Source organism: Enterococcus sp. S53 (assembly GCF_016516865.1).
In the GTDB taxonomy this organism is placed as follows: domain Bacteria; phylum Bacillota; class Bacilli; order Lactobacillales; family Enterococcaceae; genus Enterococcus_D; species Enterococcus_D innesii.
On sequence record NZ_JACVUH010000001.1, the window covers coordinates 346,030 to 403,700 of the forward strand.

At 40.9% G+C, this 57,671-nt stretch carries 58 protein-coding genes (2 of these 58 only partly in view); 8 read left to right on the plus strand and 50 right to left on the minus strand.

Going from position 1 to position 57,671, the window contains the following annotated elements; all coding sequences use genetic code 11:
- From IAE45_RS01705 to fabT, 18 genes are all read right to left on the minus strand, one after another.
- On the minus strand, positions 1–305 hold the beginning of the coding sequence (locus tag IAE45_RS01705) for a nicotinate-nucleotide adenylyltransferase (RefSeq protein ID WP_005225906.1). It extends 337 nt beyond the left edge of the window; only the first 305 of its 642 coding nucleotides appear in the window; its start codon is at positions 303–305; the stop codon falls past the left edge of the window.
- 12 nt (positions 306–317) lie between these two features.
- Positions 318–629 carry a ribosome assembly RNA-binding protein YhbY gene (gene yhbY, locus IAE45_RS01710; RefSeq protein ID WP_005225905.1) on the minus strand — a complete coding sequence of 104 codons (312 nt, stop codon included), beginning with the start codon at positions 627–629 and terminating at the stop codon, positions 318–320.
- A 15-nt stretch (positions 630–644) separates the two neighbouring features.
- Entirely contained in the window at positions 645–1,763 is a 1,119-nt protein-coding gene (yqeH, locus tag IAE45_RS01715; RefSeq protein WP_200124655.1) for a ribosome biogenesis GTPase YqeH, read from the minus strand.
- A gap of 1 nt (position 1,764) precedes the next feature.
- On the minus strand, positions 1,765–2,289 hold the full coding sequence (locus IAE45_RS01720; protein WP_008378174.1) for a YqeG family HAD IIIA-type phosphatase: 525 nt from the start codon (positions 2,287–2,289) through the stop codon (positions 1,765–1,767).
- A gap of 358 nt (positions 2,290–2,647) precedes the next feature.
- Positions 2,648–3,373, minus strand: a complete 726-nt coding sequence (locus tag IAE45_RS01725) for an amino acid ABC transporter ATP-binding protein (RefSeq protein ID WP_325123413.1) — start codon at positions 3,371–3,373, stop codon at positions 2,648–2,650.
- A 16-nt stretch (positions 3,374–3,389) separates the two neighbouring features.
- Entirely contained in the window at positions 3,390–4,079 is a 690-nt protein-coding gene (locus IAE45_RS01730) for an amino acid ABC transporter permease (RefSeq protein ID WP_005225900.1), read from the minus strand.
- A 22-nt stretch (positions 4,080–4,101) separates the two neighbouring features.
- Entirely contained in the window at positions 4,102–4,947 is an 846-nt protein-coding gene (locus IAE45_RS01735) for a transporter substrate-binding domain-containing protein (RefSeq protein ID WP_200124657.1), read from the minus strand.
- Positions 4,948–5,137: 190 nt separating this feature from the next.
- The gene (locus tag IAE45_RS01740) at positions 5,138–5,923 is read right to left on the minus strand and encodes an acetyl-CoA carboxylase carboxyl transferase subunit alpha (protein WP_077454372.1); all 786 of its coding nucleotides are present in this window, start codon (positions 5,921–5,923) and stop codon (positions 5,138–5,140) included.
- The gene (gene accD / locus IAE45_RS01745) at positions 5,916–6,785 is read right to left on the minus strand and encodes an acetyl-CoA carboxylase, carboxyltransferase subunit beta (RefSeq protein ID WP_008378181.1); all 870 of its coding nucleotides are present in this window, start codon (positions 6,783–6,785) and stop codon (positions 5,916–5,918) included. Before accD ends, IAE45_RS01740 begins: the two co-directional genes overlap by 8 nt.
- Before the next feature lie 12 nt (positions 6,786–6,797).
- Entirely contained in the window at positions 6,798–8,162 is a 1,365-nt protein-coding gene (locus tag IAE45_RS01750; protein WP_005225896.1) for an acetyl-CoA carboxylase biotin carboxylase subunit, read from the minus strand.
- Positions 8,163–8,169: 7 nt separating this feature from the next.
- Complete coding sequence (gene fabZ / locus IAE45_RS01755; protein ID WP_005225895.1) at positions 8,170–8,598, minus strand: 3-hydroxyacyl-ACP dehydratase FabZ; 429 nt, start codon at positions 8,596–8,598, stop codon at positions 8,170–8,172.
- A gap of 4 nt (positions 8,599–8,602) precedes the next feature.
- Positions 8,603–9,085, minus strand: coding sequence for an acetyl-CoA carboxylase biotin carboxyl carrier protein (gene accB / locus IAE45_RS01760; RefSeq protein WP_200124658.1), 483 nt, complete (start codon positions 9,083–9,085; stop codon positions 8,603–8,605).
- Positions 9,086–10,324, minus strand: coding sequence for a beta-ketoacyl-ACP synthase II (gene fabF / locus IAE45_RS01765; RefSeq protein WP_200124659.1), 1,239 nt, complete (start codon positions 10,322–10,324; stop codon positions 9,086–9,088). It lies immediately after the preceding gene.
- A gap of 12 nt (positions 10,325–10,336) precedes the next feature.
- A complete protein-coding gene (gene fabG, locus IAE45_RS01770; protein WP_200124661.1) occupies positions 10,337–11,074 on the minus strand; it encodes a 3-oxoacyl-[acyl-carrier-protein] reductase in 738 nt (245 codons plus the stop codon).
- A gap of 9 nt (positions 11,075–11,083) precedes the next feature.
- On the minus strand, positions 11,084–12,007 hold the full coding sequence (fabD, locus tag IAE45_RS01775) for an ACP S-malonyltransferase (RefSeq protein WP_200124663.1): 924 nt from the start codon (positions 12,005–12,007) through the stop codon (positions 11,084–11,086).
- A gap of 123 nt (positions 12,008–12,130) precedes the next feature.
- The gene (locus tag IAE45_RS01780; RefSeq protein WP_005225890.1) at positions 12,131–12,355 is read right to left on the minus strand and encodes an acyl carrier protein; all 225 of its coding nucleotides are present in this window, start codon (positions 12,353–12,355) and stop codon (positions 12,131–12,133) included.
- A 52-nt stretch (positions 12,356–12,407) separates the two neighbouring features.
- Positions 12,408–13,370, minus strand: a complete 963-nt coding sequence (locus IAE45_RS01785) for a beta-ketoacyl-ACP synthase III (RefSeq protein WP_200124665.1) — start codon at positions 13,368–13,370, stop codon at positions 12,408–12,410.
- Between the two features lie 9 nt (positions 13,371–13,379).
- On the minus strand, positions 13,380–13,820 hold the full coding sequence (gene fabT / locus IAE45_RS01790; RefSeq protein ID WP_008378199.1) for a fatty acid biosynthesis transcriptional regulator FabT: 441 nt from the start codon (positions 13,818–13,820) through the stop codon (positions 13,380–13,382).
- Between the two features lie 320 nt (positions 13,821–14,140).
- On the opposite strand from fabT, the gene IAE45_RS01795 reads away from it, so the two are divergent.
- On the plus strand, positions 14,141–15,082 hold the full coding sequence (locus IAE45_RS01795; RefSeq protein WP_142424984.1) for a GIY-YIG nuclease family protein: 942 nt from the start codon (positions 14,141–14,143) through the stop codon (positions 15,080–15,082).
- A gap of 68 nt (positions 15,083–15,150) precedes the next feature.
- Here IAE45_RS01795 and IAE45_RS01800 read toward each other — a convergent pair whose 3' ends face one another.
- The 7 genes from IAE45_RS01800 to IAE45_RS01830 all read right to left on the minus strand — a co-directional run bounded on the left by IAE45_RS01800 (position 15,151) and on the right by IAE45_RS01830 (position 21,299).
- Positions 15,151–15,381 (minus strand): YkuJ family protein, encoded by a 231-nt coding sequence (locus tag IAE45_RS01800; RefSeq protein WP_005225886.1) that lies wholly within the window; start codon positions 15,379–15,381, stop codon positions 15,151–15,153.
- An 83-nt stretch (positions 15,382–15,464) separates the two neighbouring features.
- On the minus strand, positions 15,465–16,340 hold the full coding sequence (locus IAE45_RS01805; RefSeq protein WP_200124667.1) for an NAD(P)-dependent oxidoreductase: 876 nt from the start codon (positions 16,338–16,340) through the stop codon (positions 15,465–15,467).
- Between the two features lie 74 nt (positions 16,341–16,414).
- On the minus strand, positions 16,415–17,647 hold the full coding sequence (locus tag IAE45_RS01810) for a glycosyltransferase family 4 protein (RefSeq protein ID WP_200124669.1): 1,233 nt from the start codon (positions 17,645–17,647) through the stop codon (positions 16,415–16,417).
- 31 nt (positions 17,648–17,678) lie between these two features.
- Positions 17,679–18,689, minus strand: a complete 1,011-nt coding sequence (locus IAE45_RS01815) for a glycosyltransferase (RefSeq protein ID WP_144771737.1) — start codon at positions 18,687–18,689, stop codon at positions 17,679–17,681.
- Positions 18,690–18,953: 264 nt separating this feature from the next.
- Positions 18,954–20,681 (minus strand): phosphoenolpyruvate--protein phosphotransferase, encoded by a 1,728-nt coding sequence (ptsP, locus tag IAE45_RS01820; RefSeq protein ID WP_140964866.1) that lies wholly within the window; start codon positions 20,679–20,681, stop codon positions 18,954–18,956.
- Positions 20,681–20,947 carry a phosphocarrier protein HPr gene (locus IAE45_RS01825; protein ID WP_003126335.1) on the minus strand — a complete coding sequence of 89 codons (267 nt, stop codon included), beginning with the start codon at positions 20,945–20,947 and terminating at the stop codon, positions 20,681–20,683. The genes ptsP and IAE45_RS01825 overlap by 1 nt, the downstream gene beginning before the upstream one ends.
- 160 nt (positions 20,948–21,107) lie before the next feature.
- Entirely contained in the window at positions 21,108–21,299 is a 192-nt protein-coding gene (locus IAE45_RS01830; protein ID WP_077454381.1) for a hypothetical protein, read from the minus strand.
- A gap of 270 nt (positions 21,300–21,569) precedes the next feature.
- Between IAE45_RS01830 and IAE45_RS01835 the strand changes: the two genes are divergently transcribed.
- Together IAE45_RS01835 and IAE45_RS01840 are read left to right on the plus strand one after the other, a co-directional pair.
- Positions 21,570–23,828 carry an ATP-dependent Clp protease ATP-binding subunit gene (locus IAE45_RS01835; protein ID WP_200124895.1) on the plus strand — a complete coding sequence of 753 codons (2,259 nt, stop codon included), beginning with the start codon at positions 21,570–21,572 and terminating at the stop codon, positions 23,826–23,828.
- A gap of 151 nt (positions 23,829–23,979) precedes the next feature.
- Positions 23,980–24,291 (plus strand): DUF1827 family protein, encoded by a 312-nt coding sequence (locus IAE45_RS01840; protein WP_077454383.1) that lies wholly within the window; start codon positions 23,980–23,982, stop codon positions 24,289–24,291.
- 137 nt (positions 24,292–24,428) lie between these two features.
- On the opposite strand, the gene IAE45_RS01845 is transcribed toward IAE45_RS01840, so the two are convergent.
- The 8 genes from IAE45_RS01845 to IAE45_RS01875 form a co-directional block, all read right to left on the minus strand.
- Entirely contained in the window at positions 24,429–25,898 is a 1,470-nt protein-coding gene (locus IAE45_RS01845; RefSeq protein WP_200124671.1) for a helix-turn-helix domain-containing protein, read from the minus strand.
- A 433-nt stretch (positions 25,899–26,331) separates the two neighbouring features.
- The gene (locus IAE45_RS01850; RefSeq protein WP_200143116.1) at positions 26,332–27,330 is read right to left on the minus strand and encodes a DUF916 domain-containing protein; all 999 of its coding nucleotides are present in this window, start codon (positions 27,328–27,330) and stop codon (positions 26,332–26,334) included.
- Between the two features lie 46 nt (positions 27,331–27,376).
- Positions 27,377–27,841 carry a hypothetical protein gene (locus IAE45_RS18805; RefSeq protein WP_232844587.1) on the minus strand — a complete coding sequence of 155 codons (465 nt, stop codon included), beginning with the start codon at positions 27,839–27,841 and terminating at the stop codon, positions 27,377–27,379.
- A gap of 288 nt (positions 27,842–28,129) precedes the next feature.
- Positions 28,130–28,747, minus strand: coding sequence for a hypothetical protein (locus tag IAE45_RS01860; protein WP_200124675.1), 618 nt, complete (start codon positions 28,745–28,747; stop codon positions 28,130–28,132).
- A gap of 446 nt (positions 28,748–29,193) precedes the next feature.
- Positions 29,194–29,631, minus strand: a complete 438-nt coding sequence (locus IAE45_RS01865) for a hypothetical protein (RefSeq protein WP_200143117.1) — start codon at positions 29,629–29,631, stop codon at positions 29,194–29,196.
- A gap of 279 nt (positions 29,632–29,910) precedes the next feature.
- Positions 29,911–31,068, minus strand: coding sequence for a helix-turn-helix domain-containing protein (locus IAE45_RS01870; RefSeq protein WP_232844588.1), 1,158 nt, complete (start codon positions 31,066–31,068; stop codon positions 29,911–29,913).
- Between the two features lie 50 nt (positions 31,069–31,118).
- Complete coding sequence (locus tag IAE45_RS18810) at positions 31,119–31,442, minus strand: hypothetical protein (RefSeq protein WP_233618908.1); 324 nt, start codon at positions 31,440–31,442, stop codon at positions 31,119–31,121.
- Between the two features lie 672 nt (positions 31,443–32,114).
- Complete coding sequence (locus IAE45_RS01875) at positions 32,115–32,582, minus strand: hypothetical protein (protein WP_077454389.1); 468 nt, start codon at positions 32,580–32,582, stop codon at positions 32,115–32,117.
- Positions 32,583–33,969: 1,387 nt separating this feature from the next.
- Between IAE45_RS01875 and IAE45_RS01880 the strand changes: the two genes are divergently transcribed.
- From IAE45_RS01880 to IAE45_RS01890, 3 genes are all read left to right on the plus strand, one after another.
- On the plus strand, positions 33,970–34,470 hold the full coding sequence (locus IAE45_RS01880; protein WP_140964876.1) for a hypothetical protein: 501 nt from the start codon (positions 33,970–33,972) through the stop codon (positions 34,468–34,470).
- Positions 34,471–34,795: 325 nt separating this feature from the next.
- Positions 34,796–35,299, plus strand: coding sequence for a hypothetical protein (locus IAE45_RS01885; RefSeq protein WP_200124679.1), 504 nt, complete (start codon positions 34,796–34,798; stop codon positions 35,297–35,299).
- Between the two features lie 20 nt (positions 35,300–35,319).
- Positions 35,320–36,378 (plus strand): DUF916 domain-containing protein, encoded by a 1,059-nt coding sequence (locus tag IAE45_RS01890; protein WP_200124681.1) that lies wholly within the window; start codon positions 35,320–35,322, stop codon positions 36,376–36,378.
- Positions 36,379–36,490: 112 nt separating this feature from the next.
- On the opposite strand, the gene IAE45_RS01895 is transcribed toward IAE45_RS01890, so the two are convergent.
- From IAE45_RS01895 to IAE45_RS01930, 8 genes are all read right to left on the minus strand, one after another.
- Positions 36,491–37,261: a hypothetical protein gene (locus tag IAE45_RS01895; RefSeq protein ID WP_200124683.1), complete on the minus strand. Its 771-nt coding sequence runs from the start codon at positions 37,259–37,261 to the stop codon at positions 36,491–36,493.
- Between the two features lie 681 nt (positions 37,262–37,942).
- Positions 37,943–39,523 carry a peptide chain release factor 3 gene (locus IAE45_RS01900; RefSeq protein WP_005225872.1) on the minus strand — a complete coding sequence of 527 codons (1,581 nt, stop codon included), beginning with the start codon at positions 39,521–39,523 and terminating at the stop codon, positions 37,943–37,945.
- Positions 39,524–39,714: 191 nt separating this feature from the next.
- Positions 39,715–40,530 carry a MetQ/NlpA family ABC transporter substrate-binding protein gene (locus IAE45_RS01905; protein ID WP_096742818.1) on the minus strand — a complete coding sequence of 272 codons (816 nt, stop codon included), beginning with the start codon at positions 40,528–40,530 and terminating at the stop codon, positions 39,715–39,717.
- Positions 40,531–40,535: 5 nt separating this feature from the next.
- Positions 40,536–41,204 (minus strand): methionine ABC transporter permease, encoded by a 669-nt coding sequence (locus IAE45_RS01910; RefSeq protein WP_200124685.1) that lies wholly within the window; start codon positions 41,202–41,204, stop codon positions 40,536–40,538.
- Entirely contained in the window at positions 41,191–41,916 is a 726-nt protein-coding gene (locus tag IAE45_RS01915) for a methionine ABC transporter ATP-binding protein (RefSeq protein WP_077454397.1), read from the minus strand. Before IAE45_RS01915 ends, IAE45_RS01910 begins: the two co-directional genes overlap by 14 nt.
- A gap of 10 nt (positions 41,917–41,926) precedes the next feature.
- Positions 41,927–42,943 carry a lipoate--protein ligase gene (locus IAE45_RS01920; protein WP_081118120.1) on the minus strand — a complete coding sequence of 339 codons (1,017 nt, stop codon included), beginning with the start codon at positions 42,941–42,943 and terminating at the stop codon, positions 41,927–41,929.
- Positions 42,944–43,180: 237 nt separating this feature from the next.
- Positions 43,181–44,557: a hemolysin family protein gene (locus tag IAE45_RS01925; protein ID WP_077454399.1), complete on the minus strand. Its 1,377-nt coding sequence runs from the start codon at positions 44,555–44,557 to the stop codon at positions 43,181–43,183.
- A gap of 112 nt (positions 44,558–44,669) precedes the next feature.
- Positions 44,670–45,785, minus strand: coding sequence for an AI-2E family transporter (locus tag IAE45_RS01930; RefSeq protein WP_077454400.1), 1,116 nt, complete (start codon positions 45,783–45,785; stop codon positions 44,670–44,672).
- A gap of 142 nt (positions 45,786–45,927) precedes the next feature.
- On the opposite strand from IAE45_RS01930, the gene IAE45_RS01935 reads away from it, so the two are divergent.
- Positions 45,928–46,371, plus strand: a complete 444-nt coding sequence (locus IAE45_RS01935) for a GNAT family N-acetyltransferase (RefSeq protein WP_077454401.1) — start codon at positions 45,928–45,930, stop codon at positions 46,369–46,371.
- 58 nt (positions 46,372–46,429) lie between these two features.
- Here IAE45_RS01935 and IAE45_RS01940 read toward each other — a convergent pair whose 3' ends face one another.
- The 4 genes from IAE45_RS01940 to recX form a co-directional block, all read right to left on the minus strand.
- Positions 46,430–47,392 carry an N-acetylmuramoyl-L-alanine amidase gene (locus tag IAE45_RS01940; RefSeq protein ID WP_195265050.1) on the minus strand — a complete coding sequence of 321 codons (963 nt, stop codon included), beginning with the start codon at positions 47,390–47,392 and terminating at the stop codon, positions 46,430–46,432.
- A gap of 161 nt (positions 47,393–47,553) precedes the next feature.
- Positions 47,554–48,087 (minus strand): nucleoside tri-diphosphate phosphatase, encoded by a 534-nt coding sequence (gene ntdP, locus IAE45_RS01945; RefSeq protein ID WP_005225863.1) that lies wholly within the window; start codon positions 48,085–48,087, stop codon positions 47,554–47,556.
- Between the two features lie 93 nt (positions 48,088–48,180).
- The gene (mutY, locus tag IAE45_RS01950; RefSeq protein ID WP_081118117.1) at positions 48,181–49,332 is read right to left on the minus strand and encodes an A/G-specific adenine glycosylase; all 1,152 of its coding nucleotides are present in this window, start codon (positions 49,330–49,332) and stop codon (positions 48,181–48,183) included.
- On the minus strand, positions 49,325–50,119 hold the full coding sequence (gene recX, locus IAE45_RS01955) for a recombination regulator RecX (protein ID WP_170920106.1): 795 nt from the start codon (positions 50,117–50,119) through the stop codon (positions 49,325–49,327). Before recX ends, mutY begins: the two co-directional genes overlap by 8 nt.
- Before the next feature lie 114 nt (positions 50,120–50,233).
- Here recX and rlmD point away from each other — a divergent pair, with 114 nt between their 5' ends.
- A complete protein-coding gene (rlmD, locus tag IAE45_RS01960) occupies positions 50,234–51,610 on the plus strand; it encodes a 23S rRNA (uracil(1939)-C(5))-methyltransferase RlmD (protein ID WP_200124687.1) in 1,377 nt (458 codons plus the stop codon).
- Positions 51,611–51,940: 330 nt separating this feature from the next.
- On the opposite strand, the gene glyS is transcribed toward rlmD, so the two are convergent.
- The 5 genes from glyS to IAE45_RS01985 form a co-directional block, all read right to left on the minus strand.
- The gene (gene glyS, locus IAE45_RS01965; RefSeq protein ID WP_081118114.1) at positions 51,941–54,013 is read right to left on the minus strand and encodes a glycine--tRNA ligase subunit beta; all 2,073 of its coding nucleotides are present in this window, start codon (positions 54,011–54,013) and stop codon (positions 51,941–51,943) included.
- 1 nt (position 54,014) lies between these two features.
- Entirely contained in the window at positions 54,015–54,926 is a 912-nt protein-coding gene (gene glyQ / locus IAE45_RS01970; protein WP_200124689.1) for a glycine--tRNA ligase subunit alpha, read from the minus strand.
- A gap of 15 nt (positions 54,927–54,941) precedes the next feature.
- Positions 54,942–55,181, minus strand: a complete 240-nt coding sequence (locus IAE45_RS01975) for a hypothetical protein (protein ID WP_081118113.1) — start codon at positions 55,179–55,181, stop codon at positions 54,942–54,944.
- 299 nt (positions 55,182–55,480) lie between these two features.
- Complete coding sequence (locus IAE45_RS01980) at positions 55,481–57,238, minus strand: glycoside hydrolase family 35 protein (protein ID WP_200124691.1); 1,758 nt, start codon at positions 57,236–57,238, stop codon at positions 55,481–55,483.
- Positions 57,238–57,671: the 3' portion of a beta-galactosidase gene (locus tag IAE45_RS01985; protein ID WP_200124693.1), read on the minus strand. 1,579 nt of this gene lie beyond the right edge of the window; the window shows 434 of its 2,013 coding nt (coding positions 1,580–2,013); the start codon falls outside the window, past its right edge; its stop codon occupies positions 57,238–57,240. The genes IAE45_RS01980 and IAE45_RS01985 overlap by 1 nt, the downstream gene beginning before the upstream one ends.

Here is a 57,671-nt window from a genome sequence, read left to right on the forward strand (position 1 = left end):
TTTCGTTCCAACTCAATGGTCTCTACAGCAAATCGCGGATTATCGGCAATCGCCAACTCCAACATCGCTAAACGATGCTCAGCAGGGATCGTCTTTTTCTCATCAACATGAGGCGGTAAATACTCAGGCATGAAATAAACTTTATCCAGCCCTAATGCTTGCCCTACTTGCTCACCCATGACCAGATGTGCGTAGTGTACTGGATTAAAATTTCCACCAAGAATGCCCACTTGCTTTTTCGGTACCAGTTCTTGTGTTTGTGTTTCTAAAACCGTTTGTACCTTGCCAAATGTTTGTCCTTGCATGCCTTTTCCCTCCTAAATTGAACGAACTTTGCTTGAAATCGTTTGGTATTTTTCTTTGCTTGACGGTTTGAATAAAACGATCACTCGTCCGATGATCTGTACCACTTCACAGCCGACTTTCTCACGGATCGTTTCAGCTGCTTCGTCAGCAACCTCATCGGTATTTTGGAGCAATGAGACTTTGATCAATTCTCGTTTTTCTAGTGCTTCTTCAATTTGCGCCATCATTGCGTCATTCAAGCCGCCTTTGCCGATTTGAAAAATCGGGTTTAAATGGTGCGCTTCACTTCGTAAAAATCTTTTTTGTTTTCCTCGTAAGTCCATACTCTTCCTTCTTCCTTATACTAATGCTTTACGTCTAAGCACATCGACACCCTTTGGTGCCCACCCGGCGATGACACACGGTTTGGTGATCGTGATCCAGCCAAGGCCAGCAAAAACGATATCGGTTTTTTCTTTGATTGAAAATTCAAAACGGACGAGTTCAGGAAAATCCGCCACTTCATCTGCTCGTGGCGGCTGCAGCAGCCCACCAACATGTTTCTCATAAAATTCATCGGCTTTCGTTAATTTGGTCCGATGGATCGCCACATCATTTGCTACATAAGCAATAAATGAACTGCGTTCTCCTTGAATGAAATCAAATCGGGCAAGTCCTCCTAAGAACAAGGTTTGTTCTGGATTCAATTGATACACTTTCGGTTTGATCTCTTTGGCTGGTGCCACGATTTTTAGATCTTTTTTACCTAGATAATGCGCCATTTGATGACGATGAATGATTCCTGGTGTGTCGATCAAAAAGTGCCCATCGTCCAAGGGAATCTCGATTTTATCCAATGTGGTTCCAGGAAAGCGCGAAGTCGTGATCAGTTCGTTGATCCCTGCTGTTTGTTTGATGATTTGATTGATCAATGTTGATTTTCCAACATTCGTCACACCCACCACATACACATCGCGTCCTTCACGATACGTTTCGATCCCTTGCAGTAAAGCTTCCGTTTCACCTGGTTTCTTGGCGCTCGTCAATAATACATCGACGGGTCTTAAGCCAGCTTCATGAGCCCGTTCCTTCATCCATTGGGTCATCTTCGATTTTTTCAAAGATTTCGGTAAAATATCCACCTTGTTGCCCACTAATAAGACAGGATTATTCCCAACAAAGCGGTGCAGTCCAGGGATCAATGAACCATTAAAATCAAAAATATCGACGACATTAACGATCAAGGCATCTTTTTCTCCGATTTCATTCAGTAAACGCAGAAAATCATCGTCTGTCAGCGAAACATCTTGAATCTCATTGTAATGGCGCAAGCGGAAGCAACGTTGACAATAGACTTCTCCTGATTCAATTCCTTTTTCTAATGCAGATTGCGGGGTGTAACCCAATTCGTTAGGGTTTGTTGTTTGAATCAATGCCCCGCAGCCGATACAGTGAATTTCTTCGATTCCTTCTGTCATATTAAATTCCTCCACGCCATTTTAACTCTGGGTTATGTTTCAATAGATAGTTCATGATTTTTCTTTCTGCCGCTCGATTAAACTGGGTTTTCCAAGAATCCGTTGGGATCACTGGTTTCACTAAAATACTGCGAACACCGGCACGATTGGCACCTCGTACATCCGTCATGATTTGATCGCCGATCATGACGACCTCTTCTTTTTTCAAACCTAATTGCTGATACCCTTGTTTGATGCCTCTTGAAAAAGGTTTTAGTGCGCGGTGTACGTACTTTAAGCCAAAGGGGGCAACTGCCCGTGCCACTCGTTCACTATTGTTGTTAGAAACCACTATCACCGGTATGCCAGCGTTTTTCATTTCCAATAACCAGTTTTTTAATTCTTCGGTTCCATCAGGATTGTTCCAAGCAATCAAGGTATTGTCAAGGTCAGTCAAAATCCCCTTGATTCCCTGTGCCTTAAGTTGGCTGGGCGTAATTTTATAAATCGCATCGACCATCCAAGTCGGTTTATAATTTGAAAACATAAAATCTCCTTTGCTGCATGATTTCTTCGCATATTAAAAATCGGCGACTCGTCAACGATCCACATAGTCGCTCCTTAAAAGATACAGTCCTATCTCACCAAACATAAACAGAACGTTTCTAAAAGGATCAGACCTCTTCAACCTGTAATTATACAATAGAATCTTTTTGAATACTAGCAAGTGCGCCAGTTTCTGCAGGTTTCTTGTAAAAGAACTGAAAAAGGAACCTGCCAAGACAACCGTTTGTTCTATCACTTCTTCAATGTAGTCATTTTTCCGTCAAAAAAGCATCCTTTTACTGAAAGGATGCTTAGGAAAGGTCCAAATTTATCACTAACAACTGCGAACTTCTCGCAGTTTACAATACTTTACTCAAAAAATCAATGGTTCGTGGATTTTTCGGATGATCAAAGATCTGTTCTGGCGTTCCTTCCTCCATAATGATTCCCTGATCCATAAATAAAATCCGATCCGCGACTTCTTTCGCAAAGCCCATTTCATGAGTGACGATGACCATCGTCATTCCTTGCTGAGCCAAACGCTGCATGACGGACAATACTTCGCCAACCATTTCTGGGTCTAACGCTGAAGTCGGTTCATCAAAGAGCATCACGTCTGGTTCCATCGCCAAGGCACGTGCGATAGCGATTCGTTGCATTTGTCCACCAGAAAGACTTTGAGGATAGGCTTTTGCTTTGTCTGGTAAGCCAACATCATTTAGTAGTTGTTTTGCCAACTGATCCGCTGCCAATTTTGCTACCTTCTTGACTTTCGTCGGGGACAAAGTAATGTTTTCTAAAACCGTCATATTCGGAAAAAGATTAAAATTTTGAAATACCATACCCATTTTTTCACGCATCTTATACAAATCATTCTTTGGATCGGTAATATCGGTTCCTTCAAAAAAAATCTTCCCGCTTGTCGGTACTTCTAATAGGTTCAAACAGCGTAAAAACGTGCTTTTTCCTGACCCAGATGGCCCAATCACCACAACGACTTCTCCTTGATCGATCGTCGTTGTGATCCCTTTTAGCACTTGATTGCTGCCAAAGGTTTTGTGTAAATCTTGAATATCTAACATCATAGCTTGTCTTCTCCTTTTAACGACGATAGCCTTTGCCTAGTTTCTTTTCCCATAAACTCAATAGTCGCGAAGTCGTAAACGTCAAGATGAAGTAAATGACCGCCGCCACATAGAAAGGCGTTAATGGTTGGAAAGAACTGGTGACAACGATCTGCGCACTGTTCATCAGCTCGTAGATGCCGATCGTTGAAAGCAAAGAGGAATCCTTAATCAAAACGATAAATTCATTGCCTAGTGGCGGCAAAATGTTGCGTAGTGCTTGTGGCAACACGACATAACGCATCGTTTGAAAAGGCCGAAGCCCTAAAGATCCTGCCGCTTCTGTTTGTCCGTAATCAACGGCATTGATCCCCCCTCGGACGATTTCAGCAACGTATGCCCCGGAATTTAGTGATAAGGCAATGATCCCTGGGAAGAGCCGCCCAAAATCAAGACTCAGCACGCCGATTGAGACCGTCGGCAAAGCAAACATTCCTTGCAAAAGACCAAAAGCGATCAAAATTTGCACCAGCATCGGTGTGCCGCGGATGACTTCAATATACGCATTAGCAAACCAGCGCAAAGGCGTCACTTTTGATAATTTCATTAGGGCAAAAATCACCCCTAGAATCGTTCCAAAGATCACGGTGATGATAGAGATCACGATGGTGATCACCACACCAGAAAGAAAATAAGGGTAATATATCGCTAAAAAGGATAAATCCATAATTGTGTCTACTCCGTTCTATCTATTGCGCCGCATTTTCATTGGCTAGATCTGTGTTCTTTTGTACATACTCATCGATTGTACCATCTTCAATCAATTCTTTCAAAATACTGTTTAGCTCTTCTTGTAGTTCGGTACTCCCTTTAGGTAAAGCAATTGCATAAGAATCGCCTTCAGATGCTTCTAATGCTACATCAGTGATCACGAGGTCATCATTTTGTGCAACATACGATTCAGCAACCGCACTTTCAAGGACCAAACCGTCGATCGAGCCTTGTTTCAATTCATTGACTAGATTGGGAACTTTGGCAATGGAAACTAACTGCGAATCAGCTAATTGGTCTTGGACGATCATTTCTTGGATGGATCCTTTTTGAGCGCCAACCTTTTTACCAGTTAAACTTTCGATTGAATCAAATGCCGACTCGTTATTTTTATTGACAACTAATTTTTGTTCTGGTGTAAAATAGTTGTCGGTGAAATCAAAAGTCTGTTTACGTTCGTCAGTTGCTGAGATGCCTGAAACAGCGATATCGGCTTTTCCTTGTTGCAAAGCAGTCAAAACAGCATTGAAATCAAGGTCCAAAATATTTACTTCAACACCAAGACGATCAGCGATCTCATTGACCATATCGATATCTGCGCCCACGATCGTATCTTTGCCATCGATCAAGGCATGGAATTCAAAGGGAGCAAAGTCAGCAGAAGTTGCCACATTTAACACACCAGCTGCTTTGATGGCTTCCAATTGATTATCCGCCGAATCGCTGGCACTAGAACTTCCAGTACTCGATGAGCCGCCATTCCCACAAGCTCCTAAAACCAAAATCCCCGTCAATACAACAAGTGCTCCAAATAATTTTTTCATTAAAAACGCTCCTCTTCAAAACAAATATTTATGCAATATAATCTTCTTATATTCAGAATATATACATAATAGCACAGAATAATTAAATTTTAAACTAAAAACTTTGTCATTTGCACGATTTATTCAATAACACTTTCAATAAAAAAATACTAGGATATCCTTCCTCTAATTAGAGTGGATATCCTAGTTGTTAAAATCGGCGAAAACGCTGATACCTTGCCTCAAGCAATTCTTCTGTTTGTAAGGTAGAAAGTTCAGCAAGTTTCGTTGAAATTGCCGCTTTCATCTGTTCCATCAATTGCTCTTTCGGTAAAAAGGCCTCTTCATTGGTTTCAGCAATCACTTTTTCAATAACGCCTAATTCATATAGTTCTTGGGCAGTGATCTTCATCAAGCCAGCAGCTTCTTTGGCACGGCTGCCATCTTTCCATAGGATCGAAGCAAAGCCTTCGGGAGATAAAATGGCATAGATCGAATGTTCCATCATCCAAACCTCATCGCCCAATGCCAGTGCTAAGGCACCGCCGCTGCCGCCTTCACCAATGATGATTGCCAAGATCGGCACCGTTAAATCGGACATTTCCATCAAGTTACGGGCAATCGCTTCGCCTTCTCCGCGCTCTTCCGCGCCAATACCGCAAAATGCCCCTGCTGTATTGATCAATGTGACCACAGGTCGCTGAAATTTTTCGGCTTGCTTCATTAAGCGTAACGCTTTTCGATAGCCTTCAGGATGTGGCGAGCCAAAGTTTCTGCGTAAGTTTTCAGGCAGATTACGGCCTTTTTGAATACCGATCACGGTCACTGGCTTGCCATCTAAACAAGCGATCCCACCAACGACAGCTTCATCTTCGCCAAACAGACGGTCTCCATGAAACTCTTCAAACTCAGAAAAAATGCCTTCAAAGTAATCCAGTGCCGTCAAACGATCTTTGCTGCGAGCGAGTTCAACGATTTCGTGGGCTGCTCTAGTCATTGCGATCCCATCCTTTCCGCGTATGCAAAGAAATCAAATGGTGGATTTTCTCCCGCAAGTTCGTCCGTGGAACGATTTGATCGACAAAGCCATGATCTAGCAAGAACTCTGCTTTTTGAAAATCTTCAGGTAATTCCTGACGAATGGTTTGTTCAATCACTCGTCGTCCAGCAAAACCAATCAAGGCTTGCGGTTCTGCTAGAATGATATCCCCTTCCATCGCAAAACTAGCGGTAACGCCACCGGTGGTCGGGTCCGTTAAAACCGTTAGATAAAACAAGCCAGCTTTACTGTGGCGTTTTACCGCCGCAGAGATTTTTGCCATTTGCATCAGTGACAAAATTCCTTCTTGCATCCGTGCACCACCTGAAGCGGTAAAAAGAACAACTGGTAGCTGTTTTTCGATCGCACGTTCAAACAAACGGGTGATTTTCTCCCCCACGACCGTTCCCATGCTGCCCATGATGAAATTCGCATCCATGACACCGATTGCTAACGGCAATCCTTGCACTTTGGCCTCTCCTGTCAGGACAGCCTCATGCAACCCAGTTTTTTCTTGCATTTGTGCGACTTTATCCAGGTACCCTGGGAAATCAAGGGGATCTTTTGTGGTTACATCTGTGTCCCATTCTTCAAAGCTTTTCTCATCAATCGTGATAGCGATCCGTTCCCAGGCACTGATTCGGAAATTATACCCGCAGTGAGGACAGACTTTTTCCGCCCCCATCTCCTTCGTATAAAGCGTTCGTTTGCAACTAGGACATTTCGCCCAAAGATTATCTGGGACGACTGGTTCATTCGTTGGCAGCTGACCTCGATTAGGATTGATGCGAATGTAGTTTTTTTTCTTAAATAAAGCCACTCAACTTCCCTCCTATTGTTCAGGTGTCCAATTCGGCAAAAATTCCTCTTGTAAAAAGGCGGTAGTATAGTCTCCCGCAATCACTTTCGGGTGACTGATCAAGTCCATTTGGAATTCTGCATTCGTAATGACACCATCGGTCACTAATTCGGCTAACGCCCGCTGCATCTTCATCAACGCTTCGAAACGATTCTCGCCGTGAACAATCACTTTAGCGATCATCGAATCATAATAAGGTGGGATCGTGTAGCCGGAATACATGGCACTGTCTACACGAACGCCTAGACCGCCACTTGGTAAAAACAAATTGTTGATCTTACCAGGAGAGGGTGCAAAATTGAAGGCTGGATTTTCTGCATTGATCCGACATTCGATCGCCGCGCCCGTCATCTTGATGTCAGCTTGCGTCAAGCCTAGCGGTTCGCCACTAGCGACTTCAAGTTGTTTTTTGACTAAATCAATGTTTGTCACCATTTCGGTGATGGGGTGTTCCACTTGGATTCGAGTGTTCATTTCCATGAAATAAAACTCCCCAGTGTCCGCCATTAAAAACTCGATCGTGCCAGCATTACGATACCCTACCGCTTGTGCGGCACGCACCGCTGCTTCTCCTAGTTCTGCTCGCTTGCTTTCAGAAATCACCACAGAAGGGGATTCTTCCAACACTTTTTGGTTGTTGCGTTGTAGCGAGCAATCGCGTTCACCAAGGTGGATAATATTACCAAAAGAATCACCTAACACTTGCACTTCTATGTGTCGAGCAGGATAAATGATTTTTTCAATGTACATTTCATCGTTGCCAAATGCCGCTTTCGCCTCTTGCTGTGCGGAAGCAAAATGATGCGGCAATGCTTCTTTATCTGCGACTTTCCGTATCCCTTTACCGCCACCGCCGGCTGCTGCTTTGAGCATGACCGGGTAACCAATCTCTTCAGCGATCGTTAAAGCTTCTTCCACATCAGAAATCGCGCCTTTGCTTCCGGGAATGACCGGTACTTCTGCTTCGATCATCAAGCGTCTTGCATTGATCTTGTTTCCCATTGCATCGATAGTCTCACTCTTTGGCCCAATAAAGACGATATTGCATTCCTCGCACATCGCAGCAAAGCGGCTATTCTCTGAAAGAAAGCCAAATCCGGGATGGATCGCCTCAGCCTTTGTGACGATCGCAGCGCTTAGGATCTGCTGTACATTCAAATAAGAGTCGGCTGCTTTGGCAGGTCCGATACAAATCGCTTCATCGGCAAGCTCTGTATGCAACGCTTCTTTATCTGCTTCTGAATAAACGGCGACCGTTTGAATACCTAATTCGCGACAAGCGCGAATGATACGTACGGCGATTTCGCCACGGTTTGCGATCAATACTTTAGAAAACATGTCTCACCTATCCAATCATGAAAGTCAATTCTGCTTCCGCCACTTTTTTCCCATCAACATAGGCAATTCCTTTGCCGATGCCGGCTGCAGATTTCACTTTGATTATTTCTACTTCTAAGATCAAGGTATCGCCCGGTGTTACTTTTTTTCTGAATTTCGCTTTGTCTAAACCGCCAAAGTAGGCAGTTTTCCCACGAAAATCTTCCAATGATAGCAATGCCACAGCACCTGCTTGCGCCATTGCTTCCACGATCAATACTCCGGGCATCACTGGTTCATGGGGAAAATGACCTTGGAAAAATGGCTCATTGATAGTAACGTTTTTCTTCGCAACGACCCGTTTGCCTTCTTCTAACTCCTCTACCCGATCCACTAAAAGCATCGGATAACGATGAGGGATGATTTCTTTGATTTCTTGAATCGTTAATGCGCTCATTGCTTTACCCTTCTTTCACACGGAATAATGGTTGATTGTATTCAACGATTTGTTCGCTTTCAACCAAGACTTCAACTAATTCGCCATCAACGTCGCTGACGATTTCATTCATGACTTTCATCGCTTCCACGATACAAAGAATATCGCCTTTTTTCACGTGATCGCCGATTTGTTTGAAGTTGTCTTTATCAGGACTTGGTTTCAAATAAACGACACCCACTAATGGAGAGACAACTTCTTTGCCCTCTAAGGCAGGTTTTGTCGTTTCTACTGTGTCAGGTGTTGCTGAGACAGCAGGCGTTGGTGCAACAGGAGTTGGCGCAGCATTCGCTGCAGGAGCAGGTGCAGGTGCAGAGGATGCATTTTGTAGCCCACTTGTCGTATTTTTATTAAAATAAAGTTCAAAGGTCTCTTTTTTTAATTGAAGCTCAGTTAACGTCGATTGATCGAATTGGCTGAGCAGCTCTTTTACCTCATGTGTTTCCAATTACGCTTCCTCCCAACGTTTCAGCAAGATCACTGCATTATGACCGCCAAACCCAAGTGAATTACTCATGGCATAGGTCAAATCTGCTGGTTGGCTTTGATTGATAACAACGTTCAAGTCGATCTCAGGATCTTGTTCTGTCACGTTGATGGTTGGTGGAATAAATTGATGTTGTAATGCTAATAGTGAAGCAATGGCTTCGATTCCACCAGCCGCCCCAAGCAAATGACCAGTCATTGACTTTGTACTGCTGACATATGGTTTTTTATAGTCTTCCCCTAATCCGTATTGGATCGATGTCGCTTCTGCACTGTCATTGGCAGGTGTGCTTGTACCGTGGGCATTGATGTAGCCAACTTCAGCTGGGGTGATCGCCGCTTCTTGCATCGCCAATTTCATTGCTTTTCCAGCACCTGATCCATCAGGGTTTGGTGCAGTCATATGGTAGGCATCACAGTTCGCACCGTACCCCACGACTTCACCTAAAATCGTTGCCCCACGTTTTTGCGCATGCGCCAATGATTCTAAAATGAAGACACCAGCGCCTTCACCCATGACAAACCCACTACGATTTTTATCAAACGGAACGGAAGCTTTGTCAGGGTCTGATTCAGTGGTTAACGCCGTCAGAGACGCAAAACCAGCGATACCGATTTCACAGATCGTCGCTTCTGAACCACCAGCGATCATAACATCTGCATAGCCATGCTTGATGTTCCGAAAAGCTTCACCGATTGAATGGGTACCAGAAGCACAGGCGGAAACAGTCGTCGTACAAATGCCTTTCGCACCTACCCGTAACGCAATGTTGCCGGCAACCATATTTACAATCGACATCGGTACGAACATTGGTGATACTCGATTTGCTCCTTTGTCATGCATCCGAATCACTTGGTCTTGAATCGTTGGCAAGCCGCCGATCCCTGAACCAACCATCACGCCAAAACGATCCACATCAATGGTTTCTTTATCTAACTTCGCCATTTCCATCGCTTCTAAGGCCGCATAAATTCCATAAATGGAAAAAAGATCCATCCGCTTCGTATCTTTTTTAACGAAGTACTTTTCTAACGGAAAATCTTTGACTTCAGCAGCAACTGAGATCCCTGTTGCTTCTGCGTCAAATTTTGTGATCGGGCCGATGCCGTTGGTCCCGTTTTGTAAACTTGCTAAAAATGTTTCTGGGTCATTTCCGATTGGAGAAGTGACGCCGTATCCTGTAACTACTACTCGATTCATCTATTCTTCCTCCTACCCTTGCATTGCCATCCCGCCGTCTACACTGATCACCTGACCAGTGATGTAGGGGCTTTTTGCTAAAAAGACTGCTGTTTGCGCAACATCCTGTGTGGAACCAAAACGCTGTAATGGAATATTTGCCAATGATTGTTCTTTGACTTTATCCGACAGCACTTCAGTCATCTCTGTTTCGATAAATCCTGGGGCGATCGCATTGCAAGTGATTCCCCGAGCGGCACCTTCACGAGCGGCAGATTTCGTAAAACCGATCACGCCAGCTTTACTTGCCGCATAGTTGGCTTGCCCGATATTTCCCGTCAAGCCGACCACACTCGTCAAATTGATGATGCGGCCTTCTCGCAACTTCATCATTTTTTTCAACGCGTGTTGCGTCATATTAAAGGTACCAGTCAAATTGATTTTGATCACTGAATCAAAATCTTCCGGTTTCATTCTCAACAATAATTTGTCATTCGTGATCCCGGCATTATTGACTAAAATGTGGATCGGTCCGACTGCCACTTCTGCTTCCGAGAGCATGGCTGCCGCTTGATCAAAATCAGAAATGTCCCCATTGATCGCTACACATTTCACGCCGTAGCTGGTGATGCGATTGATCAGTGACTGGGGAATTTCTTTTCGTCCATTTAAAACGATATTCGCTCCTTCTTTGGCAAAGGCTTCCGCGATAGTAAAACCGATCCCTCGCGAGCTACCAGTTACAAAGACGTTTTTATTTTGCAGATCCATAAATTCCTCCTAGTTGAATCGGGCTAGTGTATCTGCCAACGTTTGGCTATCTTCTACACGCGCAGTCTGGATTTCTTTGTCTATTTTCTTCATAAAACCGCTCAATACTTTTCCTGGTCCGATCTCGATGACTTGTTGGATGCCAAGTTCCTTCAGTGTCGCAATGCTTTCGTAAAAACGCACTGGCGATTTCACTTGCAACGTCAACAGTTCCTTGATTTGGTCTTGCTGCATTGGCTGCGCGGTCGTATTGCTGATGACAGGTACTTGCAACTCATCAAAGGTGATTTGAGCTAATTCCTGTGCTAATTGCTGCGATGCGGGTTCCAACAACGCAGTATGGAAAGGACCACTGACATTTAAAGGAATCACCCGTTTGGTTCCAGCAGCTTGTAACAATTCCACCGCTTTATCCACTGCCGGCGCTTCACCGCCAATGACGATCTGCTGCGGCGTATTGTAATTGGCTGGTGTCACGATCCCGACTTGACTTGCTTCTTTACAGATTTCTTCAATCGTTTCAGCGGGTGTGTTCATCACAGCGACCATTTTCCCAACACCTGCTGGCGCCGCACTTGCCATATACCGACCGCGTTTTTGCACCAATGCGACTGCGGTCTGGAAATCAAGCGCACCACTAGCGACTAAGGCTGTATATTCACCTAAACTCAAGCCAGCAACAGCATCTGCTTTGATTTCTTGCGCATCCAAAAGTCGCCAAAAAGCCGTGCTTACTGTTAAAATGGCAGGCTGTGTATATTCCGTCTGGTTTAAACGTTCGTTTTCAGTAAAGCATAACTCGGCCATATCATATCCTAGAATCGTGCTGGCTTGTTCAAACGTCTCACGAACGATCGCTTCTTGGTGATAGAGCTCTTCCCCCATTTTTGGGTACTGTGCACCTTGACCGCTAAATAAAAAGGCTGTCTTCATTTTGCACTCCTTCATTACTTTGATGGTTATCGTTGGAGAACATGGATTCTTGCAGTTCGTCTATGAATCAGCAAAAACACGTTCTTAAAAAGGAAAGGCTAGGCTGTCTGCCTAGCCTTTGTTTTATGCTTGTTGTTTTTCTACATATTTAACTAGATCTTCAACGGTTGTGATACCATCTTCTGTTTCGATCTTCACATCGAATTCATCTTCGATCTCGTTAATGATTTGGAAAAGATCCAAGCTATCTGCTTCTAAATCTTCTTGGATGTTCGTGTTCAATTTGATTTCTTCTTTTTCTTTTCCTAATTCTTCTGCTACGATTTCTTGAATTTTTTCGAATACCATGTGTATATTCCTCCAATGTGTTTTTCAATAGTAATTTTGTTTCGTGAACAAGTTATAAGGTGACTAACATAGTTCCCCATGTCAATCCGCCGCCAAAACCTGAGAACACCACTTTTTGACCACTGCCAAGGGACAGTGTACCTCGTTTGATTTCTTCATCTAGCAATAACGGAATCGAGGCTGCCGAAGTATTGCCATAATCTTGCATATTTTGCAAAAATTTCTCACGGGGCTGCTTCAGCTTGCGAGCAACTTTGTCTAAAATACGAGAATTTGCTTGGTGAAGCAAAAAATAATCGATTGCTTCATCTTGTGTCAGATCATTGATCGAGGCGACCACATCACGCGTCGCAAAATCAAAGATTTCTCGTCCAATCATTTGCATACAAGCACTATACGCCGGAGCGTTTTGTGAAAAAGGATTCTCATTCGTGCGAAAACCAGATGTCAAGGACATGCCTCGCGTCCCATCTGCTTTTAAAGACTCTTTGAGTAAATGCTGCTCTGAAGATGCTTCCAGCAATAGTCCACCGGCACCATCTCCGAATAAAACAGCCGTCGAACGGTCGTTCCAATCCAAGACTTTTGAAAGTACTTCTCCACCGATGACCAATCCTTTTTTAGCGCCTGTTCGAATCAGTTTTTCAGCCATAGACAATGCATAAACGAAACCAGCACATGCTGCACTGATATCAAATGCAAAGGCATTGACTGCCCCAATCGCTCCTTGGACTTGGCAAGCAACCGCCGGTGTATTGAAATCCGGTGTGATCGTCGCTACCAAGATAAAATCTAGACTTTCTGCTGAAAGCTGAGTATCTTGCAAGAGCGTTTGAGCGACGCGAATACAAAGGTCAGAAGTGTTTTCGCCAACAGCGACTCTTCTACGTTTGATTCCCGTACGAGAATGAATCCATTCATCTGAAGTATCCATCAAATTTGATAGATCATCATTTGTTACGATTTTTTCTGGAACATAACTTGCAGTCGCGGTAATTTTCCCAAACATATTCATCCATTATTCTCACTTATAATCTTGTAAAAAGTCATGCAGATTTTTCAGTGCTTTCAACAGTGCCTGTTCCTCTTCAGGAGACATCTGACTCAAGACACCTTTCACCATCTCACGATGAAAATGCTGATGAACACGATAAAGGAGTTTTCCTTTTTTCGTCAAACCTAGTTTGACGACTCGCCGATCATCTTCACTGCGAATCCGTTCTACATATTCTTTTTTCACCAAACGATTGATCGCGATGGTCAAAGTCCCAACAGTGATCGAAAGCTCTTTGGCAACTTCAGTCGTGGTCTTTTTTTTGTACATCCCGATGGCTTCGATGGTATGCATTTCGGTAATTGAAAGGTCTTTGAATTGAGATTTTTTCAATTCAGATTCTTCAATCACTAAGATGTCATTAAAGACGCTGACTAAGTAGTCATTAACTGTTTCTAAATTGGGTTCCATAACCTTCACCATCCGAATACTTTGATAATCAAATCATTTGATAGTCAAACTATATCGGAAGTTATTGAGAAATGCAAGAATTTTTTCGAACTTTTTTGATTTTTAAGCACATTTTTATTTAAGAATTGATTTTCTAAGATTCTAAAAGCTGCGAGTTGACAAAATAATCCGTTTCCGTTATAGAGAAATTTCCTTTGAATGTCAAAGTTTATCATTACGTTGCCTCCACTCTATTTCTAATTTTTTCTTGTCGATGGCCAGCAAACATTGCTCTCTTACGCTTCATCTGCTACTCTTTGGAGGAAGGAGAGGAACGATCGATGAATCCGAACAAAGAGTTTTTAAAAAACAAAGCAAATACCCTGCCTGAAAAGCCTGGTGTTTATCTAATGAAAGATCAGCACAACGAAGTCTTGTATGTAGGAAAAGCCAAATCATTGAAACAGCGTGTCGTTTCCTACTTCCGAAAAAACCAGCAGCATGCCAATAAGGTGCTTCGCCTTGTTTATAATGTTGTTGATTTTGAAACGATCGAAACAGATACAGAATTGGATGCACTTTTACTTGAATGTCGTTTGATCCAAGCTTTTCATCCTATCTACAACCGACAAATGAACCATTCAGCCAACTACTGCTTTGTTGACTTGACGAATCATACCTTCACGATCACTCAAACACCACAAATTGGCAGTTATGGCCCCTTTCGGCAAACAAAAAAATTGCCGATGTTGTTTCAATTATTGTCAGAAACCTTTCAATTGCCGACTGTCAACGAACTGACACTATTGACCTTACGTAAGCAACTCCCTCAAATGGATGCGTATCCCTTGGAAGAGAAGTGGCGAGAAATCGGCTGTTTTTTTGCTGGACAAAAAACCGAGTGCTTCTCACTTTTGGATGAACGCTTAACCTATCTTATTGATCATTTATTATTTGAACAAGCAAGTTTGCTACAGGGAGAAATCCATTCGGCGCAAAGCTTTTACCAAGAAATCGTGAGGGTCAATCAGTTTATTCAAGAACCAGAAGTGATTTTTTCTATACCCCTTGACTTAGAGGAGCCAGGATCACAGACGACTCAAATCAAATACTATCAAGTTAGCTTTGGCAAGTTGATCCAAACAAACATTCTTTCTCCTGAAGAAACATTCCAGCCACTTCCGCCAGCAAGCGCTGCGCTTCCTTTAGCCCCGAAAGATCTCGATCCATTAGGGATCATCCTCAATCACCTGTATCGCCAAGAAAAAGCAGCAGATAAATAAAAAACAGCAAGCCCCAGTAGGCTTGCTGTATAGAAATGAGAAAGCGACGACGAACGTCTCACTCATTCTTATTGGATCAAATCATAGATTTCCATGGCTACAATATCAACGTTATCAAATTGATAAGATTGACTTGATTCTGCTTCCGTTAATTCAAACGTTTCTGTCGAATTGTCATAAGTAACGGTACATTTTTCGACGCCTTCTTTTTCAAAACGACGTACTTGAACTTCATTGTCTTGCGCTTCGACCATCGCTTCTAAACGTTTGATGATAGCGACTAATTGCGAACTTTTCATTCGTAAGCCTCCTTTTTCTGTCCGTTATATTGTATCAAAACATCCTCTATCTTGCATTGATTTTTCGTATTTTTTTTGTCATTTTAAGATTTTTTTCCATCTTGCCACCAAAGTTTAATCAGCGCCTGCGTTCCGTCATTTTCGAAGCCTTTTTCAGCCAACTGATCATACATTTTTTTAGCTAAAGTGGTGCTCGGCAAATCCAATCCCATCTTCTTAGCCTCATCCAAAGCGATTCCCAAATCTTTGATGAAATGTTTGACAAAAAAGCCTGGTGAATAATCCTCTTTTAGGATACGAGGACTGTAATTCGTCATGGACCAATTGGCTGCACCACCGCCAGAAAGCGTGTCAATCATTCGTGGTAAATCAAGACCCGCTTGGTTCGCATAGACCAGCATTTCTGTCATCCCCGTCATGGTTCCGGCAATCATGATCTGATTGGCCATTTTCGTATGCTGACCCTTCCCTGCCCCTCCTTGAAGTTGAAACGTCTTTCCTAAAACTTCAAAAAGTGGTTTTACTTGTTGATAAGCTTCTTCATCGCCACCAACCATAATCGTTAGCGTGGCGTTTCCCGCACCAAGATCACCACCAGAAACTGGCGCATCAATACTCGCTGCTCCTTTTTCCTTCGCTGTCTGGTAGATTCGTTCTGCCAAATCAGGGGTGCTGGTGGTAAAATCCACCAATGTTTTGCCCGTCACAGTCGTTTGAAAAATCCCTTGAGGACCATAGTAAACCTCTTCAACGTCAGATGGATAACCAACCATTGTAAAGATGATTTCACTTTCCGATGCAACTTCTGTTGGGGTGTCACACCAAATTGCTCCATTCGCAACGAGTTCATCTGTTTTTGCTTTCGTCCGATTGTAAACATTCACTGTATGTCCTGCAGCTAAGAGATGACCAACCATCGCTTGACCCATGACACCAGTACCGATAAATCCTAATTTCATGCAGATCCCTCCAAAATAAAAAAGTTCATGTCTTTAGTATACGCTAAAAACATGAACTTGCGAAAATTTTCTGTTTAATCAATCGTTCGGCGAAATGCTTTCAATTTAACTTTGAATTTTTCTAACGTCTGCTCGGTTTCTTTTTCGATGCGTTCTGTTTCATAATAAGCGACCATGTCATGGTAGAAAGATAGCATCGACTCACCAAAACGTAGTGCCGAAATCTCATACATCTTCCTAGCAAGAACTTCGGGATCAGCAGGAATCTTTCGTTCATAATAATCAATAAATGCTTTTGCGAAATCCCGATCACTCTCATAGGTGACGCCTAAAGACGGATCGTCAATCAAAGTATTTAAGTAGTCATTGCCTTCAACGACTAACGGCGTTCCAGCAGCCATTGCTTCCGTGTAAGTCAGTCCTTGTGTTTCTGATGTGGAGGCACTTACGAAGTAATCCGCAGCGTGGTAATAGATCGCCACTTTATCATTTGCCACTTCGCCGACAAATTGAACATGGTCAGATAGCGCCATATCCACCACTTTTTCTTCTAATTTTTCTTTATGCGGACCTTTCCCAACGATCACTAATTGCGCATCAGGAATCTTCATTAAAATTTCTGGCATGCCGTCGATGATTGCTTGGATATTCTTTTCATAAGAAATACGACTGAGGGAAAGCAGCATGGGTTGATTCTCAGTGATGCCCAATTTCTCCCGCAATTCTTTTTTCATGTCAGTTGTAATATCCGGTCGGCGAAACTTCTCAACTTCGATCCCTGTGGGGATGATCCGCATCGGTGAAACCACACCATACCCTCTCAGCGTATCGATGACCCGTTCACTTGGACAAACAACACCTGTCGAGTGGTTGGCAAAGAGCCGCGAAAGATATTTCACGTGAGATGGCCGCAAGACCTTTCCGTTTGCGATGTAGTGCAAGTAATCTTCATACATTGTATGGTAGGTATGGATCACAGGAATTTGCAATTTACGCCCCACCATTTTCCCCAACATCCCAGAACCAAACTCTGTATGGGTATGGATCAATTCCAATTCTAATTCTTTGGCGATCAAATAGGCATACAACATGCCGCGAACCACGATTCGCCGATCTTTGAAGGACACAAACGGGACACTTGGCATGCGAATGATATCTTCTTCATCCAGATCAGCATTTGGATCGGTCGTTGTAAAGATATAGACTTTATGGCCTTTTTTCTCAAGCTCTTCTTTCAATGTCTTGATCGATGTCGCCACACCACTTACCTGGGGGAAGTAGGTGTCTGTAAAAAATCCGATTTTCAAAACGGTCCCTCCAAACTTTCCATTAGTTTCTTCATTCCGTATTCATCACTTTTGTATAAACTTCTTTTAGTTCATATCCGATTTCATCAATACTTTTTTGCTTGGCCGTTTCATAGCCGGCTTCACTCAACTGTGGCAACGTGCCTTCCACGATTCCTTTGATTTTCTCAATAAATCCTTGATTGGTTTTTTCCATGTATGCATTGTGCCCATTGCTTAGCCAACCTTTATAAACAGGAATATCCCGAACAAGCACATTTTGGTGGCTGGCTAACGCCTCAAGGACCACGATTCCTTCTGTTTCTTCATAGGATGGAAAGAAGAACAGATCAGCCGCTGAATATGCCCCTTCGATGATGTCTCCTTTGATATAGCCGGGAAACAGCACGTTTTCTGGATGGTCTTCATTAACAAGGTCGCGGATCTGCTTAGGAATCGTCATCATTGGTGTATGACCAAACCATATAAACGTATACTCAGGCAATTGTCTGGCTATCTCTACAAAATCAAGAATGCCTTTTCGTTCAAAAAACAAACCGACCGATATAATCACTTTTTGATCTGGTAATAGATTGAAATACTCACGAAAGGCTTTTTCTTTCTCTTGATCCGGCTGATATTTGTCAAGATCGATCCCGTTTGAGATTGCTTCGATCGGCACTTGGATACCATACCCTTCCAAAAGTTCTTTCGAATAAGGGGTCGGGGTGATCAATTGATCGGCTCTGGAATAAAGATTGATCAAATATTTTTTATATAATGGCGAAAGCTGATTTGAACCGATAAATGAATTCCGAAAATCCTCTTCTGTAGAATGGGCATGGTAAATCACTTTTTTCCCTTGTCTTTTGGCTTTGTTGACCATATGCATACTATTGATTCCATACGTGTTGATGTGAAGAATGTCATAATCCTCATCATTTTTATCAAGAGTAAAAGGAATCCCGACAGATGTCAGCGCTCGTTGCTGATGAGCCAATGCGCGACCGATACCTGATTTAGCTAATAATTTTTCTCCTTCAAAATAAAGAAGTACTTTCAAAGATGATTCCTCCTTGGAAATGCTTATATCTGATATTAGTATACCATAGGCGATCGCAGAGATACTCCTACCATGGTCCTAGATTTTGTTCCCCATTTAACCATGATACGGGAAAAACTCAGGGAATCATAGCTTAATCCCAAGATATGACAAAACTGTTCGTTTTCTGAAAAAAGTAGTAAGTTGTTGCAAGTCAACTCAAACAAAATGTCTTCTTAAAACAAAAAAGGCAACAAGCAAAAATTGCTTGTTGCCTAGAAATGATTAGTTTACATACTGTTCGATTAACTCTACAACTTCTTCCATTGTATCGCAATCTTCTAAAGCACGTTTTGCTAATTCTTGCATGTCAGTCGTTGACAAGCGTTTCATTAAGCTACGTGTTTTCAGAACAGATGTTGCACTCATTGAGAACTCATCTAAGCCCATACCTACAAGAAGTGGCACAGCAGTTTGATCGCCGGCCATTTCTCCACACATACCAGCCCATTTTCCTTCAGCATGCGCTGAGTCGATCACGTTTTTGATTAAACGTAATATTGATGGGTTGTATGGTTGGTACAAGTAAGACACGCGCTCATTCATGCGGTCTGCAGCCATTGTGTATTGGATCAAGTCATTGGTACCAATACTGAAGAAGTCAACTTCCTTGGCGAACTTGTCTGCTAAGACAGCTGCTGCTGGAATTTCGATCATGATTCCGACTTGAATCTCGTTAGAAATCTCAACGCCTTCGTCAATCAATTTTTGACGCTCTTCTTCATACATTTTCTTCGCTGTACGGAACTCTTTCAATGTTGCCACCATTGGGAACATGATACGTAAGTTGCCGTGAGCAGAAGCACGTAACAACGCACGAAGTTGGGTACGGAACATGTCATCCCCAAGTTCAGATAAGCTGATACGCAATGCACGATAGCCTAAGAAAGGATTCATTTCGTGAGGCAATTTTAGGTAAGGAAGTTCTTTATCGCCACCGATATCCATTGTACGGACAACCACTGGTTTGCCAGCCATTCCTTCTAAAACTGCTTTGTATGCTTTGTATTGGTCTTCTTCTGTTGGGAAATCAGGAGAATCCATGTACAAGAATTCAGTCCGGTATAAACCGACTGCTTCTGCACCATTGTTGTGGACACCTTCTAAATCTTTTGGCGTTCCAATGTTTGCAGCCAATTCAAAGTGCTTGCCATCAGCCGTAACTGTTTCAGCATCTTTCAATTTTTCCCATTCTGCTTTTTGTTCTGCGTAGGCTTTCCCAGCTTCAACAAATTCAGCTGCTTGGTCATCAGTCGGGTTGACGATAACGTCACCGATAATGCCGTTAACAGCTAAGATGTCGCCCGCTTTCACTTTTGCAGTGATCTCCATCGTTCCAACGATTGCTGGGATTTCAAGAGAACGTGCCATGATTGCGGAATGAGAAGTACGTCCACCGATATCTGTTACAAAAGCTTTTACAAAGTTGCGGTCTAGTTGTGCAGTATCACTTGGTGTCAAGTCATGCGCAACAACGACTACTTCTTCGTTGATCATTGAAGGATTAGGCAAAGTCACATTCAACAAATGCGCCAAGATACGTTTCGCAACATCTTTGATGTCAGCTGCCCGTTCTTGCATGTAAGCATTGTCATCCATTGCTTCAAACATACCAATATACATGTCAGTAACTTCTTTCAACGCAGCTTCTGCATTGACTTTGTTATCTGTCACGTTTTGTTTAATTTGACCGATCATCTCAGGATCTGAAAGAACCATTAAATGAGCATCAAATACTTGTGCTTCTGCTTCACCTAAAGTTTGTGCTGCTTTGTCACGGATTTGTTGTAATTCCGCTGTTGACTTCGCTAGCGCATCATCTAAGCGTGCTTCCTCTGCTGCAGTATCTTCAACTGATACTTTTGAAAAAGATAAATCAGGTTGTACTAACAGGTAGGCTTTCGCAACGGCTACACCATCACTAGCAGCAATTCCTTTTAGCATCTCAACCATTATTCAGACAAACCTTCTTTTTTCATTGTTTCTACGATTGCAGCGATTGCATCTGCTTCATCAGCACCTTCAGCAGTGATAGTAACATCAGAACCTTGGCCAACACCTAATGACATTACGCCCATGATTGATTTAAGGTTTACTGATTTACCTTTGTACTCTAAGTTGATATCAGAGTTAAATTTGCTTGCTGTTTGAACCAATAATGTAGCTGGACGTGCGTGAATCCCTGTCTCAGCAACTACGTGAAAATCTTTCTTTTCCATATTGATCAATCTCCTTTATGATACGTTTTTTTGTGTGAAGGCAAAATTTCCATGCATGCAATGACACCCGAAAAAAATCGCCCTTTCAACTGTTAAGATTACCATTTTTTTCATCGATAGACAACCGTTTTCTCTTAAATAAACGATTGAAATAAATGTCCTATTTATTTTCTTGTACATAACGGTAGATGATCTTCCCGTTTAACCCCGCTTCTCCGACAAAAGAAGACCGATCTTCCAGCTGGAGCCAGACATCTCTAAATGCCAGAAATTCCGGCTGTTGAACAATCAATTCTTTGATCTCTCCATTGCGTAAACGCACTACTTCTACAGCAAAATCTCTGTTCTCCATCGTCCATTCTCACCTCTTTCTTTCTATTATAATTGAATTGATTTCTATTTAAAAGACGCTTTTGTAGATGAAAAAGCAGCGAGAACTTTTCAGAGTAAAATTCTTGCAGTCTGACAAAAAGTTAGTATAATAGAATTATGGTCAGTAAAGGTCAATAATACATTGCCTCGAAGGTGACCGTTTCTTTGCCCACAGCCCCTTTTCTTTTACAAGCGATCAAAAGCGCCGTAAAATAGGGTTGTTGGAACAAATATGAAAGGTCGTGAATCTATGCTTTGTCAAAATTGCGGCAAAAATGAAGCTTCAATTCATTTATATGCCAATGTCAATGGTCAAAGAAAACAACTCGATTATTGTCAAAGTTGTTACCAAAAATTAAAAGCTCAATCTGGGAATGCTGCAGCTACAATGGCGCAAGATCCTTTTGGATTTGGCAATCTTGATGATCTATTCCGTCAAATGTCTCGTCAAATGCAGCAAGGAAATACCCCTTATGAACAAACTCCACCGACACAAACCGGCGGTAACGGTTTTGTCGGCGGTCAGCCTCCACGCAATAACCAAGCACCTGCAGGTCTGTTAGGAGAATACGGCATCAATATTACCCAAATGGCTCGTGATGGCGAAGTCGATCCAGTCGTTGGTCGTGATTCAGAGATCAAACGAGTGATCGAGATCCTTAATCGCCGAACCAAAAATAACCCTGTTCTTATTGGTGAACCCGGAGTTGGGAAAACTGCCGTCGTTGAAGGGTTAGCCCAAAAAATCGTTGATGGCGATGTGCCACAAAAACTGATGGACAAAGAAGTCATTCGCCTAGACGTTGCCTCTCTTGTGCAAGGTACAGGTATTCGTGGCCAATTTGAAGAACGCATCCAAAAATTGATTGAAGAAATCAAGCAAGCAGAAAACGTGATTTTGTTTATTGATGAAGTCCATGAAATCGTTGGCGCTGGTGCAGCTGGCGACGGAAATATGGATGCTGGAAACATCTTAAAACCAGCGCTTGCCCGTGGAGAACTACAAATGGTCGGAGCAACGACGTTAAATGAATACCGCATTATCGAAAAAGATGCTGCTTTAGAACGCCGTTTGCAACCAGTGCGTGTCGATGAACCTTCTGTGGAAGAAACGATCCGCATCTTAAAAGGTTTGCAACCACGTTATGAAGATTACCATCATGTGAAATACACGGATGAAGCGATCGCAGCTGCCGCTACCCTTTCTAACCGATACATCCAAGACCGATTCTTGCCTGATAAAGCGATCGATCTACTAGATGAAACAGGTTCGAAGAAAAACTTGACGATTCAAATCGTTGATCCAAAAACGATCGAAAAGAAATTGCAAGAAGCAGAAGAACAAAAGCAAGCAGCCTCTCGAGAAGAAGATTTTGAAAAAGCTGCTTACTATCGCGATCAAATCAACAAACTGCAAAAAATGAAAGAACGTCAAATCAGCGAAGAAGAAACGCCAGTCATTACTGAAAAAGACATGGAACAAATCGTTGAAGAACGGACGAATATTCCAGTTGGCGAATTGAAAGAAAAAGAACAAACCCAATTAAAAAATCTCGCGGATGACTTGAAAGCAAAAGTTATCGGACAAGATGAAGCGATCGACAAAGTAGCCAAAGCGATCCGCAGAAATCGGGTCGGTTTAGGCAAACAAAATCGTCCAATCGGCTCTTTCCTTTTCGTCGGTCCAACCGGTGTCGGGAAAACGGAATTAGCCAAACAATTAGCTTATGAAATGTTTGGCTCCGAAGAAGCAATGATTCGTTTCGACATGTCAGAATACATGGAAAAACACAGTGTATCAAAATTGATCGGCTCTCCTCCTGGCTATGTTGGCTATGAAGAAGCAGGTCAATTGACTGAAAAAGTTCGTCGGAATCCTTACAGCTTGATTCTATTGGATGAAGTGGAAAAAGCCCATCCTGATGTATTGCATATGTTCTTGCAAATTCTCGATGATGGTCGTTTGACGGATGCACAAGGACGTACGGTCAGCTTTAAAGATACTCTGATCATCATGACAAGTAATGCCGGAACCGGCAAAGTTGAAGCCAACGTTGGCTTTGGTGCCGCACGCGAAGGCATCACTCGTTCCGTGTTAAATCAATTGAACAATTACTTTACGCCAGAATTTCTCAACCGCTTTGACGGGATCATCGAATTCAAGGCACTAAGCAAGGAAAACTTGTTATCGATCGTGTCACTTATGCTGCATGATGTCAATCAAACCCTTAGTCATCAAAAACTGCATATCGATGTTCCACAAGACGTGCAAGAAAAATTGGTGGATCTTGGTTACAGTGCAACGATGGGTGCTCGCCCGCTGCGTAGAACGATCCAAGATCAAATCGAAGATGGGATTGCAGAATTCTATTTGGAGCATCCGCAAGTGCGTCAGTTAAAAGCCCAATTGGAAGATTCAGATAAGATCATTGTAACTTCCGCTGAATCCCCTGCACCTTCTTCAGAAGCCGACACGACTGAAGAAGAATCTTCGGAAACAAACGAGTAAAAAGCTTTAAAAACGTGTCGTGAACCGTTTCCTTTGCCAGACAACCATGTTTTGCCAAAAAATTGGGTAATTCCGAGTTGTCTGGCTTTTCTTTTGAAAAAAAACGCCCTATAATGTTATTAATAAATACATAGAATGTGAGGTGAGTCTGGTGAAATTAATCAATGTTACGAACAGCCATTCTCGACTAGTATTGAATCAACTTGAAAATACCGACGCAGAACTTGTAAAGGTTTACACAGCCGGAGATACGACCGTAATCTTTACCTCAGCGCCGAACCACAATGAAATTCTGCTGATCAATAAAAAACGAAATATTCGCCCGACAGAAGTAGAAGAAATCAAAAATTACTTTCTAAAAAAATTACCTGATGGCTCGTATGATCCTTCAACCATCTCTGTGATCCAAATGCCTGAAGTGGTTGAAATCTCCATCAAAAAATCCTTATCCTCATCCCATTAGTTTAGCCTAATTACGTCTTAAAAAAATATCTATAAAAGATGACTGTCGCAGCCTTCTTTTATAGATATCTTTTTTGTTTGAATGTAACCAAGAATTTACTTAGTCTTTTAATCAAAACTGTACTCTTTCCGCTAATACTAGCTGATTTTTTCTATCGTATTTGATCGAATTCGTCCTTCAATAATTTTGCTATTGATAAACTCCCCTAATCTTTTCCATGTCTCAATATTATGGATATCTTCAAGAAAGAAAAAATACTGATTTTCTTTCGACTCAACGAACCGATCAGAAATAATAAGATCTGCATCTGCAAAATTTCCTACCATGGTAACTGTCTCTGGTTTGTATACACCTGTTATATAATTTTTCACTAAGACAGCATAGTTGGCATGGTACGTAATATGGATCATTACATGCAAGGGTTTTGCCATGACATGCCCAACATAAGAATAGAGCAGCTCAGTTAACTGGGTACTAAATATATCTAAGTCTCGCTCTGATATACTTTCTTTGTAAACAGATTTTAACATCTCTTTTATGGTTAAAAATTTATCATTCATCAGTAATTTTTTGTCTTCAAGATAAAAGAAAGAGCTTAAGCTTAGTTTATCTGTGATTAAAAAGCGATAGACCAGCTGGAAGACAAACGTGCGATGAAGATTATCAGGAATGCTATAACTTTCTTCCATTTTTTCTAATGCTTCAACCGCTCTATCCACGATAGGATTTTTTGTTAGTCTCATTAACCCTGCCCCTAAACGCTCACAAATCTCAGGAGTTAAGTATTCTGGAAAGAAATATACAGCAAAGAGATAATAAAGAAATTTTTCTGATTGAAAAGCAGCATCATTTATTTTTTTATTTAAAGGATAAAACGTTTGGGAAAAGCTTAAATGAAGCTCTTCGTACAAGCACAAACCAATAGACATCTCCTGATCTGAGATCACATCGGTATAGTGGCCCATCTTATGCGCATCTAAAAAAATTCTAGTTATTCTAGAAAGTTTGTCCCGTTGAATCTTAGTAGGACTCTTTTCGTTTCTATAAAGGTAATTGTTGTCTTCTGCAAATGTTGTAGAATGGCTATTCAAGATATATGAAAGCATTCTGATTTGACTCTCCCTTCCTTCCACAATCAAATAATTCATTCGCTTACTGATTTGACACTCTATCCCCATAGAACGTATGATATCGTTTGCCCTATTGACTAATTTATAACAATAAGACTGACTATAATTAAAATGAGTGGATAGTTTGATCATCCCCACTTTTCGATGCCTAAGAAAGTAAATCAAGACTTGGAAAACAGCACTTTGCTTAATATACGTTATTTTCAAATTTGAATACAGCGAAGGATAAGTTCCTGTTGCTTTCAACGTGGATATCCGAAATAATCGATTTTCGAATCTGATCAGTGCGTCTGTCGTGCTTGTGTTTTCTATGTAATCTTCGTTTATCTGCATGATTAATGATTTCACATTGCGATTCGTAAGTGAATGCTTACAAGCTAATTCATCGATTGATGCTTCCGTCCTTGAAATAATATCCTCTAATAAATTCAATTTTTGTTCTTGTCGCTCCGTTAGAAACAACTTCCATAAATCCATGGTAATCTCCTTCTTAACGATAGTTACTTCTGTGATGTTAGTTAACTCATAGTTAACAAGAAAACATATAGCATTAGTTATTAATAAAAAGAATATCCCTTTTATGCTAAAATCTGCTTCTTTTTAATAATAAAAAGCAAAAAGAAATGATCCTGCCGTTCATAAAAAACTACTGCAAGGATCATCAATTACTCAAAGGACCAATGAAGCCAACCGATTTGTAAAGTCCTTTAACGATTTACCACCGAATTTTTTCCCTGATCAAAATGAAAAAAACTATAGAAAATAAGCAAGTACAAAATAAAAACAGCTTTTTTCGAGACAGACCTGTGGGAGGGCAAAATCTGGGGCCGCCCAACTGTCTGTCAAAGGATTAAGAAAGATTTTACGCAACAAGAAAAGTCTAGGGGTAACGATCTCCCCTAAACTTCTCTTATTTTTTTAGCAATTTTACAAGCGTCAAAATAAGCAAAACGGAAACGAGTGATAAGGCGATGACCAACCAAAGATTGGCTTTTGATTGAACAGTAATTGTATTGCTAGAATCAGCAGCCTCCTCAATAAACTGGTCGACCTCTTCCTTTGTATAATGAAAATACGTTGTCGTTTCGTCGTTGCCATCTGATCGTATAAATTGATACTCCCCAGACATCAATTCGGCCCCATCCAACAATGGGACATTAAAGAGCGTTTTTATATAGGGTGAAAGAACAATCTGTTCCGACTCTATCTTCCCTTCAGCGATAATCTCCTGATTGGGATTGATCACACGATAGGTGCCACCCTCAGCATAGGTCACAAGCGGATCATTATTATATAGATAATAAGAAAGAGTCGTTGTGTCTCCAGTAATCGTAAATTCAAAATCCCCGATAGTCTGTTTTGTTCCTTTAGCCAGTTCATTCAGTTTTAGGCGAACGACGATTACTTTCTGATAGACTTGCTGAATATCTACAGAATCTTTATTTTCTTGTATGCCGATTACCTGAGAAAAATTGATCCCACCTAATACTTCCCCATGAATCCTTTTATTTACATTAATGATGATTTGAACATCTCGACTTTGCTTTGCATCTAATTGCAAAAAACCATCAACGAAATTCCCATCTTGCGGTTGGATTTTTACATAATTTTTTAAATCATAATCTTGGTTCAGTAAATTTTCTGTTTCCGCTACATAAGTCATCGAATTCCTCGTGGAAACAGCGATACTTGGAAAAATCGAGACTTCAATGGCATAGTTTTCAAGATTGGTAACAGTTGCCGTATAGCGATATTCCTGATTCAATTGAGGTGTAAATTGAATATCCTTTACCTGACTTGTCTCATCATCAGCTTGGATCGAAACATCAAATGAAGAGCTGATCTGTTCTTCCGCTGCTACACTTTCAGTGTAAAAGAACATTCCTAAGAACAGGCAAAAAAAGACCACCTTAAAAAAACCGTATTTCTTCTCGCAGTCAGAACTAGACATGAAATTAAGGTGTAACGTCCGTAGCTTCTGATGCAGTCAAAGTGATTAGATAATCTGCTTTTTTGGTACTGTCAAATGTTGCTGGATCGATCGTATAGTCAAAAGTACCTGTTTGAGTTGCTTCGTATCCTTGCTCTGCTTCCACACTGAATACTTCACTTGTAGCAACGGTTAGACCAGGTGCAATCGTTTCTCCCGGCACTTGTGCTGTGATCACCACTTTTTTTGCACCAAAGGATTTATTCGCTAATGTTCCCGATAGTGAGAAAGTACCTGATAGCGGATCTGCTTTTGCATCAGTAAAACTAATCTCTGCAAAGTCAACCGTTTTTGTTTCAGCAGGTGTTTCTAACGTAAATGTTGCTGTTCCTTCGTTAACAGTTACAGCAACTTCCTCTGCTGCTACAGGTACGAACACACCAATAGAGAGAGCAAATAAGAACGCTGTTGCTAAGATAACCTTTTTCATTGATTTCATTCCTCCTTATATATTTTTTTGTAAGAATCGAGCTTACAAAAAAACTATACACTATTTTTTTTGGCAAACTTCTCTTCTTTTTGCAATTTTTTTCACCAAAAGAATAAAGGTTTTTTTAATCTTATCTCGCGAAATTTTCATTTTCCTCCATCAAAACTGGTGGCAGTTAACGAAAATAAATAGACATGAAAAGTGAAATTTTTTCAGATAACAGTCGTAACGCTTATTACTTTGACCCACTCTTTCTAGCAAATAAGAAAAAGCCAAGCCACTATTTGTTTATTCCGGCATGAAGGAAGTATCAGTCGTTTCCATTTCTTCCACTAGAGAAGAACTTTCATTACTCTGCAAGAGACCCTCTGTGGAAAAGGTTGCCTCTGTTGAAGAGGTACTTGTCGTAGCTGATTCCCCTACACTCTCATCACTCTCGACGATGGATGCATGGTCTTCTTGCTTGTTACTTGACGGCAAAAGTGAAGACGGCAAATTTTGATTCGTCGCTGCAGAAGAGATTTCCGTGATAGTAAAAATTACTTTATAGTTACCTTGATCTGCCGTCAGAAATTTTTTAGGATCTAATGTAACATAAAAATGGTGGTCATCCATCGTTTCTGTTGCCACCATTTCTGCCGCATTTTCAAAAGTAGCGCTCAAACCACTGCCATTTGAAGAGATCTCCAAGTGATAAACCGTTGTCACATCACTGGCAGAACTTTCAACTTTTAGACTACCTTCATGACTCAGTAATTCATTGCTAAAATCAATCTCCTGAAAATCAAAAATGATTGGTTCTTCCACCGTTAATGAAAAACTCGCTTCTGCAGCAAAAATTCGTTCCGTATACAATAAAGAAAAACACGAAACCATTAAAAGACAGCTTGCTTTAATCCGTTTCATCATTCTAGTTCTCCTTGAGTAAAAATACCTACTGTTTTAAGGCAAGACACGATTCACTATTACCAAACAAATGACATCCTTCCCTTTCTTGCGGTATCCCTCCGCTTAGTAAGGTGGTCTCTACTCGACAAAGGTAAAAAAACTGATCGTAAAGAGAGGGAGATCTTTTGTTCATCATATTCCCTTACGCATGTTCTCTTCATTCAATTATCGTCAATAATTCCTTCAACAGTCATTCATCCAGTCAAAAAATAGTTATTGATTTTGGTCTTGTGAATCCTTCTCCGCTTAAATCATAGCATAAATGGAAAACCCTCAATTCTCCTCAAAACACCGATATTTACAGTCTAGGGAGAATTGATTTCCTCAATGATGCAAAATGACGCAACAGTTTATTTGTTTTAAGTCAGAGCTATTCTTCTATATAACCAAAGGAACTTTCACTTTTATGGTTTCACCACCCAAGCCTCATCATAGTAATCGATCGTAAATTCAGTATTTGGAAATTCAGTCTTCACAAATTGCTTTATTGCCGCCAACTCTGTTTCAACATTTGTAATCAAAGTGATATATTCTACCTTGTTTGTGTCCTTCAACTCGACTATGTACTGTTCTGCATCTGTCCAATGGGCATCAATAAATGTGAAAGCTACCTCTTCAGAGGCATGTTTAAACCCATCCATTATCAAAACGTTAGTGGAATCAGCGATTTTCAACGTGTCTTTCAGGATATTCAATGAATCAACGATATATTTTTCTACTTGATCTAGGCCAAAGTTTATCGGAAACACGCAATTTCGATAGAAATGATCGTATCTTTCGTTAGCAAAACGTATGGAATACATTCTTTCACTTAAGCGTATATTTTCTATTATTTCCATCATCTTCAAATCACCTTCAGGTTTATTTATTACAAATAAAATTACTATAGTTAAAATACCGCAATTCCGACTATTTTATTTATCTTTTTTTGTCAAAAATTTGCACATTATTTAGCAATTTTTTTTAATGCGGTCTCAAGCAACTCAAAGTAAGCGGTTCTTTCTCAAACGAGAAAAGCACCTGAGGCTAATTTCCATTTCGTTTTTTAGCACTCATCTGCCAGCAACCCAAAACAAATTTTGAAACGACTCAAAAAAAGAGAGCGCCACATGCGCTCTGCTTTATGTATATTTCGCCAAGATCGCTGATTGGATCATGGCATTCAAATTATCCCAATCTCTTGTATTATGAACATTGCCAAAAAATGCAAATTTTTGTGACGCATTATGGATCAGAACACCATCTGAAACCAAAATATCAGAGTCAGCTAGATTGGCATTAAACTTGATAACTTTCTCATTATAGATTTTCAATAGCGTATTTTTGATAACAGGGATATATTCCGGATGATTCAAAAGAGAGATACCAATATTTATTTGATCTTCTTTTTGGATAGGTAGGTAGGAAGTAACGATTTGGGAAAGCTTACGAATAAAAAGCGGCTCTCTCTCGATCCATCCCCGATGATTATTAAGGACCCGATCTATGATAACCTCCACTTCAACCAGTCGATCATTTGTATAATCAATCTCCCCGATTGACAAAAAATTATCTAGATAAAGATGGATATAGCCCCAAGTATTGATCACTACTTCATAGATAAAAACTGATGAAGCCTGCTTTGTTAGAGCATATTTCTTTGAAAGTTGCTCAAGAATCTGAGAAGCAAAATCCACATAACCATTGTTTTCAAGCATGAGGAATTTTTCCCCGATCACCTTTTTTTCAGATTCTCTCACTGTTTCTGGGATGAAAAGCACCCGCCAAAAATAATAGTAGACAAGTTCTTTTTCCACATCAGATTGATTGCGAATAGGAAAAAGATTTGCCAGCTGTTGATCATTTTCTTTCTTTAAACAATGATAAAGCGCTAATGTTGACGCATCAACTCCAGGAACAATATTCCCTCGGAGAATGGCATTTTCAATAATAGAAAAAACGATCGCATGCTTGACCTTTGTCGTACGCAACGTCTCATAATCTTTGGCGATCCACTCCACACTAGAACGGATGGGATGTTCTGTATAAACATTACAGGCCATGACTTCGACGAGATAATGATACATGCGAATACATGATTCTTCCCCTGTTAATTGAATCGAATCACTGCTATTACTGATTTTTATCGGTACATTTTGGACCGCGAACATTTTTTTTAAATAACTAAGCAGTTTATAACAATAGGAAACACTAAAAATCAGCTCTTCTGAAATATCCACCATTCGTGTTTTTCGTTTTCTTAATAAATAGATGAGGAGTTTGTAATAGGGAGATTCCAAAAAATACTTTTTTTTGAGGTTTACAAAAATATACAGACTTTGTTCTTGATTTAAATCATCAGACAGATGAAGTGTTCTTTTTTCAAGAAAAAAAAGGAGTCCTCCAGCGTTGAAATACCGGTTAGATCATCATCGATCTCAGTTAAGAGAATTTTCACCTGATAAAGTGACTTACTGAGGGATTCTCCAATCGCATCTAAAGAAAGTTGTTTTTCAACAACGAGATTTCTTACAATTGTTAGTTTATCAACTTGTTTCTTAGTTAAGTAAAACCTATACAATTTTTCTATATAATCCAATTTTTCAACCGCCTTAATAAAAAATATCCCAGCTTCCAATTGTATTAAAAAAACTTTAAGTAACTGCCAAATCATTCACAAAACGGTCATTTTTAATAGTTTCTTCAACTTTAACTCATTCTAAGATTTTTCTCTTAATCTGAAAAGTATTCTGTCTGAGTGTAGTATTCACTGTTATGATACCCATTTTGGTATTGTAGCTCTGACTTGATCGATCTGCTTTTGGCATCAATAATGAATCTACATGCGAAGCTTGTTCTTCAAACTCCGCAAATATGTGAAGAAAAAAAGCCTTTCTACACTTTCTGCTACATACTGATTCACAAAAAAACACTTAATCCCGCAGCGCATCATTTATAGGAAAACTAAACTTGCACACTAAGATCCTTTCTACTGGTTAGGAGTGTTAGTCATAAGAAGGGGAAAATCAGCAGTCACATTGATGGTTCACTCTGTTCATGGAATCGAAGTTCTTTCGTCCATTGTAAAAAAAAGTAAGCTAGCTTCTGCAGGAGTAATGGATTTGTAGCCTCTAGCCAATTCGATTGGCCAATGGCTCTCCTGAGGGATTGAGAAAGCTTGCTTTTAATGTCTCGAGAAATTGATTGCTAGCTTTGTCGTTCTATCCACTTGCCGAAGACAAACTAAAGCAACTCCCTTTTACTAAGGCGTAAAAAAGCGTGGTAAAATGTCAGAATATTCAAACATAATTTCCGATAGAAAAAGATGAACTTCTAGAAAGAAGGATCAAGTTCCTTTTAGAGTACTGCGTTCTCGTTTTATCCAGCAATCTTTGTATTCATAGATATTCAAAATGACCAAGTCATCCGTCAATTCATTAAATGCGTCAATCAACTCTTTATCCCCCGCATCAACATTTCCTACTACCTTAAAGTCATAATAGTTGCCCGATTTGTCTACACATTCGATCACATAACAAATAACATCTCCCCAAAAATGCTCTAGTCGATGGTGACAACCGGCTTGATCTAAGCGTGCATGTTCCGCGATACAAAACACATGCTGGATCGTGTGGGTAAGGATGTTGATCTCCCCTAAAGAATCTTCCAAATACGCTAGCGTTTCAGCGATATCTGCTTTTTGATCAACAATCAGATTTCGCTCTAAAATCGAATTTACTTTATTACTGAAAAAACGAACACTTATCATCAAAGCCTTTTGCTGTTCAATATTTTTTTCTTTAGACTGCAGCATATTTTCACACTCCTAAAAAGAACTTTAATCCTCTTTAATAAGCATATAGCATCTTCTTTTTTAATTTTATCGTCTTTTGATGAAAAAAACTAAAAAAAAAATAATCATTTATTATAATAAGAAGAATTTGCCAGTTACAGAAAAAAATGAGTGTTGAATTTTTTAAACGAAGCTCTACCCTGAAAGTCACAGGCTGTCCCAAGAGTTGCTAATTCCCTTCACGATCCATCCTGATAAAATAGGAGGCATCCTGTTTTGAATTGACAGTTCTCATGAATTGCACTTTCAAACAATGGGTTCTATTGAACATTCGATTACATCAGAAACCCTAACTCTGTTAGCTTTCTTCACCATGCCCCTGCTGGTCATTCCTAAAAATGATTCCGCTGAAATCCCTCTTTTCTTTGTAAGAATTTCATATCGCTAGCACTCCTTCACCCGTCATCACAATAAACATAATTTTACCTATACTTTTTGGGACTGTTCAATCATAAATGATTTCTCAGCCCCAGATTGATATGAAATAAAAAAGCCGATCTTTCTCAAATAAAACCTTAACCTGACACAAGAAAACAACAGAGAAAGTGAAATGCTCTACGAGGTCATTCTACCAAGAAATCCCCACGATTAACAGATAAAAACGCACATTCTATAATTTATTCCAATATTTTTGACAATATTCACCGATATCTTTATTCTATGTCAATTTTTGTATTACTTAAAAAGATTCCTGAGAATGCAGGCAAAAGCAATCTTAAGGACAATTGTAGAGAATAAAAGCGATCACTTAAATAAAGCCCTCAGAAAACTTGTTCTGTATTTCAGTGAATTTTGGATTTTTAAGAGACTAAATCAAAGGGTTGAAGTCAAGTCATTTGTTGACTTCTGCACTTCACCTACCCTACCTGAAAAACCTCCACAAAATAGTGGCTGACGTTTACGCTGGGCATAATACTCTACTTATGAACGAAACCGACTTAGATAAAGAAAACCTCCTATGATCTTCCTAGAGAAGCGCCAATGCCGACAAATCACAGCAATTACTCCGAATAGCATCGGAAAAGTGCTTTTTTACCAATAGATCATGCATCACAAAATGGAGAGATGCCCTGGATGCCACCAGTTTGAAGCAATGGTTTCATTTGTTGTTCGTTTAATAGGCTATTTTTGCTTTACTCCTTCGTTTTAGTTATACAGGGACTTCCATAGGAAAAACAACCTATCCCTCCTTCAAAAATCCCCAGCAAAAACAAACAACCCTACTTTTTATCAATTTTCTACACTATTTATTGATGATTTGCAAAAATATAGATAATATTCACGATAATTTCCCTTTATACTTTTTATATTCAGAAAAACATCTGAAAATCTAGAACGAGGTTTAAAAATGAAAAAAACTTTCTTAAGTATCACTCTCGGAGCCACAATCTTACTAACGGGAGGAGTCAATGCAACCGCCTTAAGCGTCAGCAATCCTAATAGCGAACCCCTCAAAGTTACCATCTTAGATGGAAATTCTGCTTTCGCTTTTCACAACGAAATGCGTTTAACGAATGGGGGAAGATTTACTATCGGAGATGCCTTTTTCGAAAACAGCCCCCTTTCTGCGCGAGGAGGAATTTCAAATGTGGGCGGCGCACTATTTAATTACACTCGCTCACCCATTGAGGTGATCGTTGAAGTCAAAGCCCCTGAACAAAGTGGCATCCAAATCACTGATAACCCAACAGTGACGATCAAAGCCGAGGCTATTTCTCGTGGAGAAAACACGATCAACTCCACTTATTCCGTTAGCCGTGAGACTGCTTTCTTAACAGAGCCACCAATAATTACTGTTACAGCCAGACTTTCAGGGGAAAGTGAAAACTTTTCTTGTGTATCACTATAAGCAAAAAAGATCGCCAATTTTTGTACACAATCGAACCATCCGAATCTTTTCTATAAAACGACAGAGACTTATTTATCAAGTCTCTATCGTTTTCATTTTATAAACAAAAACCGACGCAGTAGTTTGCAGATCGTTGCTGCCAGCTTCAAATGAACAAATGATAATCTCAATAACAAATTTTAACCGCAATAAAATATTCCACCGTATATATTTTATATATTTTCAAAAAAATTAGCACTAAATCGGATAATCGCTACCCTAAATTGCATATTATAATTCATTTAAGCAGTGCAACAACTGCAATAATTAAAGTGAGGTTTTGAATATGAAAAAAATTGTTCTAGGCAGTACATTCATTGCATCTTTGTTGTTAGCCGGAGGAGTCAACGCGTATGCTGTGACAGGTGTCCCTGCCTCGGAGACGATTCCGGTTGAACTCGAATATGGAGAGGCAACATTCGAGTTTAATGACGGCATCGCCTTGGAAGAACCTGTACAGATTACTGATGTTTTATTAAACAATGGAACTGTGGCAGGAACTATCTTAAATGTAGGTGGTACTTTGACCAATTTAACTGCTTCTGAAGCAATCGTTTATTTTGCTGTTAACGCGCCTGATGACTTTGATGGAATCGTTGTCGACGCTACTAATCTTAATACTTTGACTGCTGACCCTGTTGATATTGAATCCCTAGGAACAGACATAACATTTACAATCGATCAAACATTTGCACAAGATTTTGCTGCATTAGCAGAAGATGCAGACGCTCCTGTGATCACTGTAATTGCACAAGATGGTACCGATCCTGGTCAAACTCCATCACTATAATTTTCAAAAGGAAAAAAATCATGAATCATACATTCAAACACAGAAATTCTTTTCTAAGGATTTCTGTGTTGCTTCTCTTTATAGCATTCATTAGCAATGCAAGCATCCGTCGCGTAAATGCCGATGAAACTGCGAATTCATTAAAACTTACACTTAGTGAAACGGAGTACAAAACTTCTGATAATACCTTGAGTATTTCTCCTGAGATGGAGACGGCGTATATTGTTGAAATTACACTAGAAAATGTTGGATCCGGTGATTCATCCATTGTTGTCACACCTTACACCTCTACTTCTCTCTCACGAGAATCAGCTATCATCTATAGCGATGACCTAAACTTACTGCTAGATGACAAGTATAACTTTTCCAATTATGCATCGATCGAGTCAGAGGCATTAGATGACGATAATCAAATTGAGATCCCCCCGAATGAATCCGTTCTGGTGACCGTTACGATTACTCTTCCAGAGGAGCCTGCACGTGAAGGAACCGTGATGGGGGCAATCAATTTTAGTCAGATCATGGGTCTTGAAACAGCAGAAGATTCAATCGGTATCAAATCTGTGTATGAATCACTTATTTTTATCAACTTACTTTTTAGTGAAGTGGAAGAGCTCAAAGACGTCGTTTATGAAGATTTCTCCTTTGTTGCGCTTCAAGATACGGTAAACCTCCAATTTTACGCCCTCAACTATAATCCTATTTTAGGCAACTTGAACAATGCACTCTACGAACTAATAAACCCAAATGGAGAAATAATTGCCTCTGGGGAGTTAGCAGATTCCGTTCTTTTAACGCCGTTAACCAAATCAAGAATGCAGATTCCTTTAATAGACAATAGTGAACTTATTGAAGGCGAATACCGGTTGACAATAGAAACAACTAGAAAAGCAATCACCACTCTTTTTTCTTATGAGAAAGAAGACCTGGATGACTTCAAAAAAGAAAGCATTCCAACAAATACTGTCACTATTCAGTCAGACAATCAATTGTTTATCTGGATCATCCTAATTCTCTTAGCAGCACTTACAGTGGCAGTCATATATATAGTAAGATCAAAAAGAAAAAGAGAGGGCTAGCTCCTCTCTTTTATGCTGTTTCTGCTTATTCCACTGCTCATCAATTATTGATAGCTTCCTTTTTAAAGTAATGTTGCGTATCTCCTCGCCGAAGCGGGACAAGAAAAACCGCTCATATCAAATAAGCGGTTTTTCCTGATATATGCCTAAACATTTTCTCTTCAATGATCATTTCTTTTGAAAAAAAAGTTGCTTTCTCGTACTGGCTTTTCTCCCCTAAAAAAAACTCAGCACTAGCCTCATCCTCGACATCACTGATCGAATCTTCTAGTTTGGTAGAATCATTATCAAGGGAGTCTTCTTCCAAGTTTGCTTGCTCGTCGTAATTAGATTCTGCTTCTTCCTTTTGGCTCTCGGATTCATCTTCGATGCCATCGTCTTCTTGCTTTTCATCGTCTTGGTCTTCATCTGTCAAGTTTTCATCCGGTATCTCTTCTTTTTCCTCATCCGTCTGATTCATTTTTATCTCTTTCGTAAAGGTCTCTGAATCATCAATTGCTGTAAAAGTGACTGATAGGTAGTACTCAGAGTTGGAACCAAGATATTCCTTTATGTTCAATGTTGCAGCTACGTTAATAATCATTGATGCTTCATCAGCATCCTCAATCTTAATGATCATCTCTTCCGAACCGTTCACGCTGTTTAGTTCTGCTGAAAATGCTTCCCCAACAGCAGTGATCGTTACATCAAAAGCACCTTCACTGCCGTTGCTATCGACAGTCAGCTGAAGATCTTGTGTGGTTCTTAACAAATAATAGTGTTCATCCTTAAAGTCAATCGTGTTTAAATCAAAAATCAAAGTTTCGGAAACGTCATCAGCCATAGCCTCTAGTGTTGGAAATAAAATCATCACCGAAAAAATGAATAACAAACTTTTTAGCACTACCTGGTCCCCTTTCTTCTTTCAGAAATCACTTTTATTTAACAAATAATTATTCGCTTTAGCAAAATCGAGACATAGATAACTAGCAGACTAGCAATGAGACTAATATCCATTTTGGAGTCACGAAGCCATGGTTCACCAACTGAAAACTTAAGCCATCTGTTAGGAGTGCTTCAAATGAAGTTTCAAGGTTTATAACCAAATCCTGCTCAGATATCTTCACTTATCTTCACTAGTAGCATCTGACAAAAAGAAGATGTCCTTCAATCAATGAATTAAATGCCCTCAAACACTGGCAATCTCTTCTCTGCTTTTCCTCTACTTTCAAACAAGAAGAAAATTTCCTGAATCATTAAATGTTGCCTAGGCTATTTTTCTATTCATTTCAAATGCAATTCCTTGCTGTCATCTTTAATACTACGCTCTTTTCCCGACTCAATTTTATCTTCTTTTAAAAGAATGTTTATGAATTAGGATAATTTTTTCAGAAAATTCTTCAATCAATGAATCATTCACGACTAATCCCACATTTCATTCTGCATCAAAAGCACCCTGGCAGCACAAAAAAGCCCCTTCTTATCCATTTTGATAAGAAAGGACCTTTTACGATCGTTCACCTAAAAAAGATTCACGCTACCCACAAAGCTGAGTATACCTAAACAGTCTAGCGGGAAACGGCTCTTACATCAAGCTCTTCAATTCGACATCTGGGTACTTGTCAGCAAACCAACGCATTGCAAATTGATTTTCAAATAAGAACAATGGTTGATCGAAACGATCTTTCGCTAAAATATTACGGCTTGAGCTCATGCGCTCATCTAAGTCTTTCGGATCGATCCAGCGAGCGATCTTGTGGCCCATTGGGGTCATAATAACTTCTGCATTGTACTCATTCATCATGCGGTATTGGAAAACTTCAAATTGCAGCTGCCCGACAGCACCAATGATATACTCATCACTAAGATACGTCTTGTACAACTGGATGGCTCCTTCTTGGACCAACTGATAGATTCCTTTGTGGAATGATTTTTGCTTCATCACATTTTTTGCAGTGACTTTCATAAAGAGTTCCGGAGTAAACGATGGTAGCTCTTCGTAAGCAACTTTGAGTTTTCCTTCATAAATCGTATCACCGATTTGATAATTTCCCGTATCATAAACCCCGATGATATCTCCAGCGACTGCTTCTTCAATATTTTCTCGGGTATCTGCCATAAATTGTGTCACATTGCTGAGTTTCATTTTTTTACCGGTACGCTCTAGTGTTACGTCCATGCCTCGTTCAAAGGTTCCTGAACAAATACGGACAAAGGCGATCCGATCACGATGGGCAGGATTCATATTTGCTTGGATCTTGAACACAAACCCGGACATTTCTGGTTCATAAGGACTGACTTCATCACCGGCCAAAGTTTTGTGACCATAAGGTGCTGGTGCAAAGGACAAGAATGTTTCCAAAAAGGTCTGTACACCGAAATTCGTAAGGGCAGAACCAAAGAACACGGGTGTTTGATCGCCACGAGCGATTTTTTCTGTGTCAAAGGCATCGCCAGCTTCTTGCAGCAATTCCACTTCTTCTAAAACTTGTTGGAACAGCCCATCTTCGGCAAATGGATGGTCTGCAGGAAATTGTCCATTTTCATCTAGGGCAACTAAACGTTCCCCACCGTGATTGTCTGGACGGTAAAATTCGACCCGTTGGTTATGGATATCATACAGCCCTTCTAAGCCTTTCCCCATGCCGATCGGCCAATTCATTGGAAATGATTCGATCTCTAAAAGATCTTCTAGCTCTTCTAGTAATTCTAATGGTTCACGGCCATCACGGTCGAGTTTATTAATGAAGGTAAAAATTGGAATGCCGCGTTTTTTAACCACTTGGAAAAGTTTTTTCGTTTGCGCTTCGATCCCTTTTGCGCTATCGATCACCATAACCGCACTGTCCACCGCCATCAAGGTACGGTAGGTATCTTCAGAAAAGTCCTCATGCCCAGGAGTATCTAAAATATTGACCCGTTTGCCTTGGTAGTCAAACTGCATAACGGAACTGGTAACGGAGATCCCCCGTTGTTTTTCAATTTCCATCCAGTCGGACTTTGCGAAATTGCCAGTCTTTTTTCCTTTGACCGTACCGGCTTGGCGAATCGCACCACCGAATAGTAATAATTGTTCTGTAATGGTTGTTTTCCCCGCATCCGGGTGGGAAATAATCGCAAAGGTACGGCGACTATCGACTTGTTGTTTTAATTTTGGATTATCCATTGATTCTATTGCTCCATTTCTTGTATTTACAATGCGAACAGTGACCATTTCAGACTGTCGCTAGTTTTCTGACCAAATCAGTATATCATGGATAAGGGTGATAAAAAAGCAAAAAAAGACAAGAACCCCCTTTGACTGGTCTCTTTTGAAGAGTCAGGCAAAGGACGTTCCTTTCATTTGATGGAAACAAATTAAAATGCTGGCAATAACGTATCACTGTGCTCGTTTTCTAAAAACTCACGAACTTTATCGCTAGTCATGGCACGGCGCAATACAGCGATTTTTTCAGAATCTTGATTGTCTTCTCGAGCAACCAATGAGATAGCAAAGCGATCATCGATGGTCTTTTCTAAGAAAAGGGCATCTGCTGGTTTCAAACCGATTTTCGCAATATAGGTTGGGTAATTGTATACCAAAGATACATTTGGCTCATCATAGGCTTCCGCAAGATTCAGTAGATCGACAGATAACCATTCAAAGTTTTTCGGATTTTCGGTAACGTCTTTAAGTGTTCCATTGACCCCAACGCCATCTTTGAGAGTGATCAACCCTTCTTCTGCTAAAATCGCTAACGCTCGACCTTCATTGGACACATCATTCGGCAATGCGACTTTCGTTCCCTCTGGAATATCATTGATATCCGTATACTCTTTGGAATAAAAGCCGACTTTTGCGTTGTAGATTTTATCTAATGCCACTAGGTTTGCATCTTTTTCTTCATTATACATTTGCATATATGGTTCATGTTGCGCAAAGTTGGCATCGACCTCGTCATTATTCAGCAACTCGTTGTACTGGATATTGTCATTGACTTGAACCAATTGAATCTCCCAACCATCTTCGACCGCTTCAGCAGCAACTTTTACGACATCGGTCATTGGTGTCGTTTGTGAAGCGACTTTGATGATTTTCTCTTCGCTCGCCTCATCAGAGCTGGAACCGCAAGCCCCCAATACACCTAACGCCAATACACTCAATCCTAAAACAAATCCTTTTTTCACTTTCATTCCTCCTATTTTCGTTTATCAAGTTTTCTTGCTGCTTGATTGCCAATCCCTTGCAGGATAAAGACCAAAAGAATCATGATGATAATTGCAAAATACATGACGCCATATTCATAGCGTTGATAGCCATAGCGGATCGCAAAATCGCCGATACCGCCGCCACCAACGATCCCCATCACCGTCGAATAAGAAACCATGCTGACTGCTGTCGTCGTCAAGGACAAAATCAAGCCACTTCTGGCTTCTACTAGTAAAAATGACCAAACATACTGCCATTGACTGACGCCCAAGGATTTTGCCAAGTAAGAAACTTCTTCTGGGACATCCAGCAGTACTTGCTCCGTCAAGCGAGCAAAAATACTCATAGCAACGATGCTCAAAGGAAAACTTGCGGGAATCGGTCCAAATGAGCTACCTAAAAGCATCCGCGTCAACGGGATCAAGGCTACGACAAATAATAGAAATGGAAACGAGCGAATGATCGTCACAACGAGATTCAAACACTCATAAAGAAATGAGATTTTTTTCCCACGACTGCGACTGAGAAAAAGCCAGACACCTAACGGCAGGCCTAAGGCAACGGCTGCAAGCATCGAAATGCCCATCATGATCGCTGTTTCTTTCAAAGATTCCAGCAATTCAGGCAGATAATACAAAATACTCTCACTGATCGTCATGCAGCAAACTCCTCTCCACTTTGTTCACATAAGAGCTTTCAATGCGGACAATTGGCTGGGGCTGATTGGCAAATTCCGCCGCAAAGACGGCATCTTCCAAAACAAACACACGTTGACAAATTTGTCGGACGGCCGATAGCTCATGACTGACAAAAACGACTGCTGGCTGGAACGTCTGTTGAACTTTTTGCAGCAAAGCAAGTACATCCGCTTTGGTGTCTTCATCCAGCGCACTGGTGGGTTCGTCACACAATAAAATTTTCGGCTCACGGATCAATGCTCGTGCAATAGCCACTCGTTGTTTCTCCCCACCGCTCAACTTGGCTGGGTAGATGTGGGCTTTGTCTTCCATCCCAACAAACGAAAGCATCTCCAACACCTTCTCCGAGGATTTCCCCATTAATTTCAAAGGCAAATAGACGTTTTCAAAAACGGTTCGATTGTGCAACAGATTGTAATTTTGAAAAATCATGCCGATTTCTTGTTGCGCATGTAGCAGCTGCTTTTTGTTCGATGCATCGATTTTTTTGCCATCAAAAAGTAATTCCCCGCTGTCTGGGGTTTCAATCAAGTTTAAAAGCCGAAGCAACGTCGATTTTCCTGAGCCGCTTTTGCCGACGACCCCAACGATTTCCCCTGCCTGAACCGAAAAAGACAAACCATCGAGAACCTTTCGATCATAACGCTTTGTGAGATTGATCGCTTCTAACATCTTTTTCCTCCTAATCAAACAGCAATGCTAAAAATTCAGAAGTGGTCATCTGATGGATAAATTGCTCGATGGCGATTCCCTCTAGCAAGTGGCTGATGGTACTTTGTTCAAAATCAACCCCTTGCAACATTGCTTCCAGTTCACTGATCTCTTTTTGCCCAAAAAAGTCACCCGTAATTTGGAGTGCTGCGATCTTGCCTTTGTTCACAGTAAAATCGACTTCAACGATCCCTACTTGTTCAAACCGCTTTCTTTTTTGCCATTCAAATGCTGGGGCTTCATTGAAAATCCACTCATTATTCGCATACCGCTCTTCAAACAACGTTTGGATCGCTTGTCGATCGGTTTCCGTCAAGACGATCTCTTGATCACTGATTTCATCGATGGTGGCTACTTCGTAGATATGGCAAAGGAGTGTATCTCGAAATTCCTTGGTATCCATTGATTGGTATTGCTCTGCCAAATAAGGTTTGATATTCGTCACACTTTTCCGCACGGATTTCGTTGCTTTAGAAGCAATTTTTTCTTGGGCAACGTGTAGAACGTTCGTCAATTCTTCCAGGTTCACATCATACATCAATGTGCCATGAGAATACGTCCGGCCTTTTTTTGTATACATCGCATTGCCAGAAAACTTTTTCCCATCAATGAACAAATCATTGCGACCGTGTACTTCAATATCCTTGGCTCCCATTGCCGCTAACCCCTTCATGATAGGTTGCGTCGCACTTTGATAATCGCCAAAACTTGTGGCATCTTTTTTAGTGACAAAACTAAAACTCATGTTGCCTAGATCGTCATAAACCGCTCCACCACCAGATGTCCTGCGAGTCAAAACGATATTACGGCTTCGCAAATACTCAAAATCGATCTCTTGATACGCATTTTGATTTCTACCGATTATAACACATGGTTTTTGTATGTATAACAGAAGACAAGGTTCTGAAACATCTATGTTATCCATCAAGTACTCTTCAGTTGCCAAATTGTAACGAATATCTTCACTAAGCATACGGTAAAATTTCATTATAAGCCCCTCGTTCTTATTAGATTTCTATGGACATTCTCGCTTTTCTTTCGAAAAAATGCAATCAAATTGCTTGAAGATAAGATACACATGTTTTTTTATCTGTTTTTAAACTGTATTATTGATTAGATTTATCGTAACCGTTTCTTACAAACAAATCAAGGGGAATAAGTAAAAAAGGAACAAAAAAGACCAAAGCAAATGCCTTGGTCTTCCTCATTTCATTTATACGGAACTTTAACGGCGCGGCTCATCTTCCTCAAAATCTTTGCGGAAATAGCGGCGCTCTTCCTCTGGTTCCACTTCGCCGTCTTCAGGGTCGTGGAAGATCACCCGAATCTTCAAGACCCGTGAGCCTTCCATTTCTTCAGAGATCAGCTTTACGTTGTCCACTTCAAAGGAAAGTTTTTCTCCTTCATCAGGGATCAATCCTAAAGCAGTGATCAAATATCCCGCCATCGTATCCACATCACTCATATGCAAGCTCATGTTGAAGGCTTCATTAAAATCATCGATCAACATGCGGCCTTGAATGACATATTCTTTATCAGAGATTTTCTCATAAAGCTCTTCGACTTCATCTGATTCATCATCGATCTCGCCGACGATTTCTTCAAGCAAGTCTTCTAGTGTAACCAACCCAACGACGCCGCCATATTCATCAAGCAAAATCGCCATTTGGTTTTGGGTTTTCTTTAATTCATAAAGCAAATCATCGATAAAGACCGTTTCTGGCACAAACAATGGTTCTTGTAGAATTTGTTTGATGTCCATCGTATCAAAGCCGTATTTGTACGCACACTTCAATAGATTTTTGGTATGTAGAATCCCTACGACTTTATCTTTATCTTCATTATATACAGGAATACGAGAATAATTTTCTGCTAAAATTTCAGTCAAAATTTCTTCTACTGAGTCATTGATGTCCACCATAAAGGCTGAGGTTCTAGGAACCATGACTTCCCGGGCGACTTTCGTGTCTAATGAAAAGATCCCTTGCAGCATCTCTAATTCATCTTCTTCAAAGACCCCTTCTGTTTCCAACATATACCGCATTTCATCACGGGTCATCTTCGTGTCTTCATCGTCAAATTCCATTGGAGTGATGCGCGCCAATAAACTTGTCGAAGCAGATAAGAACCAGACGAAAGGTTTGGCAATAATCCCGATCGTTCGAATGACACCAGAAGTGAACTGGGCAACTTCTTCTGATTTGTTCATAGCGATCCGTTTTGGATACAACTCACCGAAAACGATCGACACATACGTCAAGATCGCTAAAACGATAATATTCGCTAAGCTTTTAGCCGCCGTCCCTCCACCTAATAAAGGTGCCAAACGGGTCGACAAGGTATCTGCCAGAGATGCCCCAGATAAAATATTCACCAAGGTAATCCCAACTTGGATCGTTGACAAGAAATTTGTTGGATTATCAATGATTTTCAATAATTTTTGTGATTTGACATTTCCTTCTTCCGCTTTTTGCTCCACACGGTTTTTGTTGACTGAGACGACTGCGATCTCAGAGGCCGCTAGAAAAGCGTTGATCAATGTCAAAACGATCAATAATAAAATTTGCGCTAGAAGCGACTGACTCTCGGGGTCAGCATTCATAATAGCATTCTCTCCTTATTTTTTCATTTTCTAAAAAAAATCGTGGGCTTAGCCCACGATAAAATCCTATCACAAAGTTTTTTTCTTTGCAATAAAAAACACCAGTCATTGATTATTCAATCAACCGTTCCTGATTTTTCTTAATTTTGTCATCTTTGATTAGGCGAACAATAAAGACTACAATCGTTCGGCAAATCGCATAAAATGGCACACCTAAGAAAATTCCTAATAAGCCAGCTAGATTACCAGCAACTAATAAGACCAAAATGATCGTTAACGGATGGATCGCCAATGATTTGCCGATCACATTCGGGTAAATAACATTTCCGTCTAATTGTTGGACGATCAGAACCACGATACAGCATAGTAGCGCTCGGAAAGGTTCATCAAAGACCGTCACTAATACCGCCGGAATCAAGCCAAGATAAGGACCTAAATATGGGATCAAGTTCGTAACCCCTGCGATCACACCGAATAAAAAGGCATAATTGACGCCAATCATCCAGTAACCGATGAAGGTGAAGGTACCAACAAAGATACATTCGATCGCTTGCCCACTGATGTAGTTGGACAATGTTTTGTTTAGGTCGCCCAGCAAGCCAACGATCTGCTCTCGTCTTCTTTCTGGAAAGACAGTTTTCAGATTAGGAACCAGCTTTTCCCCATCCTTCAGCATGTAAAACAAGATAAAAGGTACGGTCACGATGATCATTGTTGCGGAAGCGATTGTACTGACGATCGATCCTAAACTGGTGGATAATCCACTAAGAAACTGCTGTAGCAATGAGCCGTAAGAAAGATTTAGGTTTTCTAATTGCTGGGCGATATCGATTTGTTTGAAGAATGGATCATCTGCGATTCTTGAGATCCAGCTCTCCATATTCTTGGCAAATGTTGGAATATTTTCTGCCAATGAAGAAATCTGACTCACCAAATTAGGAATAACACTGACGAAAATCAAGATGATGGCTGCTACTAATAACAACAGAACGAGTATGACAGCAAACAGCCGTTTTATTTTGGTGGTTTTCATCAAAAATAAGACGATTGGATTTAGCAGATAATAGAGAAAGCCAGCAATCAATACTGGTGCAAATAAAGTAGAAAAAAACGTGCCGATCGGTGCAAATAGAAAATTGACTTTACTTAACACAAATACAAGTGTCACTAAAACCAATGCTTCCAAAGACCAAAAGAACAGTTTTGATTGTTTGAATTTGTCGAACAAAAGATTCCCTCCCTTTTTTATAACATTATAGATGATTTTGAAAAAAAAAGCTTGCGACTTTAGCCGCAAACAAAAGAAATTTGTAAAAAAAGTGGTATACTATTAAAAATAACGGAGAAATATTAGCTGAGGTGAGTTTTTTATGCATATTGCACAAACAAAAGATACGCTAAGTGACATTTATCTGGCGTCATTGAAAATACGAAATCAAGTGTTCGTGAAAGAGCAAGGTGTTCCATTAGCATTGGAAGTAGATGAAAATGAAGCATTGGCAGTCCACTTCGTCTTATATGACGATGATAATGAAGCAGTCGCAACCTTGCGTTTCTTACCTATCTCTGATCATGAAGTGAAGTTGCAGCGAATGGCAGTCCCCGCTGCTCATCGTGGTTCAGGTTACGGCAGACAACTGATCGAAGGTGCGGAAGCCTTCATTCAAAAACAAGGAATCAAAAAGGTCACTTTAGGCGCACAATTAACCGCCAAAGAGTTTTACTTGAAGTTAGGCTATCAGCCTGAAGGCGATGTCTTTTTAGACGCGGACATGCCCCATATCAAAATGAGCAAAACCTTTAACGAGAAGTGATTCCTTAAAACAGCGACCATAAAACAGATCCTTCCTCTGTTTTGTTGTCGCTGTTTTTTTATTCCTCTGCTTCCACGATCTCTTTAATCGCTGCCAGCAACGCTTGCGCCACCTTTTGATCATAGCCGTCACTCGTGATCACTGACAGATCGGTGTCACTGTTCAAATAGCCTAACTCCAATAAAACTGCTGGAAGATATTGTTCCCGCAACACATAATAGTTACCAAAACGGGTACCGTTGGAACTCAATGCCACCGAGGAACTCAAATTGGCAGTGATCGTTTCTGCCATCTCTTTTGCCCCAGTATAGTAATAGTATGTTGTCAGTCCTTGATTGCTGTTTGGTATTTCTGAATTATCGTAATGAATGCTGATAAATAGATCTGGTTCTTCTGAAAGAGAAGCAGCGGTAATATCTGACAGCGAGAGATAACGATCTTCGGTGCGTGTATAACTGACTTGAATACCTGCTTTGGTCAGTGCTTCGCCGATCGTTTGGACCGTTGCTAACGTCAAATCTTTTTCCATGATCGTTTGATCCGTCGAAAGTGCCCCAGAATCTTCGCCGCCGTGACCTGCATCAAGGACGACTTTGAAGTTCGATAAATCTTTTGGTACTGCCGAAAGCGCGACTTCTTGAATCGATGCTGATTGCTTTTCAATGTAACCTGTTACCCCATCATCTGTTTGTATTTCAACCATCTCTTCTGTTTGACTGATGAAGGTTGCCCAACTTCCTCGATGGATTTTTCCAATGACTGTCTCTTGACTTGTTGTCTGATAGATCGATACATAATCGTTCTCACTTTCAACCGCTGCATCGTATTCTGAGGGATCTACATAAATTTGGACCATACTGACAGTCTGAGCGGTCTCTTCTGTTTGAGCGTTAGGCTCAGTTTGAGAAGTACTTTCTTGACTCTCCTCACGAGCGGATTGGTCATTTCTCAACACAGCAAACCCCGCTGCAAAAAGCAGAATCATGGTGGTCCCGATAACAAGCTTCCCTTTCTTCTTCATGTGCTTCCTCCACTTATTTTCTTAGTCTCTTTATCATGGGACTATCAGCTTAAACGGAACTTAAAGCCTGCTGATGGAAGCATTCCTTTAGAGACACAAAAAAACTCCAACCAATTTGGTTGAAGTTTCTTGGGGAAAATGAGCGATCCGACCCATTTTACTTATTTTTGAGACAACTGCTTGTAGCGATCATACCAAATGTCCACATACCCTTGCGAAAAGGGTCCTTTGCCATTATTGATCCAATCTACTAAAATTTTGACATTTTCTTTCAAGATAAAATCAATGTCTTGCGGATATTGCATAATCTTACTGTGCAATTCATACTCATCCACATCTAGTAAACGTTTCTCGCCATCAGGAAATACTTTGATATCAAGGTCATAATCGATATATTTCAATGCCTCTTCATCAAGTAAATACGGTGAAGCAAGATTACAATAATAGGAAACCCCCTTCTCTCGAATCATTGCAATAACATTAAACCAGTATTTTTTATGAAAATATACAATTGCTGGTTCACGGGTAACCCAGCGTCTTCCATCTGATTCGGTCACTAGTGTATGATCGTTGACCCCTATCACTGAGAATTCACTGGTCTTTAAGACCATCGTATCCCGCCACGTTCGATGCAAATTGCCGTCATGTTTGTAGCTTTGAATGCTGACAAACTCTCCTTCTTTTGGAACTCGCATAGCAACCCTTCCCTCAGCAAGAAAACTTGCGTTTTGTTTGGGTGTTCATTACACCGACATCGTTAATATTATAGCAATAAAAGAAAGCTTTGCCTAGAAATCTTTATCGAGTTTCTGATATTTCTTTAATTGCTCGACTAATTTCTGCTGAGGTTTTGGAAAAACATAGTTTTGAAAGGACTCTTTGGCAGCCCATTGGCTGTCTTGTAACGTGAGCTCTCCCCGTTTTCTGCCGTAAAATAAAAGGACATGCCATTTCAAATGACTAAAGATATGCGTGATCTCGCCAAAATGTCGTTTTTGCCAAACAACAGGCAGATCAGGAAAAATCTCGAGTGCTTCCTCTTCGGCAATCAAATCCAACTGCAACTGCTCCTCTTTTGCCCATGTCCGCTGCAAAGCCTCATATTGTTCTTTCGTTACTTCTACCAACGGGAAATGCCACATAGAGGCCAATAAGCCTGTTTCAGGTCGCTGCACAAGTAGAAACGAGCCTTGATCTTCGATGGCGCCTGCGATGTAGTAGACATCCTTGGGCTTGGCTTTTTTCGATTTCACTGGAAAGTCTGTTTGTCGATTCTCTGCATAAGCAAGACAGTACTGGCTGATGGGACACTCTTCACATTTCGGTGTGGTGGGTGTACAGATTCGTGAGCCAAGATCCATCAAGGCTTGATTAAACTCACCGGGTTCATCGTGGGAAATGATCGTTCTCATCGCCTCGTCGAATGGTCTTCGGCTGCTAGCTTTCGCAATATCTGCTTCGATACAAAATAACCGACTGACGACCCGCATCACATTTCCATCGATCGCCGGTTCTGGTAAGCCAAAAGCAATACTGCCGATAGCACCAGCTGTATAGGGACCAATTCCTTTTAGTGAACGAATCTCCTCAATTGAATCGGGCATTTTCCCGTCGAATTCTGCCACGATTTGCTGGGCAGCCGCCTTCAGATTGCGGGCACGAGAGTAATAACCTAGACCTTCCCAAACCTTTAACAGCTTTTGTTCTTCAGCTTCAGCCAAATCTTGGATTGTTGGGAATTGCTCCATAAAACGGTAAAAATAGCCAATCACTGTTTCCACTCGTGTTTGTTGAAGCATGATCTCTGAGATCCAGATTGCATACGGATCGTTGGTCGCCCGCCAAGGAAGATTGCGTTTTTCCTTATGATACCAAGTTAAAAATGTTTCTTGGAACGTCTCGATTTTTTCTTCATCCCAAGTTTCCCATTGCTTACTCATCCATTACTTCCTCATCTAAGAATCGTTGTATATCATCGATGGCAAACCCTTTTTGATAAAGGCCTTGCTTGATTTTCATTTTTCGTTTCATCAAGGGCAAACGTTGATGCCGCCGCATAAGGCGAGCACCTTCCCTTTGGAGCGCTTCATTTTCTTGGTCTTCATCTTTTTCCATCGGTAATTCATCCAAAATCATTTGAATGACTCCTTGATGAAAACCTTTTTGCATCAAATGCATTTTTATCTTTTGGATCATTTCTTTATGGCTTTTATTTTGAAAACGACGCATCGCTTTTTCAGCCGTATGATAACCGACTTCAAACTGCATTTCCTCGGTATACAAAGGCAATACTTCTTGAATCACGGGATCTTTCAAGCCTTTTTTTCTCAATTGCTGGCTGATGACCACGGGTCCTTTATCACTCATACGGACTTGGGTGCGAATGTAGCTCTCTCCATAGTTTTTGTCATCGATCAAATTCAGCTCTTTTAGACGTTCAACAACTAAGTCTCGGTCTTGTTTTTCGATTTCTTTGTCTTTCAAATAGGTACGGACTTCCATTTCAGAACGCAGCTGATAGCTGATATAGTTCATGGCTTGCTGCAATCCTAAATCAAATCCTGCACTTTTTTTGATTTCTTTTAATTCTTCTTCACTCAGTTCCTTGCCTTTTAATAGCCGAAAACGGACCAAAAGATCTTCTGAGACCCGCAGCGTTTCACCTTCTGATGTCGCCACTTCATAAAAGGGTCCTTTTCCTTTATTGATACGAATAATTGTATTCATCTTCTTCACCTCGCGAACGTACATTCTATTTTACCACAACTACAATGAAATTCCTTCTAATCAAGCTGAAAAAATGTGGTAAAATGAACTGACTATTTTATTTAAGGAGTTCACATGGCAAATACACAAGTCCAGCTTGGACAAAAACTACAACTAACGATCAAACGCTTAGGGATCAACGGAGAAGGCATCGGTTATTACAAAAAGCTAATTATCTTTGTTCCCCGTGTTCTGCCGGGAGAACAGGTCATCGCCGAAGTCACCAAAGCCTCTTCCCGCTTTGCTGAAGCCAAGATGACCAAAATCGTCAAGCCCAGTAGCGATCGCATCCAACCACCGTGCAAGTTTTATGACCGATGCGGCGGCTGCCAATTGCAGCATTTAGTCTACGATAAACAATTAGATTTCAAAAAAGACCTCTTGAAACAAGCACTTGAAAAATTTAAGCCAAATGGCTACCAACAGTTTGAACTAAGGGATACTTTAGGCATGGATGTTCCTTGGCATTACCGCAACAAAGCGCAATTTCAATTGCGTTACAACAGTCAAACCAAACGTATCGAAGCGGGTTTATACGAAATGGAATCCCATCGCTTAGTCGCCATTGATGATTGCCTCGTACAAGAACAAGATACGCAAAAAGTGATCAACGGCATCGTCCAGTTGTTGAATAAATACCAGATTCCCATTTACGATGAACGCAAAAACAGCGGCATTTTACGAACATTGATGGTTCGGATCGGGATCGCGACTGGCGAAGTTCAAGTCGTTTTCATTACCAATTCTGTCAAACTGCCACAAAAAAATGCGCTGATTTGCGAAATCAATCAGCGCTTGCCGCAAGTCGTTTCCATCATGCAAAATGTGCAAAACAAAAAAACATCAGTCATCATGGGAGAGGAAACGATTCATCTTTGGGGCAAAGAAGCAATCGAAGAACGGTTGAATGAACTGACCTTCGACTTGTCCGCCCGCGCATTCTTCCAGCTGAATCCGCAGCAAACCAGCGTCTTGTATCAAGAAGGGTTAAAAGCCCTTGACTTGAGCAAAAATGAAACAGTCGTTGATGCCTACTGCGGCGTGGGAACGATTGGGCTGAGCGTGGCTCCTTATGCCAAAGAAGTCCGCGGGATGGACATTATTCCTCAAGCCATTGAAAATGCCCAAGAAAATGCGCGCCGCATTGGTGCCCAAAATACCCATTACGAAACGGGGACTGCTGAGGAGCTCTTACCAAAATGGTTCAATGAAGGCTTCAGACCTGATAGCATCATTGTTGATCCGCCAAGGACAGGCTTGGATGAACGATTATTGAAAGCTTTGCTGAAACAGCCACCGAAGAAGATGGTCTATATATCTTGTAATGTTTCTACTTTAGCAAGAGACTTAGTCCAACTAGCCAAAGTGTTTCACGTAGAATATCTGCAATCAGTAGATATGTTTCCACAAACCGCCCGCTGTGAAGTGGTAGTAAAATTGACCCGCAAATAAACATTCGCCTGACAAATCATCTTATGATCTGTCAGGCTGTTTTATTGCACCTATCGTTTCAGCGTATTTCCAATGGAAAAATGAATCGGTCTGTATAATGAGAATCTATGTATCAATAGAAGCATCATCAAATCCTCAATCATAAAAGCTAAACAATCATTGGATTCCCTGAAAAGAAATGGCAAATAAATTTTTTGGTTATTAACAAAATACCGTCACTAGAATACAACTTTGAATAAAAGCAAATCGAGAAACATAGAAAAAAGCTGGAACTGATTCTTTCAGTTCCAGCTTTTTTTATTTAGAAACCTGCAACTGCAAGCTTCCTTTTTATTTCGTAATCAAAGCATCTAAACTAGCAACCGCCAGACTCATCTTCGCGATTTTATCCAACAAGGCAAAACGATTGCGGCGAATATTTTCATCTTCAACCATGACCATTGTTTGATCAAAATAAGCTTCGATCAATGGGCGCAGTGCTACTAAGCTTTGGTAATTTTCTTCCATCGTTTGATGTGGGAACTTGTCCTCTACTGTTAAGACCGCTTCATACAAGGCAGTTTCAGAGTCGTTTTCAAACAAGGCAGGATCAATGGCTACTTGTTCCAATTCGGCTTTTTTCGCTAAATTGATGACTCGAGTCAAGGCTTCCATTGATGGTTTGAAGTCGGTGTCTTGCAGATGTTCTCTTAACATTTGAGCCGTTTCAAATAACGTACTGATATCTGCTTGACGAGCGCCTAAAACAGCTTCAATAACATCATGACGCGTATTTTTGCTGAGTAAGAATTGACGCAGACGGCCTTTCACAAAATCAGTCACTTGTTCTTGACCTGCGGCAAGTTGAATCCCAAAAACTTCCGGTTGGGCATTAATGGCTTCGCGAATCTCTTCTTGTAACTGAGCAAATGGGAAATACCAGCGTTTTTCAGCTAGGATGCGGATAATCCCGTAGGTTTGACGGCGTAAAGCATAAGGATCGTTTGAACCACTTGGAACCATATCAACGGCAAAGAACGCAAGTAAGCTATCTAATTTATCCGCAATGGCTAAAATAGCCCCGATTTTCGATTGTGGCAGCTCGCCTTCTGCTGAGATCGGCATGTAGTGTTCACGAATCGCTTGGGCAACTGCTGGTTTCTCTCCTTGGATCAGGGCATATTTTTCCCCCATGATTCCTTGCAACTCAGGGAATTCCCCTACCATATTGGTCACTAAATCAAATTTATAGATTTGAGCTGCCCGTTGAAGGTCGGTCAGTTCTTCTTCTGTTAAACCAACCGTCTTCCCGATGATTTGTGCAGCTAATCCAACACGCTGCATTTTTTCATACAAACTGCCGATTTTTTCGTGGAACGTGACTTGCTTAAGCTTTTCCACACAATGGTCGATGGTTAGCTTTTTGTCCTCATTGTAGAAAAACTCAGCATCTTCTAAACGGGCGGTCAGTACTTTTTGGTTTCCTTTGATAACATTATCGATTTTCACAGCATCCCCGTTGCGGGCAGAGATGAAATGCGGCAGCAATTCTCCATCAAGGGTGCGGACATCGAAGTAGCGTTGATGTTCTTTCATAGAAGTAACTAACACTTCTTCAGGTACAGAAAGATATTTTTCTTCAAAGTCCCCTACAAAGGCTGTTGGGTATTCAACCAGATTTGTCACTTCTTCTAGTAAGTCTTCATCTAAATCGATCCGCCAGTTGTTTTCTTGAGCGATTTCGTTGATTTGTGCAGTGATCATTTGTTGACGTTCGCTTGGATCAGCAATGACAAACTGATGCTTCATTTTTTCCAAATACTCGTCCGCATGATCAAACGTGACTGCCTCACCTAAGAAACGATGACCTTTTGACTCGCGACCGGTAGCAATATCAAGGATTTGGAAAGGAATGACTTGCTCACCAAAGAGTGCAACGATCCAATGAATGGGTCGGATGTATTCAAAATCGTAATCTGCCCAGTGCATCGTTACTGGGAACGTCAAACTTGTGATTACTTCCTGCAATCCTTTCAATACCTCAACGGTTGCTTGACCTTGGGTATGTTTCGTTACATAGACATACTCAACCCCTTTTAATTCACGGAAGGTGATGTCATCGGTTGTCAATCCTTGTCCCCGAACAAATCCTTGAGCTGCTTTCGACCAGTTGCCAGCTTCGTCTAAGGCGATTTTTTTCGCTGGTCCTTTGACGTCTTCTTGTGTATCGGCTTGTTTTTCAGGAATACCGGTGACATAAACTGCCAAGCGGCGAGGTGTTGAATAGGCTTCGATTGCTGTATAAGGTAATGCATGAGCATCTAAGAAAGCTGCCGTTTTTTCTTGTAATTGTTTCATACTTGGGGTTACGACATGCGCAGGTAATTCCTCTAAGCCGATTTCTAATAATAGGTTTTGTGCCATCTTATTTTCCCTCCTCAATCAGTTTTTGCGCCACTTCTGGATCAAGCAATGGATAACCGAGGTTTTCCCGTTCTGCTACAAATAGTTTTGCTACTTGACGCGCCATATTCCGGATTCGTGCGAGGTACCCAGCACGTTCAGTGACGGAGACTGCGCCACGTGCATCCAACAAATTGAAGGTATGGCTGCATTTTAAGATATAGTCGTAAGCTGGATGAACTAAGCGTTCATCGATACAACGTTTTGCTTCTTGTTCAAAACGATCGAAGTTCCCTAAAAGCAAGTCTTGGTCACTGACTTCAAAGGAGTATTTTGAATGTTCATACTCAGGTTGGCGGAAAATCTCACCATATTTGACACCTGCAGACCATTCAAGATCGTAGACACTTTCAACGTCTTGAATATAAGATGCTAGACGTTCTAAGCCGTAAGTGATCTCTGATGTCACTGGCTTACATGCTAAGCCGCCAACTTGTTGGAAGTACGTAAACTGAGTGATCTCCATCCCATCTAACCAAACTTCCCAACCAAGACCTGCACAACCCATTGAGGGATTTTCCCAGTTATCTTCGACAAAACGAATATCATGTTCTAATGGATCGATCCCTAAAAGACGCAGGCTTTCTAAATAAAGCTCTTGGATATTTTCAGGAGAAGGCTTCATCACGACTTGGAACTGGTGGTGCTGATACAAACGATTTGGGTTTTCCCCGTAGCGGCCATCAGCTGGACGGCGAGAAGGTTCTACGTAAGCGGCGTTCCATGGTTCTGGACCGATTGCACGTAAAAATGTATATGGGCTCATGGTTCCAGCCCCTTTTTCTGTATCATAGGCCTGCATCAGCATACAGCCGTTTTCAGACCAGAATTTTTGCAGGGTCAAAATCATTTCTTGCACAGTTAGTTTACTCATCTTTTTCTTCCTTTCTTATAACGCATTGACGACAGGATAAAATTCGACAACTGATCCGGGGATCAATTTCACTTCGACCACGACATCTGCTTCTAAAACATCAGATAAGTCGTAAAGCATTTGGTCTGGACTCGTTGTAAATTCATGGATAAGCTGTTCATCCTTTAAAAGGCGAACCTGCAGCGGAATACTTGCTAATACTTTGAGCTTTTTTTCGGTAAACGCACTTGCTGGAATCGTCATATCAAATAACATAAAAAAACCTCCTTTGTTTTTGGCTATTCTTGGTGTGAAACATAAAAAAGTCCCTATATCTATACAAAGTGTATAGATATAGGGACGATACATTCGCGGTTCCACCCTACTTCCGACAAGTCGGCAGCTTCATTGATCATGCTCACGGACGCCTGCGAAATAAGGTTCCAACTTGGCTTTCACTCTCCCAAGTTCGCTTCATGGAATGGACTTCTTTCTTTCTTCCGGTCATAGCACGGATTCGATTACCCTTATGATAGTAGTTGAAGCTAGGGTTTGTCAATGACTAATTTGAACTTTTATGCTTCTGGACCTAAATCCGCGTGATCATGAAAGACGATCTCATCAGCGATTTTCCCATCACTTTCAAAAACGATGATCTCGTTTATTCCAGTTTTCAAAAACGGTGCCGGGACGTACAAGCGTTGCTGCGGTCCTTTTTCCCAGAAACGGCCGATCATATGACCATTGACTTGGACAAACCCTTTACCCCAGCCTGGCAATTCGATAAAGGTATCTGCACATTCATCAAAAACACATTCAACGCGTGAGAAACTTGGTTGTCCTTTTTGCCATTTTCCTTGGAAATCAATGGCATGCAAATTATCCATCGGTAAGGGATAGATTTCCCAGTTGCTTTGGAAGGCGCCATTGATGATCACACCGTCTTTGATGCCTTTGTGCTGATGGTTCATTTTTACGGAATAATTGACCCGCCCCATATTCTCCACCAAGATCCCCAACTCGTTTTCTGATTCTGATAAATCGAAACTGTAGGTTTGACCGATTTCTTGATCATAATCGATGCGCAAAAGTTCCTGGTTGATAAATGTATGGGCACGATCCATCGTATTGATCAGACGGTAGTCGGCAATCTTCCGAGCAGACCCAATCAGTGAGCGATAATAGATATAACCTGTCGCTTGATTGCAGGCTTCCATCGATAAGGGGTAATTACTTATGATCGGTTGACTGATCGCGTCGATCGTCGAAAACAAGGAGACTCGTTCTTTCACTGAGAATGTTCCATAAGCTTTTCGCTCAATTTCCATACTCAAGGGAAACTCAGGAATTTCCGTATAGTCAGCAATCACCTTTTTGAAGGCTTGGTATTTGGCAGTAGGTTCTCCCCATTCTGTCAGTAAGGCATCGTAATCATAGCTAGTGACATCCGGCGCTAAGCGTTCATAATAGTTTGACCCGTTCATAAAGCCAAAATTGGTCCCACCATGAAACATATAGATATTGACAGAACCCAATGCTAAACAATCCTGTAATTCCTTTACTGCATCTTCTGTGGAGGTCGTATGATGCTGGTCGTCACCCCAGGCATCAAACCAGCCGATCCAAAATTCCATGACCATCAATGGCCGTTTTTCTCCGTGAAATCTTCGAAGTTTTTCAAAGTTTTCCTTGATGTTGGAGCCGCAGTTGATCGTAGGCAAAGCCAAGTCTTTGATACTGCCGTTTTCTAGCATATCGTGCCAAGGTCCGTCAGAGGTCACTAACGGCGTTTCTACACCATGCTGCCGCATCGCAGCCACCATTTTTCGCAAATACTCTTTGTCATTGGCGTAGCTGCCGTATTCATTTTCTACTTGCATCATTAAAATCGGACCACCTTGGGTGATCTGCAGATCCCGCACTTGTGGAAACAAATGGGCGAAATAACGAGTGATTTTTTCCATAAATGGTGGATAATCAAACCGAAGCTTCATCATAGGATCTTGCAATAGCCAATAAGGCAGTCCCCCAAATTCCCACTCCGCACAAATATAAGGTGCTGGTCGCAAAATGACATAAAGCCCTACTTCTTGTGCCGTCTGGATAAATCGCCGCAAATCAAGGATCCCCTCAAACTGATAGACACCTTCTTGTGCTTCATGGAGATTCCAAGGAACATAGGTTTCCACGGTATTACAGCCCATCAAGCGTAGCTTCTCTAAACGATCTTGCCAATATTCAGGAACGACACGAAAATAGTGGATCGCTCCAGAGATCACTTTAAAAGGCTTGTGGTCTAAATAAAAGTTATCTTCAATAGCAAAAGTTCGCATCAGTTACGCTCCTCTTTGACGATATAGGTGGTGTACTGTGCCAGTTTCGTTTCTGAAGAAAGAACCTCACCCGTCAGAAGATCCGTTTTTCCAACAAACATTTCTGGCAGCGGTTGTGCTTCTTCGTGGAAATTGATGATAACGAAGAATTTCGCCTCTGCATTTTCACGACAGGCAACTTCCAGTTTTGTTGCCTCCTTGATCACTGGGGTAATATCGGTTTCTTCGACGATCGTTTTGAAAAGCTGATCTTGTAGCTGATCTTCCAACTGGCCACCAAAGTAATAGACAGTTCCTTCACCAAACGTATTTTTCGTCACTGCCGGCATTCCTGCATAAAAATTGCTTGTGTAATGCGCTAGCGCTTCGGCGGTTTCTAAATGGATCAAATCGCTGACTAAATTACTGGTTCCTGTCAGTTCTTCATTGACTA

Coding starts and splice junctions, on each gene's coding strand:
- IAE45_RS01910 (WP_200124685.1), bottom strand. CDS start 41,204: ATGACGATCAGTGAGAGTATTTTGTATTATCTGCCTGAATTGCTGGAA.
- IAE45_RS01780 (WP_005225890.1), bottom strand. CDS start 12,355: ATGGTATTCGAAAAAATTCAAGAAATCGTAGCAGAAGAATTAGGAAAA.
- IAE45_RS01890 (WP_200124681.1), top strand. CDS start 35,320: ATGAATCATACATTCAAACACAGAAATTCTTTTCTAAGGATTTCTGTG.
- IAE45_RS01720 (WP_008378174.1), bottom strand. CDS start 2,289: ATGTTTTCAAATTATAAACCGACTTGGATGGTCGATGCGATTTATAAA.
- IAE45_RS01860 (WP_200124675.1), bottom strand. CDS start 28,747: ATGAAACGGATTAAAGCAAGCTGTCTTTTAATGGTTTCGTGTTTTTCT.
- IAE45_RS01845 (WP_200124671.1), bottom strand. CDS start 25,898: ATGGATTTATGGAAGTTGTTTCTAACGGAGCGACAAGAACAAAAATTG.
- IAE45_RS01880 (WP_140964876.1), top strand. CDS start 33,970: ATGAAAAAAACTTTCTTAAGTATCACTCTCGGAGCCACAATCTTACTA.
- IAE45_RS01940 (WP_195265050.1), bottom strand. CDS start 47,392: ATGAAGAAGAAAGGGAAGCTTGTTATCGGGACCACCATGATTCTGCTT.
- IAE45_RS01830 (WP_077454381.1), bottom strand. CDS start 21,299: ATGGAGAACAGAGATTTTGCTGTAGAAGTAGTGCGTTTACGCAATGGA.
- IAE45_RS01825 (WP_003126335.1), bottom strand. CDS start 20,947: ATGGAAAAGAAAGATTTTCACGTAGTTGCTGAGACAGGGATTCACGCA.
- yqeH (WP_200124655.1), bottom strand. CDS start 1,763: ATGACAGAAGGAATCGAAGAAATTCACTGTATCGGCTGCGGGGCATTG.
- IAE45_RS01885 (WP_200124679.1), top strand. CDS start 34,796: ATGAAAAAAATTGTTCTAGGCAGTACATTCATTGCATCTTTGTTGTTA.
- IAE45_RS01980 (WP_200124691.1), bottom strand. CDS start 57,238: ATGCGAACTTTTGCTATTGAAGATAACTTTTATTTAGACCACAAGCCT.
- ntdP (WP_005225863.1), bottom strand. CDS start 48,087: ATGCGAGTTCCAAAAGAAGGAGAGTTTGTCAGCATTCAAAGCTACAAA.
- fabF (WP_200124659.1), bottom strand. CDS start 10,324: ATGAATCGAGTAGTAGTTACAGGATACGGCGTCACTTCTCCAATCGGA.
- IAE45_RS01835 (WP_200124895.1), top strand. CDS start 21,570: ATGCTTTGTCAAAATTGCGGCAAAAATGAAGCTTCAATTCATTTATAT.
- IAE45_RS01925 (WP_077454399.1), bottom strand. CDS start 44,557: ATGAATGCTGACCCCGAGAGTCAGTCGCTTCTAGCGCAAATTTTATTA.
- IAE45_RS01935 (WP_077454401.1), top strand. CDS start 45,928: ATGCATATTGCACAAACAAAAGATACGCTAAGTGACATTTATCTGGCG.
- IAE45_RS18805 (WP_232844587.1), bottom strand. CDS start 27,841: ATGAAAAAGGTTATCTTAGCAACAGCGTTCTTATTTGCTCTCTCTATT.
- mutY (WP_081118117.1), bottom strand. CDS start 49,332: ATGAGTAAGCAATGGGAAACTTGGGATGAAGAAAAAATCGAGACGTTC.
- IAE45_RS01975 (WP_081118113.1), bottom strand. CDS start 55,181: ATGTTATTTGATATGACGATTCCAGCAAGTGCGTTTACCGAAAAAAAG.
- IAE45_RS01800 (WP_005225886.1), bottom strand. CDS start 15,381: ATGAAAAGTTCGCAATTAGTCGCTATCATCAAACGTTTAGAAGCGATG.
- IAE45_RS01905 (WP_096742818.1), bottom strand. CDS start 40,530: ATGAAAGTGAAAAAAGGATTTGTTTTAGGATTGAGTGTATTGGCGTTA.
- fabZ (WP_005225895.1), bottom strand. CDS start 8,598: ATGAGCGCATTAACGATTCAAGAAATCAAAGAAATCATCCCTCATCGT.
- IAE45_RS01915 (WP_077454397.1), bottom strand. CDS start 41,916: ATGTTAGAAGCGATCAATCTCACAAAGCGTTATGATCGAAAGGTTCTC.
- fabG (WP_200124661.1), bottom strand. CDS start 11,074: ATGGATCTGCAAAATAAAAACGTCTTTGTAACTGGTAGCTCGCGAGGG.
- IAE45_RS01730 (WP_005225900.1), bottom strand. CDS start 4,079: ATGGATTTATCCTTTTTAGCGATATATTACCCTTATTTTCTTTCTGGT.
- IAE45_RS01920 (WP_081118120.1), bottom strand. CDS start 42,943: ATGAAATTTTACCGTATGCTTAGTGAAGATATTCGTTACAATTTGGCA.
- ptsP (WP_140964866.1), bottom strand. CDS start 20,681: ATGGTTGAGATGCTAAAAGGAATTGCTGCTAGTGATGGTGTAGCCGTT.
- IAE45_RS01725 (WP_325123413.1), bottom strand. CDS start 3,373: ATGATGTTAGATATTCAAGATTTACACAAAACCTTTGGCAGCAATCAA.
- IAE45_RS01785 (WP_200124665.1), bottom strand. CDS start 13,370: ATGAATATGTTTGGGAAAATTACCGCGACTGCAAGTTATGTTCCAGAA.
- IAE45_RS01875 (WP_077454389.1), bottom strand. CDS start 32,582: ATGCTGCAGTCTAAAGAAAAAAATATTGAACAGCAAAAGGCTTTGATG.
- IAE45_RS01735 (WP_200124657.1), bottom strand. CDS start 4,947: ATGAAAAAATTATTTGGAGCACTTGTTGTATTGACGGGGATTTTGGTT.
- IAE45_RS01865 (WP_200143117.1), bottom strand. CDS start 29,631: ATGATGGAAATAATAGAAAATATACGCTTAAGTGAAAGAATGTATTCC.
- fabT (WP_008378199.1), bottom strand. CDS start 13,820: ATGGAACCCAATTTAGAAACAGTTAATGACTACTTAGTCAGCGTCTTT.
- recX (WP_170920106.1), bottom strand. CDS start 50,119: ATGAATACAATTATTCGTATCAATAAAGGAAAAGGACCCTTTTATGAA.
- fabD (WP_200124663.1), bottom strand. CDS start 12,007: ATGAAGACAGCCTTTTTATTTAGCGGTCAAGGTGCACAGTACCCAAAA.
- IAE45_RS01795 (WP_142424984.1), top strand. CDS start 14,141: ATGAATCCGAACAAAGAGTTTTTAAAAAACAAAGCAAATACCCTGCCT.
- glyQ (WP_200124689.1), bottom strand. CDS start 54,926: ATGAGTAAACTAACTGTGCAAGAAATGATTTTGACCCTGCAAAAATTC.
- yhbY (WP_005225905.1), bottom strand. CDS start 629: ATGGACTTACGAGGAAAACAAAAAAGATTTTTACGAAGTGAAGCGCAC.
- glyS (WP_081118114.1), bottom strand. CDS start 54,013: ATGGCACAAAACCTATTATTAGAAATCGGCTTAGAGGAATTACCTGCG.
- IAE45_RS01750 (WP_005225896.1), bottom strand. CDS start 8,162: ATGTTTTCTAAAGTATTGATCGCAAACCGTGGCGAAATCGCCGTACGT.
- IAE45_RS01900 (WP_005225872.1), bottom strand. CDS start 39,523: ATGGATAATCCAAAATTAAAACAACAAGTCGATAGTCGCCGTACCTTT.
- IAE45_RS01805 (WP_200124667.1), bottom strand. CDS start 16,340: ATGAAATTAGGATTTATCGGTACTGGTGTCATGGGTCAAGCGATGGTT.
- IAE45_RS18810 (WP_233618908.1), bottom strand. CDS start 31,442: ATGATTTGGCAGTTACTTAAAGTTTTTTTAATACAATTGGAAGCTGGG.
- IAE45_RS01740 (WP_077454372.1), bottom strand. CDS start 5,923: ATGACTAGAGCAGCCCACGAAATCGTTGAACTCGCTCGCAGCAAAGAT.
- rlmD (WP_200124687.1), top strand. CDS start 50,234: ATGGCAAATACACAAGTCCAGCTTGGACAAAAACTACAACTAACGATC.